This window comes from Pseudomonas sp. GW456-12-1-14-TSB6 (assembly GCF_059424205.1).
Window position 1 is genome coordinate 227,727 of record NZ_JBWKZE010000001.1, and the last position, 57,035, is coordinate 284,761.

Consider the following 57,035-nt stretch of genomic DNA (forward strand, 5'->3'; position numbering starts at 1 on the left):
GGCTCCGTGGACGACTGCTTTCGGCCAATAGCGGACAATCAGTTAACGCATTTCTTATGCACTTTGCGAAATTCAAAATCTGATCTTGGAGTCGCAAGGGGAAAAAGGGCGGGATTAACCCGCCCCATTTTTTAGCTCCGCACGAATGCCAGCAGATCTGCGTTAATCGTCTCGGCGTTGGTTGTCGGCATTCCATGAGGGAAGCCCGGGTAGATTTTCAACGTACTGTTTTGCAGAAGTTTGGCCGACAAAACCCCTGCATTTTCATAAGGCACGATCTGGTCATCATCACCATGCATTACCAGGACGGGGATCTTGATGCTCTTCAAATCTTCGGTGAAGTCGGTCTGAGAAAACGCCACTATCCCGTCATAGTGTGCCTGTGCACATCCCATCATGCCTTGTCGCCACCAGTTCAAGACAATGCCCTCGGAGGTCTTTGCACCCGGGCGGTTATAGCCATAGAAAGGCCCTGCAGGAACGTCGTGGTAAAACTGTGCCCGGTTGGCTTTCAGTTGTGCCTGCAAGTCGTCGAACACTGACTACGGCAGGCCGCCAGGATTGGTCGGTGTCTGGACCATCAGCGGTGGCACGGCACTGATGATGGCCGCTTTCGAGACGCGGTCTTCGCCATGGCGAGCGATATAGTGAACGACTTCACCGCCGCCGGTGGAGTGCCCGACGTGAACTGCGCCTTGTACACCCAGGTGATCAACTACGGCCGCGACGTCGTCGGCGTAGTGGTCCATGTCGTGTCCATCCCAGACCTGGCTGGATCGCCCGTGACCGCGCCGATCGTGTGCTACAACCCGGTAACCGGCACCCAGGAAAAAGAGCATTTGCGCGTCCCAATCATCCGCGCTCAGTGGCCATCCGTGGTGAAAGAAGATGACCTGGGCATCGCGTGGCCCCCAGTCTTTGTAGAAGATTTCAACACCATCTCTTGTAGTGACATACCCCATGTTCGTATCTCCTGAATGAAGTGGAGGCCTTCATCGAATCGCGTTCCGATCATGGCCTTGAGTTAATAGCATGCAGCCCTTCCGGTAGGCAGTTCAGAGTGCGTTGCTGGATTAGCCTGCGCTTACTCACGAACGCCATGACGACCAAGTCACACGGTGCGCTTGGCCGCTCGATGACTTTAGGTTTAAAGTCAACTTTAAGGTCAATAGATTTTTCAGGGTGATGTATGAGAATAGGCGAACTGGCGAAAATCAGCGGACTGGCACCGTCACGCATCCGTTTCTATGAGGCCAGTGGCTTGATCAGCTCCGTTGAGCGCAAGGCCAATGGCTACCGGGACTACGCGCCCGATACCGAATGGGTACTGGAACTCATCACCGGCGCACAAGCGGCAGGTTTCTCATTGGAGGAGATTCGGCAACTGATGCCGATGAATGCCAGTGGCTGGCGGCACGACGAGTTGCTCACTGGACTTAAGCAAAAGGTGGAAGAAATCAGCGTTCTGCAGGAGCGGCTAGCGCAAAACAAAGCTCAACTTCTGCTCGTCATCAAGGGCATCGAAGATAAACCCGAGGGCATGGCGTGTGGGGATAATGCTCAAATGCTGATAAATCGTCTGCGTGAAGAGGGGGTTGGCAAAGCTTCAGATAGGCCCGCGGTAACGTCTTCTACAAAAAAACACACCCGTCAGGCTTCCGGAGCCTGACAGGCGCAAAAGGTCTCAGCGCTCGCCAATCAGGCTGGCGAGTGGCTTGGGCGCATAAAGCGCACTCTGGAACTCTGGCACGTATTCGTACTTCATCATTTTCCCCAGCTTCAGGGCACGGAGGTAATTCGACAGACTGCCGTCGCCCAGCGTGAGGGTGACCGAATCAGCGTCGCGGCTGGAGCCGTGACTGAGCTGGCGGGAAACCGCATACCCGTATGCCAGTTGGCCCTGATGATCGAGATTGGTGAAGCTGCTGGTGACGATGTCGACATCGCGAGAAAGGTTGTCGAGTTTCTTCGCTTTGAAGGACACGTCGACTTTTCCGGTCTGGCTGTCGGTGATGTCATAGACCACAGATTGGGCATCTTCTTTGCGGTCAATACCGGTCAGCCATTTAGGCAGGTTGTAACCGACGACACCGCGCACCCGTGCAAGCTCGGTATTGACCGGCAGCTTGAGCACATAGCCCCAGAAGTCGCCAGACATCGACTGGCCAATCAGTGTGAACGGGCCCAGATTGGCTTTGCCTGGCTTGTTGGTAATGATCGACACGGCCACTTCGTTATAGGCGTCGTTATCACAATGCTCATAGGTGTAAGCGGTAAACGCAATCAAGCCGCGACCCGGCCAGATTTGCAGGGGGTGTACGGTTGCCAATACTTCCGGCGGCATCAATGCCCGAAGTGTGTCCAGGTCGGCCGTGTAGACAGCCGTTACCCGACTGTTCTGGTAATAAAAGTTCGGAGAGTATGACTCGAAGCCAATGTCTACCTTGTGCTTTTCCAGTCCTTTGAACCAGCTCAAATCAACACCCGGCAGTTCTGCTGCAATCACCGACAAGGGAGGATTCGAGCGATAACGGTCGTACAAGCCGCCCTTGACGACCGGCACTGTGTGGCCTGCGATATCGATTGTGTTGGTTTCAGTCGGGCTGAGCATTTCAGGCGTCCCCGCCAACGCATGGTTGGCAATTGAGCTGAACAGCAATCCTGTTAATACGGCGCTTGCGAGTTTCAATCGGTCTTTCTCCGGGTGGTGGGAACTACTTGAGGGTTCAGCGAGCTACGTTGTCGCCTGAGAGCACCGCCATCACGGCTTCAGCTACGGCTTTGGGCGATTGAGGGTTCTGGCCGGTGACAAGCCTTCCATCAGTGATGGCGAATGACGTGAATGGCAGCCAGCCTTTGCGGTACCGCGCGCCTTGGCTCACCAACTTGTCCTCAAGGAAGAAGGGCACCTGGCTTTTCATGCCGGAGAACAGCTCTTCGCGATCAGAGAAACCGGTGATGTTCTTCCCTTTGATGATCAACTGGCCTTGTTCATCCTTCAGATCCAACAGACCCGCAACGCCATGGCAGACGGCCGAGACGATGCCACCCTGGTTGTAGATAGTTTCGGCGACACGCCGCAGGTCGGGATTATTGGGGAAGTCCCACATCACCCCATGGCCCCCGGTGAAGTAGATGACGCTGAACTGGGACGGATCGACATCGGCGATCGGCAGTGTGTTTTGCAGGCGAGCGCGAAAGGCAGGGGACTGCAAATGCTCTCGGGCGGCCTTGTCCATGTACAGCCAACCGAGGCTGCGCTCATCTAGAGGCACCGCACCGCCTTTGGGACTGGCAAAAACTGTGCTGTAGCCAGCTGCCTCCACTACGTCGGTGAAATGCGTCAGCTCAGTCAGCCACAACCCCGTCGTATCGGTTCGTGAGGGATAGCTGGAGTGGTTGGTCAGAATCACCAGAATTTGGCGATTTTTGGCAGTCATTGTGGAAGGGGCGGTGTCAGCATTTGCAAATGTCATGAAAGCGCTACCTATCAGTACCAACGCATAAGAAACAAAGGTCTTGAGCATCATCCGGGTTCCATCAATCAAGCAGGTCGGTGCATGCTCACCTTAAACCTCGCTTTAAGGTCAACCCCGCCGCTGCAAATAATTTCCACTGGTAGCTGCTCACTTCAACTTGACCCTCAACCTGACTTTAACGCTAGCGTCTGATGCTGAATGAGCAAGGCAATAACGCTCGTCACTAATCCACTCGGGAGCCATGCATGAGTCAGCAAGACAACCTTGATACGCAGATGAAATGGATGATTTATGGAGCCAACGGCTACACCGGCGAGTTGATCGCTCGTGATGCTGTAAAACGTGGGCTTAAACCTGTGCTGGCGGGACGTAGCCGAGACAAAGTTGAAGCCCTGGCTCGGGAGTTGGGTCTTGAAGCTCGGGTGTTTGGACTCGAAGACGAAGTACGTTTACTTGCTCAGATCAAAGGCCATGGCTTGGTTCTGCATTGTGCAGGGCCGTTCTCAGCGACCGCCGTTCCGATGATGGAAGCATGCTTGCGTGCCAATGCACATTATTTGGATATCACTGGCGAGATTGCCGTATTCGAGCACGCTCAATCCCTGAATGAACGTGCGCGGGCGGCGGGCGTGGTCATTTGCCCAGGCGTCGGTTTCGATGTGGTTCCTACGGACTGTGTAGCCGCTGCATTGAAAAATGCGATGCCGGATGCCACGCACCTGGCATTGGGTTTTGATTCGCGCTCAAGTTTTTCGCCCGGTACTGCTAAGACTTCAATTGAGGGTATGGCGCAGGGTGGCAAGGTTCGCCGTGACGGCAAAATCACCTCGGTGCCGCTGGCCTACCGGGTGCGTCGCATCGACTTTGGTGCCGGAGAAAAGCTGGCAATGACTATTCCATGGGGCGACGTTTCCACTGCTTGGCACACCACCGGCATTGCCAACATCGAAGTTTTCATCCCTGGTTCCGCAGGCATGATCCGCGGCGCCCGGTTTGCTAATTGGATTCGTCCGTTGCTGGGTTTGTCGTTCGTGCAGCGGTTGCTCAAAGCACGAATTGGAAAAACCGTGGTCGGCCCCGATCAGGAAAAACGCGCAGATCAAGGCACCTATGTTTGGGGCGAGGCTCGCAACGCCCGTGGTGAGTGCAGAACCGCGCGCCTGCATACCGCGAACGTCTACAGCCTGACGATCGACGCTGCATTGGCGGTGGTTGATTACCTGTTGCAAATGCGTCCGACTGGCGGGGCTTACACACCCGCACTGTTGTTAGGTGCTGAGCTGGTGACGCAATTGCCAGGATCTGGCGCGATGAACATCGACTGATTCGGAAAAAAGATGTTGACCTTAAAGTTGACTTCAATCTTAAGGTGGCCTCATATCCAGTTGAGGACTGCCCCATGAATGTGTTCGACACCCTGATGCTTCCAAACGGTTCGTCTATCAAGAACCGAATCGCCAAAGCCGCCATGGAAGAGAACATGGCGGACGCCGATCAGGCACCCTCCGAAGAACTGATGCGTCTCTACCAAGCGTGGGCCGATGGTGGTGCAGGCCTGATCATCACCGGCAACGTGATGGTCGACGGCCGCGCCATGACCGGACCGGGTGGCGTAGTTTTGCAGGACGATCAGCAACTGGCCAAGTTCAAGCGTTGGGCACGTATTGGTCGATCCGGCGGTGCGCAGTTCTGGTTGCAGATCAACCACCCAGGGCGGCAGATGCAGTCCAATCTTGGGCAAAAAACATGGGCACCGTCGGCCGTGCCGCTGGATTTGGGCAAACTGTCCAAGCGTTTCGCCACGCCTCACGCGATGACCTCCGGCGTGATTAAGGAAGTTATCCAACGCTTTGCGAACACCGCGCGCCTCGGCGAACAAGCCGGATTCACCGGCGTGGAAATCCATGCTGCCCATGGCTATTTGTTGAGCCAGTTCCTTTCGCCGTTGACCAACCAAAGGACGGACGAATGGGGCGGTTCCCTAGAAAATCGGGCGCGCCTGTTAATCGAAATCGTCAAGGCGGTCAGGGCTGTGGTTTCTGCGGATTTCGCAGTGGCGGTCAAGCTCAACTCCGCCGATTTCCAGCGGGGAGGGTTTACCGCCGATGATGCGAAGAAGGTCGTTGAGCTGCTCAATGGCCTTGGTGTGGATTTGGTGGAATTATCCGGAGGCAGTTATGAAGCGCCCGCTATGCAGGGGGAGGCGCGCGATGGTCGCACGCTGGCTCGCGAAGCCTACTTCGTCGAGTTCGCCCGTGATATCCAAACAGTTGCCAGAATGCCGGTAATGGTCACCGGTGGTATACGTCGCCGCGCGGTGGCGGAAAACGTCGTGCAGAGCGGCGTTAATATGGTTGGGATCGGAACAGCGTTAGCCATCGATCCCAACTTGCCTCGGGACTGGCTGCTGGGCAAAGACAATGCTCCGCAATTGCCGCCGATTACCTGGAAAAATAAAGCCGTCGCATCCTTGGCAAACATGGCGGTAGTGAAGTTTCAGTTGCGCAAGCTGAGTCGCGCGAAAAAGCCCGATCCGAACGTTTCACCGCTGCGTGCGCTTATCCTGCAACAGCTCGGTATGGCACTTCGCACTCGTCAATATCGACGGTGGGTGGAAACCGTTTGATGTGCGCCGGTAAGTTTTGTATTTGAAGAGCTAAGTTTTGTCGTATCGGTCATTACTAGCAGGAGCGTCCGCTATTGGCCGATTGCTGCCTGTCGCGTGCGCTGCAATCGGCAAGAAGCGGTTATTCAAAATCCACCAGAATGCACTCTCACATACTCGGTTTTTTGATTAGCTCATCCCAAGGAGGCGTGGGAGGGAACAGCTCCACCAGGTATGCAATGAACGCTTTTACGTTTGGGCTACCTCGACGGCTTTCTGGCCATAAAGCAGTGATAGAAAATCGCTCTACGGTGAATTGTGGGAGGATCGGAACCAGTTCTCCCCGGCGCACATACGGCGCAGCCACATAGTGCGGTGAGATACCGATACCGCCCCCCGCAGCTATTACCACAGCAACCGCATCGCTGGCATCGACTGTAAAAGCTGTATTTGGCGACAACTCAAGCTGTTTACCATCCGCCTCATAAGGCCATTTCAAACTCTGCCCCGTGCTCTGATACCGAAAATTCACGCATTCATGACCCGCAAGGTCTTCAGCCGTTACCGGAGTGCCTTTGCGCTGTAGGTAATGAGGTGATGCGAATGCACCGATCCGATGCGGGCCCAGCGGGCGAGAAATCAGTCGCGAGTCGGCAAGGTTGCCAACCCGAACCGCGACGTCGATGCCTTGTTCAATGATGTCGGAATACTGATCGCCAAGCCGCAGATCAATAGCCAGGTTCGGGTATTGCTCGCGAAATCTTGGCAGGGCTGGCGCGAGAATATTCAGGCCAATCGGCAACGGCGCGGTGACTTTCAACACGCCCGAAGGCTCGGCGCGGGAGGCGACGGCGGCCTGATCGATGTCTTCGACTTCACGCAGAATCCGCAACGCCCGTTCGTAAAGATCGCGGCCCTCCGGGGTGAGCACCAGTGAGCGTGTGGTGCGGGTGAACAGCATCAGCCCGAAATGCTCTTCGAGCCTTTGCACGCTTTTGCTGACGGCCGACGGTGATACCGACAGTGCCCGGGCTGCAGCCGTGTAGCTGCCCAGCGAAGCCGCTCGTGCAAAGGCGATGAGCCCAGTTAAACGATCCAATCCGATTTGTGCCTTCATGGCACTAGTAAAGCGACTTCTGCCCTGATTATCAATCTTCATTCCAAGTCGTAGTCTTTGCCCATCGAACGCCACTCGGGTGTTCCAGACGGAGACTCAAGCATGAACATCACCCAAACCCTGCCATCCTCACTCACCGACAAAACCGTGGTCATTTTCGGCGGTACCTCCGGCATCGGCCTCGCCGCTGCCGTGCAAGCGAAAGCCGCTGGCGCCAAGGTCATCGTCATCGGTTCAAACGCCGCGCGTGCCGGACAAGCCGCCATCGAGCATGGTCTCGACGATTGGCGCGCGGCAGACGTGACTGACAGTCAGGCTATCGAAACAGCATTGGCAGATATCCCCCAAGTCGATCACCTCGTTCTGCTCGCCGGCACGTTTGTGGCTGGCTCCGTGCTTGCGGCGGATCTCGCTTACCTGCACCGCGCGTTCGATGAACGCATCTGGGCATCGATCAATGTGATTCGGATCCTCGGTGACAAGCTGGCAAAAGACGGCTCGATCACGTTCATTTCCGGCTCTCTGGCTGATCGCCCGAATGCCTACGGCACCGCCGTGCTGGCAGCCGCCTCGGCAGCGATGGAAGCACTGGCTCGCGGTCTGGCTCTCGAGCTGGCACCGGTGCGGGTCAACACGCTGTCGCCGGGCCCGATCAACACCCCGATTCTCGGCAAGGCACTGGGTGAGGGGCGTGAGGCATTTATCGCCTCACTTGAGCAGATTCTGCCCCTACATCGCCTCGGCACAGCAGCAGAGGCAGGCGCGGCAGCGGTGTTCCTGATGAGCAACACCTTCATGAACGGCGCCGTACTCAACATCGACGGCGGCGCACGCCTGGTTTGATCCTGCCCACCTTTTTGGAGAGCCTGAACATGACATCGTTATTTGATTCCCTGCGCCTCGGCGCGCTCGATTTGCCCAACCGTATCCTGATGGCGCCGATGACCAGAGCGCGCGGTACTCGCGAGCACGTCCCGACCGAGATGATGGTCGAGTATTACCGTCAGCGCGCCAGCGCGGGACTGATCATTTCCGAAGCGATCGGCATCAGTCAGCAAGGTTTGGGCTGGCCTTACGCAACGGGCATCTGGTCCGACGAACAGGTCGCCGGCTGGCGCAAAGTCACCGACGCAGTTCATGCTGCTGGCGGCCGGATTATCGCGCAGCTGTGGCACATGGGCCGGGTCGTGCACCCGAGTTTTCTCGGTGGCGGCCAGCCGGTTTCCGCATCGGTCACCACGGCGCCGGGCCAGGCGCATACCTACGCCGGTAAACAACCGTATACCCCGGCGCGCGCGCTACCGCTAGAAGAAATTCCTGCACTGCTGGAAGACTTCCGTCAAGCCACGCGCAACGCAATCGAGGCGGATTTTGACGGCGTACAAATTCACGCCGCCAACGGCTATCTGATCGACCAGTTCTTGCGCGACAGCGACAATTTTCGCAGTGATGCCTATGGTGGTTCGATCGATAACCGTATCCGCTTGCTAAAGGAAGTAACCGAGGCGGTTGCAGGCGTCATCGGCGCCGACCGCACCGGCGTACGCTTGACCCCAAGCAGCTATGAACAGGGTATCCGTGATAGCGATCCAGAAGCACTATTCATCCGTGCTGCCGAAGTGCTGTCATCGATCGGCATTGCTCATCTGGAAGTCCGCGAGCCACCGCTGGATGGCACCTTCGGCAAGTCAGAACGGCCGCCGCTGGCCGGGATGATTCGCGAAGTGTTCAAAGGCGTACTGATCCTCAACTCGGACTACGGGCTTGCCAAGGCGCAAGCGCACTTGGATGCAGGACTCGCCGATGCGATTGCATTTGGACGTCCGTTTATCGGCAATCCGGACCTACCGCTGAGATTCGCTCGGGGGTTGCCACTGGTGGAAAGCGAGATGAGTACCTGGTTCAGCCAGGGTCGGGAAGGCTATTTGGATTATCCGGCGTCAGGTTCCGTTTGAGTTGACGATCGGGGGAAGGACGATCGTCCGTTATTGGCCGGTTGCTGCTGGATGGCCGCTATTGGCCGATAGCTTCTCCCAGGAGAAAGGGCGACTGTTGGTCGGATGCGGTACATTCTCAACGGTGGCTCGTGTCCAATTGCTTCCTGTCACAAGCGTCCATTTTTTGCCGATAACTCCTCCTAACTGCAATCAACTTGCTACAAGTGCTGACTTCCAATACGAAACAGTTCCAGTTTCAATACGCTCAAGGTCGCTCTTTCACTCGATTTCGAAGCAGCAAGGGCTGTCTGTTCACACCGAATTGCCTGCACCACTCCAGCACCGACACCCCAAACCATCGATGAAAAGCCCGCGAGAATGTACTGACATCGGCGTAGCCCAGCAGGTGCGCTACCTGCGGCAGACTGATCGTCGGGACCTGCAGGTATTTGCGCGCCAATTGCTGGCGCGTCTCGTCCAGCAACTGCTGAAAAGAGGTCTTTTCCTCAGCCAGGTGGCGCTGCAAGGATCTCGGGGTGACGGCCATGCAATCGGCCACTCTGTCGATCGTCGCGCGTCCGCTGGGCAACAGATTACGCAGCAATTGCCTGACGTATCCCGGCATGGCGTCGGTGGACAAACGTTCAATACCTGCCAAATGTTCAGCGATGAGCTGATGCAAGGCTTCACTGGCGCAATCCAGCGGCTGCGTGAGCACACTGGCATTGAAGAGCAATCCAGTGTGCCCGGCTGAAAACGTCGGCGTGATGTTTAGCGCCTGGCGATAGAGGCCTTCATCCGCCAAAGGCGCATGGCGGAGCATGATTGCCTCGGGTTGCCATGGTGCACTGGCCAGGGTTTGCATCAGGCGCAGACCGACCCCGCACGCCAGCTCTTCGGCCTGAGCGAGGCCGTCGATCTCCTGCTCATCGGCTCGATAACCCAGTAACGCGATGCCGTCGGCCACCTCCAGATAGAGATGCGCCGCGCCGTTGTACAGGGCGAAATTGGCGCGCAGTTCGCGCAGCGCGTCGCCGACGGTACGGGTGTTGTGAATCAGGAACAACATGTCACCGAAGACGTCGACTCCCTGATGGAGGCCGAACTCCAAACCGAACAATGCGTTGTTCGAGCGCTGCCGGCACAGTGTCAACAAGCGGCAGTAATTGCGAAAGGACAGGATGTCTTCCGGGCGCTGCAGTGACGCTACGGACAGACACGCTTGGCGCAGCATCCGGTTCGGCTCCAGTCCCTGACGCCGGGCAAATGGATCGAAACCTGTCAGGCTGATGGCGCGAATGAACGGGTTGCAAGCCATGTCGATTTACCGAGGTAAGTGTTGCATGCGTTGTTTCCACTGCTGCGGGCTGACCCCGTTCCAGCGCGTGAATGCCCGGGAAAACGCGCTCAGGTCGGCGTAACCCAACAGACCCGCCACTTGCGTCAGGCTGAGCGAAGAATCGCAGAGGTAGCGCGCGGCCATCGACCGGCGTGTCTGGTCCAGCAGCGCCTGAAATCCAGAGCCCTGCGCTCGAAGATAGCGCTGCAAGGTGCGTGGACTGATCATCATGTACTCGGCCATGTCGTGCAGCGTGACCGGGCCGTGGGCCAGTTCATTGCGCAGCCTTTTTTGCAGGTAAGACGGCAATTCCTCCAGCGTCACGCGGGCCAGTTCGTCGATATGTTGCCGGGCCAATTGTTGGTATCTGGCGTCTGTCGTGCTCAGCGGTGTCGTCAGTAATGACTCATCAAACACCCAGGCATTGACCGGGCTGTCGAAACGCGGCGCTACCCCGAGCAAGGCGCGATAGGCCAGGCGGTTGGCCGGAGCACTGTGGCGCAACAGCAGCGATTTTGGTTGCCAGGCGTGCCCGAGCAGTTCGCGCAGCAGGCAACTGGCGATACCCATCGCCAGTTCCACGGTCTGGCGGACCGAAATAAAGGTGCCATCCGTGACGTCGTATAGCAGCAGGGCGTTACCGGCCTGACGCTCAAGCTGCACGAGCGCGCCGTCGCTATGGATATGGAAATAACGTGTCAGCAGGTTCAGCGCCTCGCCGACCGTGCCTGAACTGCGCATGGCGTAAAGCAGGGTGCCGAGACTTTGCGTGCCCTGGCGCAAGCCGAACTGCACGCCGAATAGCGGGTTGTGCGAGCGCTGGGCGCACAAGTCAATCAAGGCATTGAACTGCGCGCCGGACAGTCGAGCATCCAGAGGGTCTTCAGGCAGCTCAACCGCGGCCAGCGCCGAAGCCGGGTCGATGCCCTGACTGGCACAAAACGCCTTGAACCCCAACAGCGCAGTACCTCGAACCGTGGACATCCGCTCAACCCTCAGAATGACCGGCCGCCGCTGGCCGGAAAGAACTGGCACGATTTGCAAAATCGCTGGCGCGATCTGCAAAGCTTTCACCTCGCTCGGAGGGCCAGACTCGAAGCACCCATAACAATAAAACTGCGTTCGGCCCGCGGCCGGACGATGGAGGTGTTCGATGCGTCGGTTCCTGTTTGCTTTGCTCGCGGTCGCATTGGTTTCGGGTGCGCTGTATTCGCAGCACCGGCCAGCTGGCCACACCGTTGTCCATCATTCCAGTCACCCTCCGGTCGCCAGCATCAGCGATGCCTTCACCCATTTTTGAGCGTTAGAGCATTTTTTCCGGCAAGCAGGCGTCCTCGCGCAATTGACTACCAGCCAGCGCGCCATGCAGGAACATTTGCTCAAGGGTGCGTGCCGAATCGGCGTTGGCGGCTCGCCCGCGCTGTTCGGCATCCACCAGGCCATACACCAGAGTGATGAACAGCTCGGTGAAAATCGCGGCGGTGATGTCGATGCGAAACAACCCTTGTTGCTGGCCTCTCAGAAAAAATCCGTCCAGCGCCTCCAGGTAAAACTGCCAGCGTGTGTCGCCCCGTTCGAAATCGAGAAAGTCGGGGCGGTAATGTGCCATCAGAAACGCCAACAACTCGCGATGGGCGAGGTGTTCGCGGATCAATCGACGTAACGCGTCCAGCGCCTGCAAATGCTGCAAACCGGCACGGCGAATAATCAGATTGAGCGTTGCTTCGGCGTGTTCTTCCAGTCTTTGCACCAGGTTTTCCCGTGTTCCGCAATAGCGGTGCAGGGTGGCCTTGCTCACGCCTGCCAATTGCGCCAGCTCTTTCATGGTTGCCCTCGGCCGGTTGACGACAGCCACGGTCAACGATTTGAGCAGGTGTTCTTCATGGAAAATCAGGTTCATCACCAAGCCTCAAGCGATCGTAATGTAAGATTCATATATTTCTCACATGAGACATTATTGACTCATTAGGATTTGAAAAGTAGCATTCGCACCAAATTCAATCAAGCCTTGGGTGAGTTATGGGCAATTTGCGTGCAGTAGGGATGGCGGGGTCGTTGGCAGTTGCCATTGCGCTGGCCGGGTGTGGACCAGCGAATGAACAGGCGGATATGGCTGAAGTGGCGCGTCCGGTAGAGGTGCTTGCAGTGAAGACTGAGCCACTGGCACTGACGTCAGAGCTGCCGGGGCGGGTGGAACCGATGCGCGTTGCGGAAGTGCGTGCGCGGGTGCCGGGCATCGTGATGCAGAAGCGTTTTGAAGAGGGCGCTGATGTCAAAGCCGGCGACCTGCTTTTCCAGATCGACCCGGCACCGCTGAAAGCAGCCTTGTCTCGCGCCGAGGGTGAACTGGCCCGTGCGCAATCCGTTGCCCTTGAGGCTCAGGCGCGGGTCAAGCGTTATGAACCGTTGGTGAAGATCGAAGCGGTCAGCCAGCAGGACTACGACAGCGCCATGGCCGATTTGCGCAGTGCTCAGGCGGCCACGCGTTCAGTCCAGGCTGATCTGCAAAGCGCCCGGTTGAACCTGGGTTATGCCTCGGTGACCGCGCCGATTTCCGGGCGTGTCGGCCGCGCACTGGTCACAGAAGGCGCCTTGGTCGGTCAGGGTGACGCAACGTTGATGGCGCGGATTCAGCAGCTGGATCCGGTGTATGTCGACTTCACCCAATCGGCCGCTGACGCGCTGCGTCTGCGCGAATCACTCAAGGGCGGCAAACTCTCCGCCGACGACAACAAGGCGTTGTCGATTCGTGTCGACGGCACTGCTTACGAGCGTCAGGGCGCCCTGATGTTTACCGATGTCGCCGTTGACCGTGGCACCGGCCAGGTGTCGTTGCGTGGCAAGTTCGCCAACAGTGACGGCGTGTTGCTGCCAGGTATGTTCGTGCGCGTGCGCACACCTCAAGGCACCGACAATCAGGCCATTCTCGTGCCACAGCGCTCGGTGCAGCGCGGCAGCGATGGCGGGGCGCAAGTCATGGTGGTCGGCGCCGACGGCCGCGCCGAAGCGCGCACTGTGGTGACCGGTTCCATGCAGGGTTCGCGCTGGCAGATCAGTGAAGGCCTGAAGGCTGGCGATCAGGTGATTATCAGCGGCCTGAGTGGCCTGCAGGCAGGCGCCAAAGTCGCGCCTGCTCAGCCTCAAGCCCAGGCGCTGACGCCTGAGTCGAAACAGTAAGGGCGCTGTCGCCGCGAGGATATTCCGATGTCTCAGTTTTTCATCAAACGCCCGAACTTCGCCTGGGTGGTGGCGTTGTTCATCTCTCTGGCCGGTCTGCTGGTCATTCCGATGCTGCCGGTGGCGCAATACCCCAACGTCGCGCCGCCGCAGATCAAGGTGACGGCAACCTATCCCGGCGCCTCCGCGAAGGTGCTGGTGGACTCGGTCACCAGCGTGATCGAAGAGTCGCTCAACGGTGCCAAAAACCTGCTGTATTTCGAGTCGACCAACAACTCCAACGGTATCGCCGAGATCGCAGTGACGTTCCAGCCGGGCACCGACCCGCAGCTCGCTCAGGTTGACGTGCAAAACCGTCTGAAAAAAGCTGAAGCGCGGATGCCGCAAGCCGTGCTCACCCAAGGTCTGGAAGTGGAGCAGACCAGTGCCGGGTTCTTGCTGATCTATGCGCTGAACTATAAGGAGGGCACCCAGCACAGCGACACCACCGCACTGGGCGACTACGCCGCGCGCAATATCAACAACGAGCTGCGCCGGGTTCCGGGTGTCGGCAAGCTGCAGTTCTTCTCCTCCGAAGCGGCGATGCGCGTCTGGCTCGACCCACAGAAACTGGTGGGCTACGGGCTGTCCATCGACGACGTCAGCGCGGCCATCCGCGGCCAGAACGTACAAGTGCCGGCCGGCAGCTTCGGCAGTACGCCGACCAGCAGCCAGCAGGAACTGACCGCCACCCTGGCGGTGAAAGGTACGCTGGACAATCCGGAAGAATTCTCACGCATTGTCCTGCGTGCCAACGAGGACGGTTCCACGGTCAAACTGGGCGACGTCGCCCGCGTGGAAATCGGTCAGGAAAGTTACAACTTCAACTCGCGTCTCAATGGCAGACCTGCCGTGGCAGCGGCGATCCAGTTGTCGCCCGGCGCCAACGCAATCCAGACCGCAACCGCAGTCAAGCAGCGCCTGGCCGAACTGTCGGCGTACTTCCCGGATGACGTGGAATATTCCGTTCCTTACGACACCTCGCGTTTCGTTGATGTCGCGATCGAGAAGGTGATTCATACCCTGATCGAAGCGATGGTCCTGGTATTTCTGGTGATGTTCCTGTTCCTGCAGAACATCCGCTACACCCTGATTCCGTCGATCGTGGTTCCAGTGTGTCTGTTGGGCACGCTGATGATGATGTACCTGATGGGCTTCTCGGTGAACATGATGACCATGTTCGGCATGGTGCTCGCCATCGGCATTCTGGTGGACGACGCAATTGTTGTGGTGGAGAACGTCGAGCGGATCATGGCCGAGGAGGGCTTGTCGCCGGTCGATGCCACGGTGAAAGCCATGGGGCAGGTATCGGGCGCGATCATCGGTATCACCCTGGTGTTATCGGCGGTGTTCATGCCGCTGGCGTTCATGTCCGGCTCGGTCGGTGTGATCTACCAGCAGTTCTCGGTATCGCTGGCGGTGTCGATTCTGTTCTCCGGTTTCCTTGCCCTGACGTTCACCCCGGCGCTATGCGCCACGCTGCTCAAGCCGATTCCACAAGGGCACCATGAAAAGCGCGGCTTCTTCGGCGCCTTCAACCGTGGCTTCGCCAAGCTCACCGATCGCTATTCGGTGCTGAACAACGGGCTGGTGGCGCGCGCCGGCCGGATGATGTTGGTGTATTTGGGCATTATCGCCATGCTCGGCTTCTTCTACCTGCGCCTGCCGGAATCCTTCGTGCCGGTGGAGGATCAGGGCTACATGATCGTCGACGTCCAGTTGCCACCGGGCGCGACTCGCACCCGTACCGAAGCGACCGGCGAACAACTGGAGCGCTACCTGGCTACCCGCGACGGGGTTCAGTCGACGTTCCTGGTGTCCGGCTTCAGCTTTTCCGGGATGGGCGATAACGCAGCGCTGGCATTCCCGGTGTTCAAGGACTGGTCGGAGCGTGGCGAAGATCAATCGGCCATGGCGGAAGTCAATGCGCTGAACGAGCAATTCGCCGTGACCAACGACGGTGCGGTGATGGCCGTGCCACCGCCGCCGATTGACGGGCTGGGCAACTCCGGTGGTTTCGCCTTACGCCTGCAGGATCGTGCCGGTCTGGGCCGCGAAGCATTGCTCGCTGCCCGTGACCAGGTGCTCGGGCAGGCCAACGGCAACCCGAAAATCCTCTACGCGATGATGGAGGGCCTGGCCGAGTCGCCGCAATTGCGCGTGGTGATCGACCGTGACAAGGCACGCACCCTGGGGGTGAGTTTTGAATCAATCAGCAGTGCGTTGTCTGCCGCGTTCGGTTCGGAGGTGATCAACGACTTCACCAACGCCGGCCGCCAGCAGCGCGTGGTGGTGCAGGCCGAGCAGGGCGACCGGATGACTCCGGAAAGCGTGCTCAAACTTTATGTACACAACACCGCGGGCGATCTGGTGCCGCTCAGTGCTTTCGTCACCACGCATTGGGAGGAAGGTCCGGTGCAGGTGGTGCGCTACAACGGTTATCCGTCGGTGCGCATCGTCGGTGATGCGGGGCCGGGCTACAGCACCGGTGAAGCCATGGCGGAAATGGAGCGTATCGCTGCGCAATTGCCGGCCGGCTTCAGCTACGAGTGGACCGGTCTGTCCTATCAGGAGAAGGTCTCCAGCGGTCAGGCCACGCAGCTGTTCGCGCTGGCCATTCTGGTGGTGTTCCTGCTGCTGGTGGCGCTGTACGAGAGCTGGGCGATTCCGCTGACCGTAATGCTGATCGTGCCGATCGGCGCCATCGGTGCGGTGCTCGCGGTGATGGTCGCCGGCATGCCCAACGACGTGTACTTCAAGGTCGGTTTGATCACCATCATCGGTCTGGCGGCGAAAAACGCGATTCTGATCGTCGAGTTCGCCAAGGAGCTTTGGGAGAAAGGTTACAGCCTGCGCGACGCCGCGATCGAGGCCGCACGGCTGCGCTTCCGGCCAATCGTGATGACGTCTATGGCGTTCATTCTCGGCGTAGTGCCGCTGGCACTGGCGACCGGGGCAGGTGCCGCAAGTCAGCGTGCGATCGGTACCGGGGTGATCGGCGGCATGCTCAGCGCGACGCTGCTGGGGGTGTTGTTTGTACCGATCTGTTTTGTCTGGGTGCTGTCGATGCTGCGCAGTAAACCTGCGCCCATTGAACAACCCGCTTTGACTCAGGAGTGACACATGCGTATTTCAGGATTTTCTACGCTGGTGATCGCCATGCTGCTGGCCGGTTGCTCGTTGGCGCCGACCTATGAGCGGCCCGTTGCACCGGTCGCGGACAACTGGGCGGGCGAGTCGCTGAAACAAGGCGCTCCGATCAACCAATTGGCGTGGCAGGCGTTCATCGTCGATCCCGATCTGCGCCGTCTGGTGGAGGTTGCGCTGGATAACAATCGCTCATTGCGCCAGACCCTTCTGGACATCGAGCAGGCTCGGGCGCAGTACCGAATTCAGCGGGCTGATCGGGTTCCCGGGCTGAATGCAAGCGCGTCCGGCAATCGCCAGCGCTTGCCGTCGGACCTGGCCAGCGACGGCCGGGCAGGGGTGGCCAGCCAGTATCAAGTCGGCCTGTCGCTGCCCGAATACGAGCTGGATCTGTTTGGCCGGGTCAAAAGCCTCAGCGACTCTGCGCTGCAGGAATATCTGGCTACCGAAGAAGCCGCCCGCGCCGCGCAGATCGCGCTGATCGCCGAAGTCAGTCAGGCCTATCTGGTTCATGACGGCGCCCAGCGTCGTCTGGATTTGACTCAACAAACCCTGAGCAGCCGCGAATACTCGTTCGCGCTGATCAGCCAGCGCCGCTCCAGCGGCACGGCGACTGCGCTGGATTATCAGGAAGCACTGGGGCTGGTGGAGCAGGCGCGGGCCGAGCAGGAACGCAATCTGCGCGAGAAGCAGCAGGCGTTCAACGCGCTGGTTTTGCTGCTGGGGACAAAGGATGCAGGGAAAGTGATTCCCGAGCGGCTGACGACGCAGCCGATGCTGGTGCAGGACATCGCACCGGATACCACCTCGACGCTGATCGAGCGCCGACCGGACATCCTCGCCGCCGAGCACCGATTGCAGGCGCGCAATGCCGACATCGGCGCGGCACGGGCGGCGTTCTTTCCGCGCATCAGCCTGACCGGCAGCTTTGGTACTTCCAGCGCGCAGATGTCCGGTCTGTTCGACGGTGGCTCGCGCTCCTGGAGTTTCGTGCCGAACCTTTCGCTGCCGTTGTTCGATGCCGGTCGCAACAGTGCCGGGCTGAGTCTGGCCGAAGCCCGCAAGGATTCAGCCGTGGCGGCCTATGAAGGCACGATTCAGACGGCGTTCCGCGAGGTCGCCGATGCATTGGCCGCCACCGACACCTTGCGCCGGGAGGAAGCCGCGCGCCGCGCACTGGCCAACACCAGCACTGAAACCCTGAGTCTGGCCAAGGCCCGTTATGAAGGCGGTATCGACAGCCACCTGCGTTATCTCGATGCCCAGCGCACCAGTTTCGTCAACGAAACGGCGTTTATCGAAGTCAGCACTCAGCGCCAGATTGCCTTGGTCGATCTGTTCCGTTCGCTGGGTGGAGGATGGTCATCACAAACAAACGTCAGATAAATCCTGGCAAGAGCTCCTTTGGGTTGGCGCATCCAACCTTTTGCCCCGTAGACCGAGAGGTCACGGGGCTTTTTTGCAGGAGGATAGAGTGTGGATTATCGGGGTTTTACGTTAGCGGCACCGTGCAGGAACATCTGTTCCAGCACATTGGCCGAGTTGGCGCTGGCCGCGCGCCCACGGCGCTCGGCATCGACCATTCCGAAGATCATGGTCAGGAACAACTCTGTGAAAACCGCTGCCGTAATATCGATGCGAAATGCGCCCAATTGCTGGCCGCGCAGAAAAAAAGCATCCAGGGCATCGGCATAAGATTGCCAACGGTCGCCCTCACCGTTGACTGGAAAAGTGTCGGGTCGGTACTGAAAGAGCAGGAAAACCAGCATTTCACGATGCGCCAAATGCTCATTGATCAAACTGCGCAACGCCTGCACCGGCTCTCCGTGCAGCAGGTCGGTTGTGGTGGTGATCTGGTTCAGCACCGTCTCACCGTGGCTTTCCATTATCTGCACCAAGTTGTCGCGGGTGCCGCAAAAGCGATGCAGCGTAGCCTTGCTCACGCCTGCCGCTTCAGCCAGTTCCTTGAGCGTCGCACGGGGGCGATCAACGATGGCCAGGGCAAGCGCCTTGATGAGTCGTTCGTCTTGAGGAGTCAGGGACATCAGTCGGTCTCGAGTCGTATTTCAGTCCTCGGAATTGTGCAGGAAAAGCTCATTACTGCAATGAAAACCACAAAGCTTGAGCAACTTACTTCATCTGAGACGAAATAAGCTCAACGCCCGGCTCACAAAGCTGAACGGATTTCGGGGTATTTGCATGTCATGAACTGCAAAATACCTGGCGTGATCTGCCAAGCTTTTGCATCGGTCGTTATCCAGAATCGAAACCCTCAATAACAAAAGACACTGCATTTGGCTCCCGCCAGATGACGGAGGTTTGCGATGCGCCCGATTCTATTTTCCTGCCTGGCCCTGACTCTCGTCTCCCTCGCCATCTACTCGATTCATAGCTTCTACTCAGTGGGCTCATACGGTGTGTTCAGCCCGGTCAGCTGGAACCCGACAGCACAGTCGCAGCCAGCCTATCCCGTTGCCAGCATCGGTGATGTTTTCCGGAAATTTTAAAACGCCGCGGATATTCGATCTTCAATCACGCCCTCTCAACACCCTGAATACGTCAGTAAGGGACACTCCATGTGTGACCTGATCCATTACCGCGTCGTAGATGGCCTGGCGCTGATCGGTCTTGACCGTGCGCCGGTCAACGCACTCGACCAGACCCTACGTGCAGCCCTCATTGATGCCTGTGAGCGTGCCGCTACGGACATAGCGGTGGGTGCCGTCATTCTCTATGGGGTGCAGGGACTGTTCAGTGCTGGTACCGACATCAAAGAATTCGGGACCGAAGCGTGCTTCGCTGAACCTGACTTGCCTGGCATCCTGACTCGCTTGAGCGCGCTTCATAAACCACTGATTGCGGCGATCGGTACGTTTGCGTTAGGAGGAGGGCTAGAGCTGGCCCTGGCCTGCGGATACCGGATTGGTGCGCCAGATGCACGGCTAGGGTTGTCGGAAATCAATCTTGGTCTGATGCCTGGCGCCGGCGGTACGCAACGCTTGCCCAGGCTGATAGGCGCCGAATCGGCTTTGAACCTCATTCTTTCAGGTGAGCAGATCGATGCCGAGCGTGCTCGAATGCTCGGCATTCTTGACCGTATCTCCTCCAGCACCGAACAGTTGCTGGAAGAGGCGCGCGCTTATGCCAATGAGTTGATCGAATGTTGTGCTCCTGCGCGGCCAGCCGAAGCATGGCCAAACCCCGCCGAGGACTTGCCCGATGATTTCCTGGCGCGTTATCGCGTGGAGCATGAGCCGCGCTGGAAAAGTCGACTGGCGCCCAGGTTGGTGCTTTCTGCGCTGGAGGCCGCCTGTCTGTTGCCGATGGAAGAGGGATTGGTGCGGGAATTGACGCTGTTCAAGCAGGCTGAAGCATCACGTCAGTCGAAAGCATTGCGGCATGTTTTCTTCGCAGAACAAGACGCGCGGCGAACGCCCCGGATCGATACGGCTGATCCGTCGCGCAAGATCAACAAGGTTGCCGTGATCGGTGCAGGCACCTTGGGTGGAGGCATCGCGATGAGCTTTGCCGATGTCGGTATTCCCGTTGCGCTGATGGATCTTGATGGGCGCACGCTTGATCGCGGTCTCAAACGTGTTCGTGAAAACTATCAGCTCAGCGTCAAGCGCGGAAAACTCAGTGCCGTACAAATGCAGCAGCGGATGGAGCTGCTGTTTGGCACGCTCGACTACGCAGACCTTTCAGATGCCGACCTGATCATTGAGGCGGTATGCGAAAAGATGGAGAGCAAGCATCAGGTGTTCCTCGCTCTGGAGAGCGTGTGTAAGCCAGGTGCCATTCTTGCGACCAATACGTCGTCGCTGGATATCGATGCGCTCGCGAAGATGGTCTCTCGTCCGCAGGATGTCATTGGCATGCATTTCTTTAGTCCGGCCAACGTCATGCGATTGGTGGAAATTGTGCTTTGTCAGACTACAGCGCCGGACGTCGTAACCGCTGTCATGGACATCGCCAGACGTATCGGCAAACTTCCGGTCATCTCCGGTAACAGCGCCGGCTCCATCGGTAATCGCATGCTCGAACCCTATGCCCGCGAAGCTCACCGTCTGGTACTGGAGGGGGCGACGCCGGTCCAGGTTGATGCAGTGCTGACCAGTCTGGATTTGAATATGGGCGTATTCAGCATGCTGGATCTGGCAGGTATCGATGTGAGCTTTCTAATGCGCGACGCCAAGCGTGAAGCCATCGCCCATGACCAGAGCTACTGCTGCCTTGCCGAGGAACTGTATGCCTTGGGACGGTACGGGCAAAAGACCGGACGTGGCTTTTACCTCTACGAGGGACGTAGTCCAAGGGAAGACCGGGAAGTCATCATGCTGGCAGAGCAGCTTGCCCGTGAACACAACGTTACGCGTCGCAACATCGAAGATTTGGAAATTCACGATCGCTGCCTGTTTGTAATGATCAACGAAGGCATTCGCTTGCTGGACGAAGGTATTGCCCTGCGTGCCAGTGACATCGATCTGGTGTGGATCAACGGCTATGGCTTTCCCGCGCATCTCGGAGGCCCCATGCATTACGCCGAGCAGTTGGGCCTGGAAACGGTGCTCAGCCGCATCCATCACTATCGCAGCGCGCTTGGCGAATACGGTGAGATGTGGTTTCGCCCAGCGGCGCTTCTGGAACGTCTGGTAGCCGCCGGCAGATCTCGCATCGAAATATTCTGAAAATTCCCTTTCTCCGGACGAGAGCGAGTCATGAGGACGACCACGCATCTGCCTCATGCTCGCCCGATTTCGGAGAAAGGGACCTGTTACCCGTAGAGCGCGCCAGCGCGATTCATTTCGAGGTGTGTTGATGACTCAAGATTTCATTCAGAATTTTTCGCTTGCCGGCCGAACTGTATTGATCACCGGCGCCTCCAGCGGCATTGGAGCTCACCTGGCAAGGGTCGCTGGGCATGCCGGCGCCCGGGTTGTGCTGACTGCACGACGCGTCGAAAGACTCGCACAGGTGGCAAAGGACATTGAATGGGATTGCGGGCAAGCGCTGTCCGTCGAACTCGATGTGACTGACCGGAACAGTGTCGAAGCGGCGTTCGATGCGGCCGAAGCACATTTTGGCGTGGTTGACGTGGTACTCAACAACGCAGGTATCGGTAACGGCCAGCGTCCACTCGAAATCAGTGAAGAGCAGTGGCGTGAGATGCTTTCAACCAATCTGGATGGCGTCTGGCGTGTCGCCCAGGTTGCTGCACAAAGGCTGGCAAAGGCCGGACGTAAGGGCAGCATCGTCAACGTGGCCTCGATACTCGGACTGCGCGTTAGCACCGGTTACAGCCATTACTGCGCTGCAAAAGCCGGGGTGGTTCAGCTGACCAAGTCACTGGCGCTGGAGCTGGCGCGGTACAACATCAGGGTCAACGCCATCGCGCCAGGTTATTTCAAGACTGAAATGAACGAAGCTTTTTTGAGGGTGACAAGGGCAACAGCTACATCCGCGATAGGGTGCCCATGCGTCGACTGGGTCAGTTACACGAACTGGCCGGTCCCTTTTTGCTGTTAGCGAGTGACGCCGGTGCATTCATGACTGGCAGCGTACTGACCGTGGATGGAGGCCATCTGGTCAGCAGCATGTGATCGGCTCAGTGACTGGCCACCAGCAGGGCCAGTGCGGCGCAAGCCGTCTCGGTTTCGGCCCTCAATCTATGCAGGTCTCCATGGGCGGACCACGCGATAGTCAACCCGTCAACCAGTTGGACCAGAAGCCGACTTGCGGCCTTTAAAAACTTTTCCCCCAGCTCTGCGCCTACAGCTCGCTCCAGTGCCTGCTCAGTCGCTTCAATGGCTACTGAGTAAATCTTGCTTGCCATTTCGGGGTCATTGCGCAGTGCCCAAAAAAACAACTCACTCTGCGCCTTGGCCGCGTCCGGATGATCGATGAACCAAGTGATCAACTGTCGCAGGACTTCGGCAGTCGTATCAGCGGCAGTTGTCCCGGCAGGGACGTGTTCCAACGCTTGATGAGGCAGGTTAAATAGCGACTCATAGACGGCATAGAAGAGGTCGTTCTTGGTATGAAACACGTAATGCAGCGATGCCAACGGACAACCGGCCGCCGCCGCAATCCGTCGGGTCGTTGCATTGGCGACACCGTGCTCGGCAATCACTTTGATCGTTGCCTCGACGAAATCCTGCCGGCGTAATTCAGCGCCCATTCTGGCCATAGGTCAGCAATCTCCAATATTCCTGGCGCCCTTTATCGGTAAGGGCACTGTCGACGCTTGCGGATGCTACAGCAACGAATCGCCTTGCGTCAGGGAAGAAACGGTGGTCTGAAACTGTCGCACCATTATTGGTAACGACTGTTTCGCAAATTCCCGATTTGGTGCGAACCGAAGAAACACTCGGAAATGTTTAACGAAACTCTCGTGGCTCGAATCTATCCCGCGTCTCTGTAATCGATTGATTAAACGTGACTATTTCCCGCGCTTCAGACATTGGCACCAGCCTTGCTTTGATCAAGCGAATTGGTCAATTGATCAAGTCAGTTGATTAGGTTAGCGCAGGCAACGTGTTACTGCCGTCAAAGTGGCCACGGTGCCGATCAAGACCCACGAGGATCCTCCAATGAACACAGTGATTGAGCGCCCCAATAACAATGTTTCTAAAGGCGTCGTACGCAGATGTTTGATCGCGGCCGTCGCCGCATCAACCTTCATCTGCACGGCGCAGGCGGCAGATAAGGATCCTGCATTGCTCGGCACAAAACTGACCCCGCTGGGAGGTGAGGCGGCGGCCAGCGCCGATGGTGTCATTCCTGCCTGGACACCACCCGGACCACAAGGTGGCGGTTGGAGCCACGGCCAGGTGCGAGGTCAGCAGTGGAAGTTCAAGGATGACAAACCGCTGTTCAGTATCGACTCAGGCAACGTCGCGAAGTACACCGGCAAGCTTTCCCCTGGCCAAGTGGAAATGTTCAAGAAGATACCGGGGTACCGGATGGATGTGTATCCGACACGGCGCAGCTGTGGCGTACCGGATTTCGTCGCGGAAAACACGAAGAAGAATGTCGGTTTCGCGAAACTCGACGGCGACGGTCTGGCACTGCAGGAGGCTTACGTCCCCGGTATCCCATTTCCGTTTCCAACCTCGGGTGCCGAGGTTATGTGGAACATGAAAATGCGTTATCGCGGTGTCGGCTTCGATATGTCGAAAACCGTTTCCGGAATTTCGCCGCGAAAAGGGAGTGAAGACTGGCTGCGAACCTCCACTGACTGGTTCATGTACACACCATGGGGCGTGAAGGGCAGTGCGTTGTTTTCTTCATTCGATCGACTCGAAGTTGCGACCTACTTCAGCTACTCCGACCCCGCAGCCCTTGCCGGGCAGGCCGGCGTGGTGACGACCAAAGCTGGCGAGCAAGCCACTACGTTCTATTACTTCCCGGGCCAGCGCCGGGTACGTCGCATGCCGGCGTACTCCTACGACGCACCGCAAATCGGTCTGGACAATCAGTACACCATTGATGAGTCCAACGTGTTCTTTGGTCCGATGGATCGCTTCGACTGGAAGTTGGTCGGCAAGCAGGAAATGCTTGTGCCCTACAACTCGTTCGGCGCCTACGACAACTCGGCGAAGATTGAGGATGTGGCCAAGCGCGACTTCATCGCCCCCGAATCGCGTCGCTATGAGTTGCACCGCGTCTGGGTGGTAGAAGCAACCGTTCGCCAGGGCATGCGTCATCAGGCTCCGAAACGTCTGTTTTACATCGATGAGGACAGTTGGAACGCGCTGATGGCGGTGGACTACGACAAACAAGGGCAAATCTGGAAAGTCCGCGAAGGCTACACAATCCCGGTCTACGAGACTGGCACCTGCGATATGGAAGCCCAGGCGCAATACAACCTCGTTGATGGTCGCTACCTCTACGACATGACCTCCATTGGTACCGGCAAGAACGACCATCGCTGGCTCACCGATAGCGCCAACAACCCTCGTTTGAAACGCGACTTCTACACCTCAGACAATCTGCGCGCCACCAGCGAACGCTAACAGCGGCTTTCGGGAACAGACATGAAAAAAATAATCAGTAAAACCTCAGGTCTTGTCATCGCGTGTGCAACCCCATTTGCCATGGCGTTCACTTTTGAAACCGAAAACATCCGAGGCTCATTCGATTCCACTCTCGCTGTGGGCATGGGGTTACGGACCGAATCTCGCGGATGCAATCTCATCACCAGCAGTCCAGGCGGTCACAATCCTCCCAGCGGTTGTCTGGCTCCCAGCGCCAATATTGGTGACCAGGGCGACTTGAACTACGACCGGGGGGATCTGTTCACCAACTACATAAAAGGTACCCATGAACTGGTGCTTAAATTTCCCGAGGACTACACGTTCATGGCACGCGGGAGTTGGATACGCGACTTTGCCGCGACCGACACCAGCGGTGCGCTATCGGCCAACCGGCCTGAAGGTGTCGGGAGCGACGGCCTCACCAGCAGCGCCCGGGACGATCTGGAGTTCAAAGCGCGCCTGCTGGACCTGTGGGTGAGCAAGAGTTTCGATGTCGGTGAACAGCGTGTTCGTGCTCGTCTGGGTAATCAGGTCATCAACTGGGGCGAGAGCCTGTTCGCTGCCGGCGGCATCAACAATACCAACGCCTACGATGTCATGGCGTTGTCGCGTCCCGGCACCCAGCTCAAGGAAGCCCTGTTGCCAGCGCCGATGTTGAGCCTTGCGTCAGGACTGGGTGCCGGCGTCAACATCGAGGCGTACTGGCAGTTCAACTGGAACAAAAGCGAACTGCCTCCCGTGGGCAGTTATTGGTCCACCACCCATGCACTGGGCGAGGGCAGGGGAGCCTACGGTTACGACGAAAAGGACGCACGCAATGGAGGCCAATGGGGGGTGTCGCTGCGCTGGCAGCCTGACAACACCGATCTCAACCTCGGCCTGTACGTGATGCGTTATCACGACAAACTGCCGTCGTTGAGCATGCAGGTACTGGATCCGGAAACCTTCGCTTTGGCGCAAACCTGGAAGTATCCGGAGGACCGCATGATGTACGGCATCAGTGCCAACATGCCGGTCGGCGACTGGGCATTGGGTACGGAGCTTTCATATCGCCCAAAGGATGCGGTGCCGCTTAATCCAGTCATCGACGCCTGTGCCAGCAACGGTGGCAAGTGCTGGAAGGATGAAAAGAAACTGCAATGGCACCTGACCGGCATTTACAGCATGACCCCGTCCAACTCGCCGACGTTGCTCGACCTCACCGGTGCCAGCACCGGTACGCTGCTGAGCGAACTCGTGGTCGTGAAATACCCGGGGCTGCATAACGAGTACGCCGGTGAACCGATTGCCGCCGGTCTCAATACCTGGCAACTGGATCCGTCCATCCCGCCGAGCGCCAAGGGCAACAAAACCTCTTCCGGAATCAGCCTCGATTTCAGCCTGACGTATGACAACACGCTGATCCCTGGCTGGCAGGTGACGCCGGGAGTGTTCTATTCGCAATCCATCAAGGGACGCACACCCAACCTGTCGGCGACGTTCACCGAGGATGCCAGCAGTATGAACCTGTACCTCAACTTCGTGCGCAATCCTGCGAGCTGGCAGATCTCGGCCAACTACGCCAAGTTCATGGGCGGCAAGACCCCTTACGATCAACTGCTGCGTGATCGCGATTACGTCGGCCTTGTGGTCTCCCGAACCCTATGAGGCACGCCGTGAATAGTTCTCTGAAAATGAAGGAAACCAAAGTGCGCGGTGTATTGCCGCGCATCGAACAGTGGTTGTTCACTCATCGCCTGCTGACGTTGTTGAGTTTGGCGGTGTTCACAGCGGGCATGGCCTGGTTTGCCGTCCAGTTACGCATGGAAGCAGGATTCGAAAAGCAGCTACCCATTGGCCACGAGTACATCTCAACCTTTGAGACGTATCGCAACGACTTGCTCGGTGCGAACCGGCTGACCTTGGTGGTAAAGGCTCGTCAGGGGACGATCTGGAGCCAGGTAGGGCTCAAGCGCCTTTATGACGTCACTCAGGCGCTGATTTTCCTGCCGAACGTTTCGCGCAGCAGTGTGCGTTCGTTGTGGACGCCCAACGCGTTCGTCAACGAAATCACCGAAGAAGGTTTTCGTGCCGATCCGCTGGTGCCGGGTACGGTGACGCCCGAAAGTCTCGATGAAACGAGCATTGCGATGATCTCCAACTCGACGGCGCAGGGTGGCTTTATCGGAACGCTGGTCGCTCGCGACCAAAGCAGCGCAATGATCACTGTCGATCTCAACGAATTCGATGCTGACGGCCAGCGCCTCGACTATGTGGCCTACAACCATGTGCTTGAGGAGAAAATTCGCAATCAGTTCGAGGACAAGGACTTCGAGATCCAAATCATCGGTTTCGCCAAGCAGATCGGTGACATTGCGGTAGGTGCCTCGGCGGTGCTGGAGTTCTGCCTATTGGCATTGTTGCTGACGGCCGCTGCGGTGTACTGGTATTGCCATTCGCTTCGTTTCACCTTGCTGGCGGTGGGTTGCTCGCTGGTGTCACTGATCTGGCAGTTCGGCGCCTTGCGTTTGCTCGGCTATGGACTGGATCCGCTGGCAGTGTTGGTGCCCTTTCTGGTGTTTGCCATCGGGGTCTCCCATGGCGTACAGCAAATCAACTTCATCATTCGCGAGATCGCCTGCGGCAAGTCGGTGGAAGGAGCGGCACGCGCCAGTTTCAGCGGCTTGCTGATTCCCGGCACGTTGGCGTTAGTCACTGCATTTGTTTCGTTCGTAACCCTGTTGTTGATCCCGATTCCAATGGTTCGGGAGCTGGCAATCACTGCCTCGCTCGGGGTGGCGTTCAAGATCGTCACCAACCTGGTGATGCTGCCGATCGTGGCGTCAATGCTACGGGTAGATGCCGGTTACGCCGCTGCCGAGGAAATTTCTCGCCAGCGCCGGGCTCGTTGGTTACGCGGTTTTGCCCGATTGACTGAATGGCACAACGTCCGGTGGGTGCTGGGCATGGCCATGCTGATATTTGTCACCGCGGCCTGGCAAAGCCACGATCGGGTGGTTGGCTCCCTGCAGGCCGGGGCGCCCGAACTGCGCGAGGATGCGCGCTTCAATCGTGATGCGGTATCCATTGCCGGCAATTACGACATCGGGCTGGATTGGCTCAGTGTGGTCTTCGAAGCCAAAACTGACGCCGGCGCAAACGCTTGTGAAGACATTGCCCTTGGTCAGTATCAGGATCGCTTTGTATGGGCTATGCAAGGTGTACCAGGTGTGGTGTCGGTCACCTCGTTCTCTAACAGCCTGCGGCAGTTTAACGAGGGCTATAACGAGGGCAACCCGAAAATGAACGCAGTGCCCATCGACCCGGCCAACTACTCGTCGATGGCCGCCGAAGTAGCTCGAGTGCCAGGAATGATGCGTCCCGATTGCAGCATGACGGCGGTGCATCTGTTTCTCGCCGATCATAAAGCGACGACCATTCACCGCGTGATTGCCGCCGCCAAGGCATTCCGTACTCAGTTCATTCAGCCGGGCGTGAGCATACGCTTGGCTTCCGGTAACGCTGGCGTGATTGCGGCGATCAACGAAGAGGTGGAACGCAGCGAGCTGCCCATGATGCTTTATGTCTACGCAGCGATCGCTCTGTTGGTGTTTGTCGTCTATCGAGACTGGCGCGCGGTGTTGGTCTGCTGCCTACCGCTGACACTGGGCACCTTCATCGGCTACTGGTTCATGAAAGAGCTGCAAATCGGTCTGACCATCGCCACCTTGCCAGTCATGGTGCTGGCCGTCGGCATCGGCGTGGATTACGCCTTTTATATCTACAACCGTCTGCAACTGCACCAGGCTCTCGGGCAGCCAATTACCAAAGCGGTTGAGCACGCGTTGCTGGAGGTAGGCGTCGCTACGATCTTTACCGCCATCACCTTGGCGGTGGGCGTCGCCACTTGGGCGTTTTCCGATCTTAAGTTCCAGGCCGACATGGGCAAGCTGCTGGCCTTCATGTTCCTGGTCAACATGATCATGGCCATGACAGTTCTGCCTGCATTCGCCGTGTGGCTTGAACGAATGTTCCCACGGCGGCGTCCAGTGCGCTTGATTGGCTCACTGGTGCATTGAGGAGATCCCGATGCGAAATCTGATTGCTTTACTCGTTCTAATGTTATCGGCGTTATCGCAGGCTTCGCCCTTGCCGACCGTACCTGCAGCAAAAACTGCCAACGCCAGTGCCGCCACGCTGTTGAGTGTTACCTGGGCTGGGGAGCGGACCGTTGCCGTCGGCGATCACGGTGTGGTGTTGCTGTCGGACGACCGAGGCCAGCATTTCCGTCAAGCGACATCCGTACCGGTGTCCACGCCTTTGACCGGTGTGTCCTTCGTCGACGCCAGACAGGGCTGGGCTGTCGGCCACTGGGGCGCAATTCTCGCCACCAGGGACGGAGGTGAGAATTGGCAAGTTCAACGCTTGTCCAGTGCAGAAGATCGGCCATTATTTGCGGTGCACTTTTTCAACCCGACCCAGGGTGTCGCGGTAGGGCTGTGGTCGCTGGTGCTGACAACCGATGACGGCGGAAAGACCTGGATCGAGCAAAAAATCGATGCGCCTTCCGGAGCGAGTCGTGCCGACTTGAATCTGATGGGACTGTTTGCCGATGGAGCAGGGCATTTGTACGCAACTGCGGAACGCGGCCAGTTATTGCGCTCCGATGACCAGGGCAAACACTGGCGCTATCTGGATACGGGCTACAGCGGCACGTTGTGGACAGGGGCCGTGCTTGGCGACGGTTCACTGCTGGTGGGCGGGCAACGCGGCACCTTGTTGCACAGCTCTGCAGACGGTTCGAACTGGCAGCGCGTGCCGTTGCAAAGCAAGAGCTCAGTCACAGCCATCGATGTTTCCGGGCGAGCAGTGATTGCGGTAGGACTCGACGGTTTGATGGTTCGCAGTGACGACGGTGGGAGCAGTTTTCACGAGCAACCCAGCAGCGACGGTGTTTCTCTCACCGCGATCCTGCTCAACGGTGACACCTCACCGATTCTGTTTTCACGGCGAGGCGTCGTCCCTCAACGCTGATGCCATCGATGTGTCGGAAGACAGGCGCCAGCCTGCTTTCCGGCATTTCAACGCGAAAAAATATCTAGAACCCTGCTGATTTTCGGCCGGATCTTCCGTGCCTGGAAGGCTGCCGTTTACGTTTCGAACAATAAACATAACAGATGTTGCGTTAAATAATTTTGCTTGTTAGAGTCGATTGCAAATAACAAGACGCAGAACGTTGCAAAGCGCAGCGACCTGCGATTTCGATGGAGGTACTCTGATGATCTCGCTCAAGTCGACACTTACCCTGCCAGCCGCCGGACTCTCCGGATTCGAAACACCGCTGACAGAAGAGGAGGCTGCAATACAGGCCTCCGTCCACCGCTTCGCCAAAGAGGTGTTACGCCCGCTGGGTCGAGAGCTGGACCGGATGACCCCGGAAGAAGTCGTTGCCCCGGGCTCGCCTTACTATTCGTTGTTCGGCGAATTCGCCAAGCTCGGTCTTGACCCGGCACTGTTGGCGCAGTTACCGCCGGAAATGGCAGTGCGGATCGAATCTCTGATAGGCGAAGAACTCGGCTGGGGCGATGCAGGCCTGGCTGTCTCGCTGGGTTGCGCCGACTTCCCTCTGCAAATGGCCATCGCCGCTGGCAATGCCGAGTTGGTCGAACTCTGCCAAGGCCGGATCGGCTGCTGGATGGCCACTCAACCTGATCGTGGCAGCGACAACCAGATCTTCGACATGGCGCGAGACTGGCCGGCAGGTAAGCTCGGCAATATCGGCAATCTGACCGCTAAAGTGGTCGGCGATGAAGTCATCCTCAATGGCCAAAGCTCCGCGTGGGTCTCCAACGGAGCCATTGCACAGGTTGCACTGGGCTTGATGTGCGCTGATTACGGCGACGGTTTCTACGATGAGAACGGCCGGCCGCACGGTATTGCGCTGATTATCCCCCTCGACCTCAAAGGCGTGTCCAAAGGCAAGCCCCTGGACAAGATCGGGCAGCGTTCCTTGCCCCAAGGCGAAATCTACTTCGACAGTGTACGAGTGCCACGTCGCTTCGCTATTGCCGAGCGCGACCAGTACTACGGTGCTGTCAGCTCCTCCTGGTCCTTCGCCGGCACCCACATGAGTCAGGTGTTCACCGGTGTCGCACGTGCCGCCTTCGAGATGGCGCTGCAGTACTGCCATGAGCGCCGCCAGGGCGGTCATCCATTGATCGATCACCAGATGACCCGTCTGCGCCTCGGCGAAATGTTGCGTCGAGTCGAGGCAGCGCGTGCGGTCGCCCGACGTTCGTTGAGCTTCGCGCGCCTGTCGCCGCAAACCCACCCGTACGCCACAGCCTCCGCCAAGGTCACGGTAACCGAAGAGGCAATGGCCGTTGTGCAAGAGGCTTTCCGTCTGTTCGGCGGCAATGGCACCACCCGCGAATACCCGATCGAAAAACTGCTGCGCGACACCCAGTCGTCATTGATCGAGGACGGCGAAAACCGGGTCCTGACCATGCGACTGGGGCTGCTTGCCCAGCAGCTGTATGCCGAAGGCTGGGCGAACAACTGACTCTGCAGATTCACCCGACATCACTCATCCAAAAACAACAAATGAGGTAAATCCCGATGGCCAAATATCCAGTAGTTGTCTACGGCGCCAGTGGTTACACCGGCATGCTGATCATGGATTGGTTGATCGACCAGCACATCCCGTTCACCGCCGTAGCTCGTAACGCTGCTCGTGCTCAGGAAATGATGGCGCAACGCGTTGTCGGTCTGGAGTCGGCGACCTACGAAATCATCGAGTGCCCACATGAGGTCGAGGCTTTGGTTTCGGTATTCAAAGGCGCGCGCGTGGTTTGCAACACAGTCGGCCCATTCATCAATTTTGGCCTGACTGCCGTTGAGGCGGCCTTGAAGGCTGGCTGCCATTATCTGGATCCGGCCGGAGAGCAGGCGCACATTCGCGCCTTGCGCGATCAGTTCGGCGAGCTGTATCGCCAGGCGGGTCTGCTGCTGTCGCCATCGCTGGCATATATGTACACCTACGCCGAAATCGCCGCCGAATTGGCCCTGGAAACTCCGGGCGTCGATTCGCTGGAAACCGCCACACTGACTCGTGGCCCACGCACCGGTGCCGCCGGGGTGACCGTCGGTTCAACGGCGACCATCTTCGAAGGCGTCCGCTATCCCGGGGCCTACCTGTGGGAAAAGGAACTCGTGCCTTATGCACCGAACGCCAGCTTCAATGTGGTTTGTCCCGATCTGCTGGAAGCGGTGTTTTGCCTGCCTTGGGGCGGCACCTCATTACCGGTGTTCTTTGAGGATGATGGCCGTGTCCGCAGTTGCATGTCCTGTGTCGGCTTCTACGACAACCCGGTAATGAAAATGGTCCACGGCCTGGGTGAGAAGTGGGAAGCGGAATACAAGCACTTGCCTAAGGAGCAGCAGGACGCGGTGATTCAGAGCCTCGTTCAATCGACCACTCCAAGCATGCCACCGCGTGAACGCAGCACCTTGCAACGCACCGTCGACTTCGCTATCGGTCGCGGTCAACTGACGGCCGTGCGTGCAACCGTGCATGGCATCACGCCTTACATCGCCACTGGCGCCTTGCACGCTGCAGCCGTGGTCAAGCTGTTGAATAACGACACCGCCAAGACAGGTTTCGCTTCGGCCTCCAAAGCCTTCGGTCATCGCTATCTGCTGGGCTTCCTCGAGCAACGTGGTCTGGCCCGCGCAACCGTTACTCAACTGTGAAGTGACTGACATGGCGATTATTGATTTCTTTGACCGTGGCTGGCGGATCAATCCGCATGGCGCGGCGTATATCCAGGACGATCGGGTGTTCACTTTTACCGAAGTCCGTAACTTGTCATGCCGGATCGCCAACGCACTGTTGGCGGCCGGTTTGCCCAGCGGCACCAAGGGCGCCATCTGGTCTGCCAATGATGCAGTGGCGTGGACCTGCACCTTGGGGTTATGGCGCGCCAACCTTTGCTGGATTCCTGTTGGTGCACGCAACAGCGCCGAAGAGAACCGTCACGTGCTCGACGCGTTCGACTGCGAAGTGCTGTTTTTCCAGAAAGAGTTCGCGCCGATCATCGACGCGTTGCGTCCTGGCCTGCCGAAAATTCGTCTGTGGATCTGTATCGACGAGCACCTGCCGGGGGCACCGTCGCTCAAGTCCTGGATCGATGGTCAGCCGGTCACGGCACCGGAGGTCGAGTATCAACTGGACGATGTCGTGGCACTCTCGCCAACCGGCGGCACCACCGGGCTGCCGAAGGGGGTGATGAACACTCATCGCAGCATCCAGACGTTCTGCGCACACTTCATGATCAATTTCCCTTACGGGGATGACCATCCGCCAGTCAACCTGGCGGCGGCGCCGATGACCCACACCGCTGGCACGCTGTCGCTGCCGTGCACCTCGCGGGGCGGCACGGTGGTGATCATTACCAAACCGGATCCGGCGCTGATGCTGGCAATGATCCCGAAGTACAAGGTCACCGAAACCTTTTTGCCGCCGACCGTGATCTATCGACTGCTGGATGTGCCGGATCTGGCGCAGAAGGTCGATTTCAGTTCGCTGAAGTATTTCCTGTACGGCGCGGCGCCGATGTCGGTGGACAAACTCAAGCAAGCCATCGAGACCTTCGGGCCGGTGATGGCCGGTGGTTACGGCCAGACTGAAGCCCCAGCCTCGATCTCCAACCTGCCGCCCGCCGAGCATCTGCACGGTGGACGCCTGGCATCGGACGAGCGTCTGTCTTCGGTGGGCCGGCCCAATCCGCTGGTGCGCGTGGAAATCCTCAGCGACGCCGGGGACATCCTCGGCCAGGGGCAAACCGGCGAAATCTGTGTGCGCGGCGATCTGGTAATGAAGGGGTACTACAAGGACCCGCAGAAAACTGCAGAAACCATCATTGATGGCTGGCTGCACACCGGCGACATCGGCCACGTGGATGCGCACGGCTACCTGCACATTACCGACCGCAAGAAAGACATGATCATCTCCGGCGGATTCAACGTTTATCCCAGCGAAGTCGAGCAAGTGCTGTGGAGTCATCCTGCGGTGCAGGACTGCGCGGTCATCGGTGTGCCGGATGAGCAATGGGGCGAGGGCGTGAAAGCCGTGGTTGAGTTGAGCGCCGGGCTTACCGTCACCGCCGAGGAGTTGATCGAGCTGTGCAAGAGCCGGCTCGGCTCGGTCAAGTCGCCGAAAACCGTGGATTTCATTGATGCATTGCCGCGCAGCCCGGTCGGCAAGGTGCTGAAGAAAGATCTGCGTGCCCATTACTGGCAAAACGTTGACCGGCGTATCTGAGGGGAACGATCTGATGGAACCTATTTACATCGCCGGCATTGCCATGACCGAGTTCGGTCGCCACCTGGAACGCAGTCTCCAGGATCTAGCGCTGGAAGCTTTGCAGGGCGCACTCGCCGACTCCGGCGCCTTGCGCGCTGATATCGGTGCGGTGTTCTACGCCGGCATCACCAACGGTCATCTGCAAGGACAACTGTCGATTCCCGGGCAGGTGCTGTGCAGCAAGATCGGCCTCGAAGGGGTGCCGGTGTACAACGTCGAAAACGCCTGCGCCTCGGGCAGTACAGCGGTTCATCTGGCAGTGCAGAGCTTGCGCTCAGGGGCTACCGACGTGGCCCTGGCGTTGGGCGCGGAGAAAATGAACGTGCCGGACAAGTCGCGGGCACTGGCCCTGTTCGAAACCGGTTGGGACGTTTCCACTGCCGAAGAGAACTACGCGACGCTGGTGAAAATGGGGGAGGGCATCATTGTTCCGCCAGGCTCGGAATCTGATCGTCCGTACAGTAAATTCATGGCCATTTATGCTGCCATGTGTCGCTGGCATATGAAGACCTATGGCACCACTCAACGGCAGATTGCGGCGGTGTGTGCCAAGAACCATCAACACTCGGTGCACAACCCCTATTCGCAATTTCGCAAGACCTTCAGCATCGAAGAAGTTCTGGCGGCGCCTCCAATTACCTATCCGATCACATTGCCCATGTGCGCGCCGTTGTCCGACGGTGCGGCCGCCGCGATCCTTTGCACCGAGGCGGGACTCAAACGCATTGGTGCCGATCCAAAACGTTGTGTGCGAATCGCCGCCAGCGTGATCCGCAGCTTCACCCTGCGCGGGCTCGACGAGCCGCACAAGCACGTCAGCCTGCTGGCGGCGCGTGAAGCCTACGAAATCGCCGGCCTCGGCCCGCAGGACATGCACGTGGCCGAGGTACACGACGCCTCGGCAATGGGGGAAATCATCCAGTCGGAAAATCTCGGACTTGCACCGCTGGGAGAGGGTGGGGTTTGTGCAGAACGGGGCGATTTCACTCTCGGTGGCCGTCTTCCGATCAATACCTCCGGCGGCCTGGAATCCAAAGGTCATCCACTTGGCGCGACGGGGATCGGGCAGTTGTACGAGTTGGTCACCCAATTGCGCGGGGAGGCCGGGCCGCGTCAAGTCCACGGCGCGCGGCATGCCATCCAGGAAAACGGTGGCGGTCTTCAAGGTGTCGAGGAAGCAGCAGTCGCTATTCACATCCTGAGTCGATAGGAGCGCATCACATGTCCATGGCCTATCAAGCACAAGAGTTGGAACGCCATTTTGCAGGCGGACATTTCCGTCGGTTGGGTGGCTGGGTCGAAAGTCCGGTTGATCTGCAGCCAGAGCTCGAAGGCGATGTAAGCGCGGACGTCATCGTGATCGGTGCCGGTTTCGCCGGGCTGTCCACCGCCCTGGAGCTTACGGCGCTGGGAGCGAAGGTAATTATTCTCGAGCAGGAGTTTGCCGGTTTCGGTGCCAGCGGTCGGAATGCCGGTTATCTGGGCGGGAGCATCGGCATTGAGTTCGAGTTGTTCCTGAAACGTGTCGGCAAGGAAAAAGCGCAAAATATCGTCAGGTTCTATGACGAAGCGGTCGCCTACGTCGAAGGTCGGTTGCGCGAACTGGGGATCGACTGCGACTACAACGCCTCGGGCATCATCAGGGCGGGGATCCATCCGTCGCAAGAAAAGAGGCTGCGCAAAAGCATGGCCGTGGGCCACGAATTGGGTTCGCAAACCGAGTTTCTGGATCAGGCACAAATGCGCGCGCGGGGGATTCCACCGGCCTTTCTGTTTGGCTGTCTGCAACGCCACGGCGGTACCCTGGACCCAGGCAAATACGTGATGGGCCTGCGCCGCGCTGCACTCCAGGCGGGGGTGAGGCTGTATGAAAACACCACGCTTGAGTCGTACTCCGACGGGCCGACGATCACCTGCCGGACGCCACGCGGGCGGGCGAGCGCGCCAATAGTGGTGCTGGCCACCAATGCCTATACGCCGCAGCTCGGTCTTTTGCGCGACAAAGTCGTACCGTTTCGGGTTTCGGCGGTCGAAACCGAGCCATTGACACCACAGCAGTTGGCATCGCTGGGCTGGGCAGGGCGGGAAGGGTTGACCACGCCGCACCTGGTGATGGAAAGCCATCGCCTGACCGCACGCAATACGCTGCTGATGACCACCAAACGGCTGGGTTATGCCTACGGCTCGAAAACCCCGAACATTCCCGATGAGGTGACCTACCGCGCGTTGCAAGACAACCTTGGCGTGCGTTTCCCGACGTTACGCGGTATCGGCATTCAAGCGTGCTGGAGTGGTTACGTCAGCATGGCCTACGACGCGTTGCCGGTGGTGGGCGAAACCGGATCCCACCACAACATTCTCTACACCGCGGGTTGCTCCGGACACGGTGTCGCCTCGCAGTCGCTGATCGGCCATTTGCTGGCAGAAAGGATCGGCGGTATCGAGCATCCGCTGCTCGCCGCGCTGCGGCATAAAACTCCGAAAACCCTGCCCGAACCGCTGCAGTGGTGCGCCGTGAATGTGGCGCTGGAGGGGGCACATCTGCTGGACGAATACACCAACCGCAAAGTTGTGCACCCTCATGCCTGACGGTTGAGGCTTATAGAACCAATACGCTGATTTTCCGTGGTGAAGCTGACCTTGGAGTCCTGGGGCCGGCAGGCGTTCGCCTGCAGAAAGACAAACGAATGTTTGCGTTCTCGTCACCACTTTTTTACTGCCGCACCCACGCTCGGCCACGGGCGTTCAATCCAACAATAACGTGATGTGAGGCATCGAACATGAGTACTGACGCCCCTCCCGATCTGAAGCGAAGACAATTACTCAAACTGGCCGGTGCAAGCGCCGCCGTAGGATCGATCGGTTTGAACCTTGGCCTGGCCAATGCCGCCGATGCGCTGCAAAAGGACAGTTCCGACGATGTATTTGATGTGGTGATCATCGGTGCCGGCCTGGCTGGTTTGACCGCCGCCCGTGATCTGCATCTGGCAGGCTGTGAGTCGCTGCTGGTGCTTGAAGCGCGTGATCGTGTCGGCGGCCGCACCCTCAATCATGACTTGGGCTCCGGCTACATCTCCGAAGCCGGAGGTCAGTGGATCGGTCCAGGACAAACCGCCGTAGCGGATCTGGCCCGTGAGCTTGAGGTCGGCACCTTTCCCAGTTTCTATGACGGGGAAACCGTGATCCTCGGGGGCGATGGACGTGTCGCTGTCGATTTGAAAGGCACCTTCGGTACCGACGAAAGCGTCTCGGCAAAACTCAGCGAGCTGTCGCGTGATGTGCCGTGCGGTGCGCCATGGAAATCCCCCAGGGTGGCCGAACTGGACAAGCTCTCGGCGGGCGACTGGCTCGCTCAGCAAAACATCAAGCCGGAAGATCGCGCAGGGTGGAATGCCAGCTTCCTCCTGACCTGCGGTGTCACGCCGGCGAAGATGGGCTTCTTGCATTTTCTGTCGATGATCAATTCGGCCGGCAGCGAATACATGCGGCTCGATTCGATCAAGGACAGCGCGCAAGGCACGCGGATCGTCGGCGGTTCACAGGTTCTCAGCAGCAAAATGGCGCAATTGTTGGGCGACAGGGTTCGCTTGTCGTGCCCAGTGCGCAAAATTGCTGACTGGAACCGCGACATCGTCAGACTGCAAACGGATCAGGGCGAGATCCGCGCCCGCCGGGTGATCATGGCGATTCATCCCGCGCTGTGCCAACGCCTGCAATTCGATCCACCGCTGCCCGAAGCTCGCGCCGCCCTGCAGCGGGCCTGGCCAGCGCACTCGCCGGCACGCAAGACCGCAATGGTTTACCCGCGGCCTTTCTGGCGTGACAAGGGCTTGAACGGCCACATCATTCAGGTCGGTGGGCCAGTCATCTGGGCCTACGACAACTCGCCGCCAAACGGCGAAATCGGCGTGATCAATGCATTCATTCTGAATGCCGCAGCCCCCACCGACCCCGAAGCCGCGAAGCGTGTGCAGACCGAAATCTATGCACGCGCCCTGGGGGACGCAGCGCTTGAGCCGGTTTCCTACCACGATCACGACTGGGCGTATTTCGACCCGTGGACCATCACGTGCGTGTCGCCGATTCCTCCCGGTTTCTGGTCGACACATGGCGAGGCACTGCGTCCGCCGTGCGGCAATCTGTTCTGGTCGGGCACCGAAACCGCCGACATCTGGGCAGGTTACATGGACGGCGCCGTGCGCGCCGGACGCCATAGTGCCTTGCAGGTGCTCAACGCGTTACGTCGGGCATAGGAGGCGGCAATGAAAAAAAACATAGCGCTTGGCGTCATCGCGCTCATTGCGGTGCTGGTGGTGGTTTTCGGCCGTGATCTGCTCGACCTGTATCGGCTGCAGACTTACATCACGACCTCCACGGAGGCCTATCAGGCCGAACGCGGAAACTGGCCACACCTGACCGATGCCTGCACCGGTTGCCATGGCAGCCACGGTAACTCGCTGAACCCGACGTATCCGAGCTTGGCCGGGCAACCCGCCGCGTACCTGTCTGCCCAGTTGCGCAACTTTGCAAGTGGGCAACGGCTCGCTCCCAACATGGGGCCGCTGGCGATGACCCTGAGCCCGGATGAAGTTGATCTGCTGGCGAAGTTCTACGCCCGGCAATCGGTCGTTGCTCATGCGGCTGTCAGCCCTGACGAGGGGCTGAAGGACCAGGGCAAACAACTGGTGCAAACCCGAGGTTGCACCGCCTGTCATGGTGCCCAACTGATGGGCCACGACACCTTCCCGCGCCTGGCTGCACAAGGTCAGGACTACCTTTTGGCCCAGCTCAACGCTTTTGCCAGCAGCGAGCGCATTGAGCCAAGTGGCGCGATGCAAGCCATGGCAGCGGCGCTGTCTGCGCAGGAGCGCCAGGCGATTGCTGCTTACCTGGCTGCACTGGTTCCTCAATCCCGTTAACCCATCAAATTTTCTGTCAGCTGTACCGAGGCTATCGTTATGGAACCGAGAAATATTGTGCTGTGCCTTGCCTGTTTCTTGCTGCTTGCCAATGGTCTGACCTTTGGCATCAGGTTTCTGAAGAAGAGAAACCTGCTACTGGCTCTGGAGTGGTTTGTGGTTGCCTTTTCCGCGACAAACTTCCTGATCTTTTTCCTGACAGGATCGGAGCATGCGTACCTGATTTCATACTTCTGCGACGCGTTCTCCAGAGCCTTCGGGATTCCACTGATTACCGTGCTCGGACTGATGGCGGTAACGCATGCCTACAAGCCCTCGATGGGCAAGGAGCTCATGATGTTTGCCGGCGCTCTGCTGGGCACGCTCGCGTTGATCTCGACCAAGGTTCTGGTCACGCTCCTGCCGTATTTCTACGTGCTGATGTGGGTGATGTTTTCGGTCTACCTGGTGTATTTCGCAGTACGCCTTGCAAATGTCGGAGAGTCGCTACACGCGATCGGTGTGATGATTGGCATGCTCGCCTCACTGACCATTGCGTGCATCTACGATTTCTACAAGATCCCCGGCGACGACAGCAATGTGCTGCTCAACTTCTACGTGCTAGCACTGACGACCTGGGCTTATCTGCTGGTGCACCTGTATTACGCGTATTGCGCGCTGGAGCGCGCGAAGGGCGCAATGGCAGTTCTGCAAACGCGCTGAGGAGGATAGTTGAAGTGCTCGAAGCCGCCGTTTTGGCGGCTTTTTTGCGTAATGCAGGGTAGGGCGGTGGGCATCCTTGCCCGGGCAGGATCAAGGGTTCAGCTTGGCCAGATACTGCGCCACGGCCTTGATGTCCTCATCTGACAGGGTGCCCGCCATGGCATTCATGGCCTGCGTCGGATCGATGCGTTGGCCACGTTTGAAAGCGCTCAGTTGATCGATCAGATAAAGCTGCCCTTGTCCGGCGATACGCGGAGCCTGGGGGCCGCCAGAGAGTTTTTCACCGTGGCAGGCTGCACACCCATTGGCGGCGACCACACGCTGACCGCGCTGGTCCAGCGCATCATCCTTGGCCGGGACTTCAGTCACGCCTGGTCGCTGTTCGGCAAAATAACTGGCCAGGCGCTTGATCTGCTCGTCGGTCAGATTGGCCGCCAGCGGCTGCATCTGGGCACTGTGGCGACGCCCTTCGGCAAACGCGCGCAACTGGTTTTCGATGTATGCCGCAGGCTGCCCTGCAAGCGCTGCGTATTGAGCGTCGCGGGGTTGACCGCTGGCGCCATGGCAAAGCGCGCAGGTGTCCTGCAACTGTGGCCACGCACCGCCGTTGGCCTGGTACGCAGCGTCGTGCTGATCCACGGCCTGCATGAAACGATAGCCCGCCCACAGTTCCGGCCCGTAAATCGCTATTGATCCGGCCAACGCCGCGCTCACGGTGATGACTCCAAACACCATAGTCCGCTTCATCAGGCGCTCCTCCGTGGTTGAAGCAACGCCTGCAGCACTTCCATTGCCGCGCGATGTCCGGCGCGGACCGCACCGTCCATTGCCCCGGCCCAGATTTCCGCAGTCTCGGTACCCGACCAGATCAGGCGACCGACCGCCGGCGTCAGGTACTCGCCCCATTGCGTCCAGAAACCGGGGGGCATAGGGGAAATACAACTCAAACTCCACGGGTCGATCTTGCCCCAGTCCAGATCATGAAACTGAATCGGGTGCAGGGCTTGTTCGCCCATAGCGCGGGCGTAAATCGCCGACAGGGTGTCCTGCGCCGTTTTCGGGTCATGGGGTAATTGGCCGGTCCTGACGAAGCCGCTGAGCACACCCAGGCTGCCGTCCGCCGGGGAGTTGTCAAAGGCCCAGATCAGCGGACCTTCCACTGGCACAATCTGCCCGTTGAGGCCTTGGTCGCGCCAGAACGGGCGCTCATAGACGTGCACGGTCTTGCGCATCGGTGCATGGGCCGGCCAATGCCGCTGCAGCTCGGCACGCCCGGACGGCAGGGGCGGATCGAAGAGGATCTGATTGCACAACGCCGGGCTCAGTGCAGCAATTACCTGCCGCGTGCGGATGATGCCCTGATCGGTGTGCAACTCGACGACATCACGATCCCATCCGACAATCTTGCGCACCGGGCACGCCAACCGGACTTTATCTCCCAGCGCCTGAGCCATCTTCAAACTGAGAATTTGCGAGCCGCCAGCCAGGCGAGATTCCTGCGCACCGCCCTGGACCCCTTCGAGCTTTTCGAGGCGGCAGTCCGACGAGTTGATCATCGCCAGGTAATGCAGGAGTCCCATGCCGGCCGGCGTGGTACCGAAGGTGAGGCTCACGGACATGTTGAAGCCGATCTTGTCGACGTTGCTGATGCCTTGACCGGCCAGCCACTGGCCGATCGACAGTTTGTCCAGCTCAGCCGCGTCCTTGGCTTTCCACGGCGCTTTGCTGGGGACGCCTTCGGCGAGCTTGTTCAGTTTTGCGACGACTTCTGTATTGGAATTCGGCCCGTCGCTGAGATCTTCCTGGATGTTGACCTCGTCCATCAGATACACCGCCTTGCCCTTGTAGTAGGTGGGGAAGGTGGCGACATCGAGCTGTCTGGCCAAGTCGGCGATCGACGTTTGCCCCGGGCCGATCCATTGGCCACCGGCTTCGGAGATCACGCCATTGCCCAGATCATGGTTCAGCGTGCGACCACCGACGCGGTCGCGGGCTTCAAGCACGGCAAAAGACTCGCAGCCAGCGGCCTGGAGGTCTCTGGCGGAGGTTAGCCCGGAAAGCCCTGCGCCAATGATCACCACATCCAGTATCGAGGTATCTACAGGTTCGATTTGCGCCATCGCACGCCCGGTGACACCCAGCCCTCCGGCGAGGGCTGCGCCTCCGATCGCTTGCAATAACAACCGTCGCTGTCGTGATTGCGTCGACAGTTGATCGAGATCCGCACTCATCTTCACCTCCGTTTTCTATTTATAATCACAGATGTTATGTGAATATATGACGGATCAGGAATTCAGCAAAGTGAAATCGGCGCGATGTCGGTTAACCGTGGGTATGAGCGTAACGCGGGCGTGACCAAGCAGGGTTCGCTGCGCAAATGAAGCGAACCTTGTTGATGCTGGAGGGCAGGGTTTAGCGAGCGGGGCTGATCAGCGTGATGACCGCATCCATCAAGGCCTTGCTGCGTTTGGCTTCAAATCGCTCTGGCTCGATTGGCAGCATCATCATCCAGCCGTCACTCAGCGCGCTGAGCTGATCGGCAAGCAGATCGGCAGCAATGTCCTTGCGGATGATGCCTTGGCTTTGTCCCTTGCGCAGAATGCTGGCGAGATCCTCGCGGAAGCGCGAATAACGTTTCTGGATCACGTCGGCAAATACCGGTTCGTGCCGAGCGTGGGCAAGCATCTGAAACAAGGCCAGCCAGCGCGCCGAGTCGTTGGCTTGAGTCAGGTTCAACCACTGCTCGATCATTGCCCTGACATCGACTTTTTCCTGACCGGCATCCAGCAAATGGTCGAACTCGTCGAACAGACTCTGCGCCGCCGCCGTGATCATTTCTTCTTTGTTGGCAAAGTAATAGGTCACGGCCCCCGTGGTGCACCCGGCATGACTGGCGACCTTGCGCAGAGACGTCCCGGCATAACCTTCCTGGGCAATGACTTCGATGGCTGCGGTCAACAGTTCACCGCGTTTTTCCAGACGATTACCTACCGGACGACCGCGACGTGGAGCGGGCGCGGAATCACTGTCAATGGAGTGCTGACTATCCGTGGAAGGCGCTTGAGCATCATGCATGAGAGAAAGTGATTCCGTTGGTTGAAGGCGTTGAGTCGACAGTGGCTGCGAACGCCATTTTGGCTTGGCACGTCGCGATCATGCAATCGTTCAGATTCGACCGCTGCCAATCACCGCGACGGCCCGGACTTCCACGCGCAAGCCCGGCATTGCCAGTTGGGAAATGCCGACAGCGGTCCAGGCTGGATAACGTTCAGGGAAATATTCGTCCTTTACTTGTCCAAAGGCGTGCACTTCGGCCTGCAGATCAGTATGAAACGTCATCAGCTCGACCACGTCGACCAGGCTTGCGCCCGCAGCTTCGAGAATGGTCCGCAAGGATTGAAATGCCAGATGGGATTGCGCCTGGATGCCGTCGGCCGGAACCATGGCCTCGTCGATACCGACCTGACCGGACACCCAGATCATGTTGCCGACGCGTGTAGCCTGGGAAAAGTGGAAGTTGTCGTAGATCGCCTGGGTGTGACCAGGGTTGAAGGACTGACGCTGCAGGTCTTGAGTGCTCATGGCGGTGCTCCTCTTATATTAATTGGCGGAACGTTGGGTGGCGGAAGGCGTCTCCCGCTTTCAGCGTCGACAGCTCTTCAGTGAACAGCACGCCTTGCTGCGGATAACCGCCGGCGCTGTGTTCTGGCAAGGGATGGAAGGTGGCGTCGTCGCCAAAGAAACGGAAAACGAAGGTGTGACGGTCCGGGAAGGCTTCATCCACCGGAGCGCCGCCATGCAGCGAACCCGGATGCAGCAGGAGGATATCGCCAGGCTCGGTGGCCCACGAAATGATCTCGAATGCCTCAGGATCGTTTTGCCGCAAAGCCTCGATGTCCGGCAGGCGTGGCAATGCATCGCCGCCATGCAGCGGTTGAGTCGGATCATTCGGATCGCGAAACGTGGTGCCGTCGTAGCGTAGTCCTTTGTGCGAACCTCGAACGACTTCCAAAGCGTTTTTCTTCGGCACTGATTCAAAGCTGATCCAGGCATTCGCCCAATGGTTTCCGGCCCAAGGCAGATAGGACGTGTCCTGATGCCAAAGCGTGCGAGAACCGCGTCCACCTGCTTTGAGAAACACTTCTTCGGCGAAGTACCACACATTCTCCGAACCCCAGAGCTCGGCAAATAGCTCGCCAAAGGGGAGGGAAGCCACCAGTTCTTCGAGACGGGCCTTTGCAACGGGATTGGCGTTGTCGACGTGCGACTGTTGCTCCGTTCCGTCGAACATTCGAGTCGCATGAGGGCCATGATTCTCAACAGCCCAGTCGTAGGCTGCACGGCACTCGGCCAATTGATCTTTGCTCAGAAAACCTTTGATCAAGACGGCCCCGTCTTCCAGGAACGCCTTTCGCACAGAGAGTTGCATGAGAGCTTTCTCCTCGAAAATGCCACTTGGCGATTTCGATGCTAGCAGGCGATAAGATTAAACACAACAGACGTTATCTTAATAATGTTATCATCAATGGAGGCCTAAGCAGATGCTCTGCGGCGGGGCCCCGGTGATCACTCGCTGATGATCGGTCGCTCAACCGCACCGTGGGTCTGAGGCTGCACACACTTAATCAAGGTCCTAATGCTGAGCTTTTATGGAAAACCCAGGTCTCGTTAAAACACTGCTAGTTGAGGACGATCAGAGGCTGGCGAAACTCATCACTAAATTCCTGGCCCGGCATGGTTTTGCGGTGCAAGTGGTTCGCCGGGGTGACCAGGCATTGGCGGCCATCGCTGAACTCAAGCCACAAATCGTCGTACTTGAGCTCCTACTGCCAGATCAGAACGGACTGCACCTGTGCCGTCGGATTCGTGATGGTTTCGATATCCCCATCATCATCTTGACTGCCAAGGGAGATGACAGGGATCAGGTTCTCGGCCTGGAATCCGGTGCCGACGACTATGTAGTCAAACCTGTCAAACCATCGGTATTCCTGGCTCGGTTGCGCGCTTTACTGCGACGCCATATCCCCACGAAGCAACCGACAGCGCTCGACATCCTCGAATTCGGTCAGCTGTCGATCGATCGCAGTGGCCGGGTAGTGAGCCTGGCCGATCAGAGAATCGATCTGACAACCATGGAGTTCGAACTACTGTCCTTGCTGGCCAGTGCGGCGGGCACACTTTTTTCTCGCGACGAAATCCTCAACCGTATCCGCGGTATTCCTTTCGACGGGATCAACCGCAGCGTCGATGTTCACATCAGTAAATTGCGCGGAAAGCTCAATGACAACCCTCGAAATCCAGAGCTCATCAAGACGATCTGGGGCAGGGGCTACCTTTTTAATCCGTTTGCTTGGGAGGCATAGATAAGTATGAAAAAGGACGTGCTGATAACAGGAGAGCCAGTTAAAACATACTTATTAAAAAATATCACACTGACTGCCAGTGATACCGCGACGTTCTCGTGCACGGTAAAAAAATTCACACGAAATAGAAACGCGGATGTATAAAATGCAGGAGGGCCGCTCTATATGTTAGGGGCAGACTGGGAATCCCGAGCCCCCGCGCTAATCTTCCCGGAAAAACGGGCGTGAGCAGCCGCGAATGGAAGCTTGATCTTCATCTGTACTCGCCCCACGGTCGAGTTACTTAATGCCGTGAAAGTTATGCCTGAAAACGCAGTTCTAATCCGGACTGAGGAGCGTAAGCGATCATTGAAAGCTCATGCGCAACGGGAAAGTTAAGCATTAATGATGTACACGAATAGTTATGTTTTAGGCAGAGAGGAAGCATGCCTCAGCTTTAATAGAAACTAACTCGACTAAATGACCGTTTAGTCGAGTTATTACAGAATGTATTGAAAATCAATGGAGCAGGCCATGAATCCGAGTCAGATCAGTGCGTCGAACCTGATTGCATCACTGGACCTTGAACCTCATGTTGAGGGCGGCTATTTCCGCAGGACATACCAGGCTGATCACCGGGACATGCTTGAAACCACGAGCGGCTCACGCTTTCTGATGACGTCGATTTACTACCTGCTGACCGAAGATTCACCGGTCGGCCAGTTTCATTTCAACCATTCGGACATCCTGCATTATTTCCATCTGGGCGATGCCATTGAGTACAGCTTGATCCTTGAAGACGGTTCACTGCAGACGTTGGTGATGGGCAGCGATGTTCTAGCCGGACAACATTTGCAATTGCACGTACCGGGCGGAATCTGGAAAGCCTCCAGACTGCTGAATGGCGAGAACGGATTTGGTTTGATCAGCGAAGCGGTTTCATCAGGATTCGATTTCGCGGATATGGAAATGGGGAACCGGCAGAAACTCACAGCGCGGTATCCGCAGCATCGAGCGCTGATTGAAAAGCTGACGCGTGCCGAGGATTGAGAGCGGCACATTTTAAATAGAGGGATCTACAGCCAACAAAGATCAGGTCGTTTGAAAGCGATGCTGGAGATCGAAATGGCGTGCGCAACCGGGCTGGCTCCGTAATACTTTGTTACGTGTAATGTATATTATGTTAAATGGTGTTTCTGACCGGAACTTCCTCGGTTCACCTTTGACGCCAGGACGCCCTGACTCCCTGGTGATATGCAGGTTGAAACCAAACCGTCGTTTGGCTCTTTGGGCTGGATGCGGCCGTTTCAGGGTCAGGTCGGTGGGAATGATCAACGTGTACAACACCGCAAGCACCAGGCCGAACGCGAGGACAAAGACCCTCAACGCCGCGAACAACGGCAGGCAATGTAAACGGCTACGAAACCCAACAGCAAAACCCGCCAGCAGTCCGCAAAGAATCGACGCAGCCGGGAAACCGACCCACGGCGATGTCAGCCGTTTGGCATATTGCGTCAGTTCGGCCATGTTGTTCATCTGCATCGCGCCATCGCCCACCAGGGCGATCATCCATGTTTAACCTCATCTTTTCATTGCGTATGACATCCAGGCGCCGGCATCAACGGCACGCACGGTAGATGTAAAGGTCTGGATCGCCCGGCAGACGGCGAAGTTTCGATTAATTGCGGATCACGACGGAGAGGCAAGACAGGGTTATATGGCGCTCTTCATTGTGAGGAGGCACGCGCCCACCACCGCCAGTCACTTCCCCCGCCTTTCATTATGAACTTACGCTCTCTGTGTGCCCTCTCCCACTTACATTCAGTGAAAGTCAGAGGTAGGACGCCATGAGAGCACTTACGTATCACGGCGCGCACAGCGTCAAAGTCGACAACGTTGCGGATCCAGTCATCCAGGACAGCGATGACATCATTCTTCGAGTGACGGCAACCGCGATTTGCGGATCTGACCTTCACCTTTATCGAGGAAAGATTCCAACCGTCGAGCATGGCGATATTTTCGGTCATGAGTTCATGGGGATCGTCGAGGAGGCAGGTTCAGCGGTCACCGCCGTGCAGCCGGGCGATCGGGTTGTCATTCCCTTCGTCATTGCCTGCGGCAGCTGTTACTTCTGCGCAATGGATCTGTTCGCGGCCTGCGAAACTACAAATACCGGGCGTGGAGCGATCTTGAATAAAAAGGCGATACCCCCGGGAGCCGCGCTGTTCGGATTCAGCCATATGTACGGCGGAGTGCCTGGCGGGCAGGCCGAATACGTGCGTGTACCGAAAGCCAACACCGGGCCGTTCAAAGTGCCAGGGACACTGCCGGATGAGAAAGTTCTTTTCCTCTCCGACATCCTCCCGACTGCGTATCAGGCTGTAACGAACGCGGGGATTGGCAACGGCTCCAGCATCGCCATTTATGGTGCGGGCCCTGTCGGTTTATTAAGTGCAGCCTGCGCGAGAATGCTCGGGGCCGACCAGATTTTCATGGTCGATCACCATCCTTACCGCTTGGCTTACGCGCAGAAAACATACGGCGTAATTCCCATCAACTTCGATGAAGACGACGACCCTGCAGATACGATCATTCGGCAAACCAAAGGAATGCGGGGAGTCGACGGCGTCGTGGACGCGGTCGGGTTTGAAGCGAAAGGCAGTACGACGGAAACGGTTCTCGCGACACTCAAGCTCGAGGGAAGTAGCGGCAAAGCTCTGCGCCAGTGTATTGCAGCTGTCAGACGTGGTGGCGTTGTGAGTGTCCCTGGAGTCTATTCTGGATTCATACATGGATTCCTTTTCGGGGACGCGTTTGACAAGGGTCTGACTTTCAAAATGGGTCAAACCCACGTGCATCGCTTCCTGCCGGAGCTGCTCCATCACATCGAGGCAGGCCGCCTCTCACCGGAGGTCATCATCAGCCATCGTATGTCGCTGGAACAGGCTCCAGAGGGCTATAAAATTTTTGATAAAAAGGAAGAGGATTGCCGCAAGGTCATTCTGACGCCGGGCGATAGCGATGTGGCTCTACCGGAACACGATGTCAACACCACGGCGTTGGCCACGTAAATGTGTGAATAAAAGAAAGGACGTGAAATATCAAAAGATTGTGAGTCATCGGTGGGTCTTTGATTCGGGCCAGGGACCGATCGGCCGGGACGAAATTTTCCCCGTCCCGACCTGTTTGTCGCCGTTATATCTGACCACCGTTGCGCGCAGCGACGGCAACGGTGGTCGGTGAATCGGAAAGTGGAACAAAGCGTCGAGTGGCTCCATCCAGCGCATCGATGCAACCCGCCTCGATGTCATAGACCCAGCCATGCAAATTCAAGCGTCCTTGCTCAAGCGCAAGCGCCACCGATGGATGAGTCCGCAGGTTTGCCAGTTGTGCGATCACGTTTTCACGAACGAGGCCATCGAGCTTGTCGCGTGGCGTATCGAACTCATGCGCCGCGTTGATCGCTTTCGCGGCATCCGCGTGACGAAGCCAGTTGGCAACTGCCGGCAGATGATCCAGACACGTGCAGCGTGAAATCGCGCCCATCGCTCCGCAATCCGAGTGGCCGCAGATCACGATGTCCCGTACGCCGAGCACTGCAACCGCATATTCGACGGTGGCCGAAACACCACCCGGTTCGGGACCATATGACGGCACAATGTTGCCGGCGTTGCGGATCACGAACAGCTCACCCGGCTCACGCTGTGTGAGCAGTTCAGGCACTACACGACTATCCGAGCACGTGACAAACAGCGCCTTTGGGTTTTGCTCTGTCGCGAGCTGCCTGAAAAGCTCGACGCGTTGTGGATACACCTCGCGCTGAAACCGCAGAAAGCCATCAATAATGTCACGCATAAAGTCCTCCAAAGCCTGATTCCGGATGCCGAGACGAGCACTTGATGCCTTCGCGCCTCACTGGGTCGTGATTATCGCAGACGTTGCAGGCGAGTGCGCGACATCACACCACTCAAGCTTCGTTTCAAAACCTGTTACGACCAAAACCCCCTGTGCGGTTCAGCCGCCTCCTCCTCCAGCATCGGCCCCAACACACTGACCTTGCGTTGCCCCTTGGCGAATACCTCGCGGCACGGCAGCGAGAACGTCGGATTCTCCGGATGGTCCCCCGTCAGTCCCAGCAAGGCATGCTCCGACAAGGCATAGACCACACGCCCGATCCCCGTCCAATACACCGCGCCGGCGCACATGCAGCATGGCTCGGCGCTGGTGTACAGCGTGCACAGTTCCAATTCCTGCGGCGACAGCAGTTTTGCCGCTGCCGCCGCTGCCACCAACTCGGCGTGCTGCGTTGGATCACCTTCCGGGGGCATCGAGTTGTTCCCCGCTTCGACAATCACCTTGCCGTTGCGGTCGGCCACCAATGCCGCGAACGGATGGCGACCGCGTTGCTTCGATGCCTCGGACAAGGCAATGGTCTGGCGCAGTAACGTCAGATCAAGCGCGCTGATGCCAGCCGGGATGAGTTCAGTCAATTGATTCATGGGTAACTCCTGGGCAGTGGAATACAAAAGTCAGTCGGCCAGTTCAGCCGATGTAGCGCCGATGGTTTCGGTTGATTTTTTTTCATCGTTGAGCAGAACGTTGAGGACGATGGCGGTGATCGCTCCGAGGAAAATCCCGCTGTCGAGCACCAGTTTCAGGGTCGGGCCGACGTGTTCGAACAGCGCCGGAAAGGACATCGGCAGCACCCCGACACTCACTGACACGGCGACGATAATGCCGTTGCGCGTGCCCTCGAATTGCACCCGTGACAGTTCCTGAATCCCCGCCACCGTGGTCATGCCGAACATCACAATCGCGCAGCCACCGAGCACCGGCGTCGGCACCGCGGCGATCAACGCGCCGAGTTTCGGAAACAGGCCCATCAACACCATGATTGCCCCGGCAGCGGCCACAACGAAGCGGCTTTTAACGTTGGAAAGCGCAATCAAGCCGGTGTTCTGAGTAAAGGCGTTGTAAGGAAAGCTGTTGAACAAGCCACCGAGCATGGTCGACAAGCCATCGGCGCGGAATGCGTTGCCGAGGGTTTGTTGCGTAGTCGGTTTGCCGGTCAATTTGCCGATCGCCAGACAGTTGCCGGTGGTCTCGGCCATGATGACCAGCATCGCCAGGGTCATGATCAGAATCGGCACCGGCGCGAATTCCGGCGCGCCGAAAGCCATCGGCGCACTCAGCTCAAACCACGCCGCTTCGCTGACCCGATTGAAGTGAGTCATGCCGCAAGCCGCTGCGATCAGGCTGCCGACAAACAGGCCAATCAACACGCTGAGGTTGCCGATGAAGCCCTTGAATCTGGCGTAGATCACCAGCGTCACACTGACCGTGGCCAAACCCAGCAACAGATTGGCGGGATTGCCAAAATCTGCCGAGTCGGGATTGCCCCCGCCCAGCCAGATCGCCGCCGCCGGCATCAGCGAGATGCCGATAATGGTGATCAGGCTGCCAATCACCACCGGCGGAAAAAACCGCAGCAATCGGCTGAACACCGGTGCCAGCGCAACGGTGATAAATCCCGCCGCGATCACCGCACCGAAAATCTGACTGAGGCCGAACTCCTTGCCGATCATGATCATCGGCGCCAAGGCAATGAACGAACAGCCCTGAATCAGCGGCAGGCGGGCGCCGAACTTCCAGAAACCGAGGGTTTGAATCAGCGTCGCCACGCCAGAGGTCAACAGGTTGGCGTTGATCAGCAACACCACCTGCGCCGAAGTCAGCCCCATCGCACTGCCAAGAATCAGCGGCACCGCCACCGCTCCCGCGTACATCACCAGAACATGCTGCAAGCCAAACGTGAACAACTGTCGCAGTGGCAAAACCTCGTCCACCGGATGAATGCGTTGTGTGGTCATTTCACACGCTCCTGAAGGTGCGGCATCTGTTGAGATTGCGGGCATGCCCAGGGCGTTTGAAAGGTGGATCCGCCCCGGAGATTGTTTGACGCGGGGCCATATTTGAACGTTTATTGCGATGAAACAAATTAGCAACCATCGCTTTTTCCGATGGCACGAATCTGGCATTCGTTAGCCGCTCCAAACCTTCATTTTCGAACCGGGAGTTCAACGCTTGCGCTTCTCACTCGATCAACTGTTGATGTTCGTCCAAGTGGTCAAAAGCGGATCGTTTTCCGCCGCCGGGCGCAAACTGGGCAAGACCCAATCGACAATCAGCGCAGCGATTGCCAACCTCGAAACCGACCTTGGCGTCGACCTGTTCGACCGCAGCAACCGCAGCCCTGCCCTCACCGCCAGCGGCCACAAATTACTGGTGCAGGCCGAAGCCGTGCTCGAACGCTGCATGACCTTCGAAGCCCACGCCGATTGTCTGTCGGACAACGTAGAACCCAGCCTGACACTGGCCATTGAAACGCCGTACGGCCCGATCATGCCGGTGCTCAAAGCCTTCGAAGCAGCCTTCCCCTTTGTCGACCTGATCATTCGTCATCCGGTCCATGGCGACGTCAGTGAACTGGTCAGCAGCGGCGAAGCGGTGCTCGGTGTGGCGTTCTCACAGCCAGGCTACCCCAAGGAGCTGGCGTTCCAGCAACTGGGCAAACTGATCATGCTGCACGTCTGCCATCCCCAGCACCCATTGGCGCAACTCGAAAACGTCACGTTCGAGGATCTGCACGTCCATCGCCGCCTGGCCTTCAGCGCCCACGCGAGTAAACTGCCGAGCAGCGAATATCTGCGTTCGACCCAGCTGTGGCAGGCCGAAAGTTATCTGGCGTTATTGGAAATGGTCCGCGCCGGACTCGGCTGGGCCACCCTGCCCCGCCAGCTCATTCAGCGTGAACTGGCCAAGGGTGAGCTGGTGGAACTGCAGCTCTCGGCGTATCCGCATACGGACTGGCAGATTGGTGTGGATTTGCTCTGGGCGCGGCAGCGGCCGCTGGGTAAGGCGGAGCGATGGCTGAAGGAGAAGTTGCAGGGCAACAAGGTGTATGAACTGGATCGCAACGGGCAGACCACCACGCTTTGAGGTCAATGCAGATGGAACAAGTCGCCTTACGCCTGCCCGAAGCTTTACCAATCCCCTCCTTCAGATTTGCGATAAACCACCATCGACCATCAGCTCCACGCCGTTCACGTATCTGGCGTCGTCCGAGGCGAGAAACAGTGCCGCGCTGGCTATTTCTTCTGGTTGTGCCATATAGCCCAGAGGCGTGATTTGCTCGACGTGCTGGCGCAGCGCGGCGATGTCGCTCTCGCTCATTTTCAGCCCGTTGTCCATCAGCGGTGTGCGGGTGAAGCCAGGGCTCAACACGTTTGCGCGGATTTTGCGGTCCTTGAGCTCATTGGCCCACGTGCGTGCAAACGATCGGACCGCCGCCTTCGACGCGTTGTACAGACTCAATCCTTCCATGCCGTTGCTGGAGCAGATTGAGGCAGTCAAGACGATGGACGAAGCGTCTTTCATCAACGGAAGAAGCGTTTGAACGCTGAAGAAAACGCCTTTCACGTTCACGTCGAACATGGCGTAGTAAGCAGCCTCGCTGGTCACTCCGAGCGGATTTTTCTCACAGATCCCGGCATTTGCGAACACTGCGTCCAGCCGATCGTCGCGCGTTTGGATTGTCGCTTTGAGCGCGTCGAGATCAGCCTGACGCGAGACATCGGAAACCACCGCGACAGCTTTGTCGCCGAGTCTGGCAACTGCCGCCTCCAGCCTGTCTGCTGCCCGTGCAGTGATGTAAACGCGTTTGGCGCCCTCGGCGATCAAGGCTTGCGCGATGGAAAACCCGATCCCTGTGGAACCGCCGGTCACGACGGCAACCTGATCACTGAATTTACCTGACATGTCTGACTCCTCGGTCGTTGATGAAGGGAATGTCTGAAACGACCTGCCCATGGTGAGCGTCATCGCAGCGGCGCGGCACTGACACGAATGAACGTTGGCCGTGCAGTTTTGTAAGGCGAAAACGCAGGAGCGATTCCCTAAATTGGGACCCGGCGACCTGACCCGGGCAGGCGCGAAGCCTTGCCTTTTAGTCGTCGTCAAACCTGAGTTCCCTACAGGATGCCTGTCATGTCTCGAATCGAAATCGAAGTGCCCGAACCCCGGCGCTGGTTGATGTTTGCCATATTGCTCGTCGGTGCGTTTCTGCCGCCCCTGGATTTTTTTATCGTCAACGTCGCCCTGCCCTCGATGCAGGAGGATCTGGGGACAGGCTCCTCTGCCGAGCAGCTGGTGATTTCTTCCTATGCAACGCTCTATGCCGTGACGCTGATTACCGGCGGACGACTCGGCGATCTGTACGGCCGCGGGCGGATGTTCTTCCTTGGCCTGTTGGGCTTCGCCGCCGCGTCGCTGATGTGCGGCCTGGCGGTTTCGCCGTGGATCCTCATCCTCGGACGCGCCTTGCAGGGTGTGACCGCCGCCGTCATGGCTCCTCAGGCACTTGCATCGGTGCAGGCGATTTTCCCAGTGTCGGAAAGACCATTGGCATTAAGCATTTACGGGGCCGTATTTGGACTGGCGTCTGTGATCGGTCAGGCACTGGGCGGCTTTTTGATTGAGGTCGACGTGTTGGGCATGGGATGGCGCGCGATCTTCCTGGTCAACCTGCCGATCGCGTTGCTGGTGATTGCGTTCGGCATCCGTGTGCTCAAAGAAACCCGTGCGCAGCACGCGAGCAAGCTGGATCTGGTGGGCACTGCGTTGTCGATGCTGACCCTGACCACCCTGGTCGTGCCATTGATTGAAGGCCGCGAGGCCGGATGGCCGTGGTGGGTATGGCTGTCGCTGGCCGCCAGCCCTGCGCTGGCGGTAGCGTTCTGGCGCTACGAGAGCTGTTTGCACCGGGCCGGAGGAACTCCCATCCTCGCCCCGGCCGTACTGAATGCACCGGGCCTGGGGCGAGCGCTTCTGGTCGCGCTTTGCTTCTATTCAATCGGTGTGTTTTTTCTGATGTTTTCGATGTACATGCAAAGCGCATTGCATATGAGCGCACTGCATGCCGGCCTGATCTTTCTGCCGTTTGGCGCGGGATTTCTGCTCGGTCCCCTGTCGGTTCCGCTCCTCAGGCGCGTCCTCGGGGGCTACGTGAATCCGCTAGGCATGGGGCTGGAAGTGGTCGGGTTACTATGGCTGGGCTGGCTCGTGTCAGTGACACCGACTACCCTCGCCCCGCCCTTCACTTCCTTGACGGTCATCCTGTTCCTGATCGGTCTGGGACAGGGGCTGGGCCTGCCGACGTTGATGCGCATGGTCACGGGCCGGGTAGCGCCGGCGTATGCCGGGATGATCGCAGGCATTACCAGCGCAACGCTGCAGATCAGCACATCGCTGAGCGTCGCACTGATTGGCGGTGTGTTTTATACCTTGCTCGGAGAACCGGCGACGGCGGTCAGCATCACTCATGCGTTCACGATCGCTGTTCTGTGCATCGCCGTCTGCCTGGCCGTAGGGGCAGCGATAAGCCTGACGTTAGCGCGCGAGCCAGCGACGGTAGCGCAAGCCTCGGCTGTACGCCCGACCTGAGGCGCGCTACCCCGCACCGATCATGCTGGAGGCAAGGTCAGCCAGTGCGCGCAGCCGGTCCATCTGGCGCATGTCCTGGTGATACCCCATCCAGATGTCCCGTCCTGGCGGTGGCTCGTCCTCATCCAGCAGTCGCAGTCCCGACACGGAGTCACCGAGGACGCGGGGCAAAACGGCAACGCCCAGCCCCTTCGCGCACATCTGTGCCTGAACCGTACGGCTGCTGCTGGTGAACACGGTGCGGGCCAGCGGATAGCGTTGCTGCAGCCATTGCACGTCCGGGTAATGGGACTGGGCGATGTTCATCAGGATCAGGCCAAGCCCCTCGCCGTCCGGCTGCGGCGTCGGGGCATGCAAAGCCGCGTATAGGCCGTACGACAGAGTTGTCAGCTTGCGGTGCACTATGTCGGGTTCGGTGAAAGGCACGATCCGGAAAGCGATGTCGGCATCCCGGCGGGCAAGGTCGAACAGTCGATGCCCGGCGATGACTTCGGGAACGATCAACGGGTAGCGGTGCACCAGTTCGCTGAGAACCGGCGACAAAACATGACAGGCGAACCAGTCGGCTGAGGATATCCGCAACAGGCCTTCAGGCTGATCACCATGCCCCGCCAGACGCCGCTCGATGGCCAACGCGCTGTGTTCCATGTCCTGCGCCAGACCGAGAATCCTCTCGCCACTGTCCGTGAGCACCAGCCCTTGAGCGGTCCGCAGGAAAAAGGCTTGCCCACTGGTTTGTTCAAGCACCTGCAAGCGCCGTCCGACCGTTGGGTGACTGACCCCCAACTCCCTGGCGGCTCCGCCCAGCGAGCCGTTGCGGGCAATCGCCAGGAAGATCCGCATGTCACTCCAGTCCATGCCCTCGCCCCGTACAAAAATGAACATTGAGTGATCAGCTTATAGTTCAAGTAGATGGCTGTTCATGAATATCGATTCAATCAGCCGATCTGATCAGCCTCGCGACAATGACTTCAAGCGCTCCACCAGCGCGGCTTCGAAAATGATGTACAGCCTCTCGGCATCGCCGGCACGCAAAGCCCCGCCGGTTTCCAGTCCCAGCACGAAACCATCCGCCCGCGCCCCTGCCTTGACAGCAATGATCATCGAGTCTGCCCGGACAATCTGCGCCAGCAGCCGGTCCGCTTCTCGCTGAATCTTGTCGCCCAACACCACGCCTTCCACATCGCCACCCAATACGTTCAATTAGACATCCAGTACATGACCGCGATAACCGCTGAAACCCAGATGATGGTCAATACAATCGAGTAACCAGCCAGTTGCTTGTCCATTTTCACCACGGCATCAATATGAATCTGAATGATGGGTCAGGATCGTCCGGCTCGCAACGGCAGCTCGTCCCCTTCATCCATCGCACTCCGGGTAAACGTCCGGACTCCGATTTGTAACAGAACCCCTTTCAGCAACAAGGGTCTGCTCTCTTAATACACCTCGGAAATCTATCCAATGTCCGCGCAACGCAGTCTCGTCATACTCGCTCGGGGCGGATACGCCGCTCGCGGAGTGCTTTATTTGATCATCGGCATATTCGCGTTATTGGCAGCCCATGATTCGACAAAACCCAAGGACAGTCACAAGAGTCTGGAAGCCTTGCTGAGCCAGCCGTTCGGCTATTTTCTGGTGGGCCTTGTGGTGGCGGGTCTGCTTGCGTTTGCAGCCTGGCGTGTCCTGCAAGCGATACGCGATGTCGATCATCACGGCACGCAGCTCAAAGGGCTGGTGATTCGTGCAGGCCTGTTTGCAGGCGGTCTGGTCAACGGTGCTCTGGCGTTTTTTGCATTGGGACTGCTTGTGAGCGGTAGCCGCCGTTCGAGCCATTCCGCAGAGCAGACCAAAGACTGGCTGGCGCATCTTTTGTCGTGGGAACACTCGAATCTATTGTTGTACCTGATTGCGCTCATTCCGCTGGGGGTTGGCGTTGCTCACATCATCAAGGGATGGAAGGCCTCGTTCGAGAAGTATTTTGAGGCCGACGAAGAGGTCATGCGCTATGTCCGTCCGGTGTCTCGCTTCGGTCTGATCGCACGCGGCGTCGTGTTTATGGAGATTGCTTTGCTGCTGGCCGTCAGCGGTTCCGCTTATCAAGCCATGGACCCGCCTGGCATGAAGGAAGCGCTGGACGCGCTGCAGAATCTGCCCGCGGGATGGCTTCTTTTGATGGTAATGGCCCTGGGGCTGATTGCCTTCTCGGTTTACAGTTTCTCGGAAGCGTGTTGGCGCAAGATCAATATGGATGTGCTTCAGTAACTGAAGTCATGCCCCAACTCACGCTGCATCCATTCCAGAAAACGCCTCACCCGTGGAAACCCCGCATGCGCCTTCGGGAAAACCAGG

Annotated in this window: 49 protein-coding genes and 2 pseudogenes (1 of these 51 only partly in view); 29 read left to right on the top strand and 22 right to left on the bottom strand. The window is 58.3% G+C overall.

What is annotated here, in order from left to right; genetic code table 11:
• Positions 1-131: 131 nt before the first annotated feature.
• A pseudogene (locus AC07Y2_RS01065) lies at positions 132-962 on the bottom strand (alpha/beta fold hydrolase).
• Positions 963-1,189: 227 nt separating this feature from the next.
• Between AC07Y2_RS01065 and AC07Y2_RS01070 the strand changes: the two are divergent.
• Entirely contained in the window at positions 1,190-1,669 is a 480-nt protein-coding gene (locus tag AC07Y2_RS01070) for a MerR family transcriptional regulator (protein ID WP_071495498.1), read from the top strand.
• Positions 1,670-1,684: 15 nt separating this feature from the next.
• On the opposite strand, the gene AC07Y2_RS01075 is transcribed toward AC07Y2_RS01070, so the two are convergent.
• Together AC07Y2_RS01075 and AC07Y2_RS01080 are read right to left on the bottom strand one after the other, a co-directional pair.
• Positions 1,685-2,611 carry an acetoacetate decarboxylase (ADC) gene (locus AC07Y2_RS01075; RefSeq protein ID WP_103385310.1) on the bottom strand — a complete coding sequence of 309 codons (927 nt, stop codon included), beginning with the start codon at positions 2,609-2,611 and terminating at the stop codon, positions 1,685-1,687.
• A gap of 115 nt (positions 2,612-2,726) precedes the next feature.
• Positions 2,727-3,530 (bottom strand): type 1 glutamine amidotransferase domain-containing protein, encoded by an 804-nt coding sequence (locus AC07Y2_RS01080; protein WP_103385254.1) that lies wholly within the window; start codon positions 3,528-3,530, stop codon positions 2,727-2,729.
• Positions 3,531-3,724: 194 nt separating this feature from the next.
• Here AC07Y2_RS01080 and AC07Y2_RS01085 point away from each other — a divergent pair, with 194 nt between their 5' ends.
• Complete coding sequence (locus tag AC07Y2_RS01085; protein WP_071495495.1) at positions 3,725-4,804, top strand: saccharopine dehydrogenase family protein; 1,080 nt, start codon at positions 3,725-3,727, stop codon at positions 4,802-4,804.
• A gap of 74 nt (positions 4,805-4,878) precedes the next feature.
• Entirely contained in the window at positions 4,879-6,105 is a 1,227-nt protein-coding gene (locus AC07Y2_RS01090) for an NADH:flavin oxidoreductase/NADH oxidase family protein (RefSeq protein ID WP_103385255.1), read from the top strand.
• A gap of 148 nt (positions 6,106-6,253) precedes the next feature.
• Here AC07Y2_RS01090 and AC07Y2_RS01095 read toward each other — a convergent pair whose 3' ends face one another.
• Positions 6,254-7,243, bottom strand: a complete 990-nt coding sequence (locus AC07Y2_RS01095; protein ID WP_256586946.1) for a LysR family transcriptional regulator — start codon at positions 7,241-7,243, stop codon at positions 6,254-6,256.
• Positions 7,244-7,303: 60 nt separating this feature from the next.
• Here AC07Y2_RS01095 and AC07Y2_RS01100 point away from each other — a divergent pair, with 60 nt between their 5' ends.
• Both AC07Y2_RS01100 and AC07Y2_RS01105 read left to right on the top strand, forming a co-directional pair.
• Complete coding sequence (locus tag AC07Y2_RS01100) at positions 7,304-8,044, top strand: SDR family oxidoreductase (RefSeq protein WP_103385256.1); 741 nt, start codon at positions 7,304-7,306, stop codon at positions 8,042-8,044.
• A gap of 29 nt (positions 8,045-8,073) precedes the next feature.
• Positions 8,074-9,156, top strand: a complete 1,083-nt coding sequence (locus tag AC07Y2_RS01105) for an alkene reductase (protein WP_103385257.1) — start codon at positions 8,074-8,076, stop codon at positions 9,154-9,156.
• A 247-nt stretch (positions 9,157-9,403) separates the two neighbouring features.
• Here the strand turns inward: AC07Y2_RS01105 and AC07Y2_RS01110 are convergent, their stop codons facing one another.
• Both AC07Y2_RS01110 and AC07Y2_RS01115 read right to left on the bottom strand, forming a co-directional pair.
• The gene (locus AC07Y2_RS01110; protein WP_103385258.1) at positions 9,404-10,456 is read right to left on the bottom strand and encodes an AraC family transcriptional regulator; all 1,053 of its coding nucleotides are present in this window, start codon (positions 10,454-10,456) and stop codon (positions 9,404-9,406) included.
• 6 nt (positions 10,457-10,462) lie between these two features.
• Entirely contained in the window at positions 10,463-11,461 is a 999-nt protein-coding gene (locus AC07Y2_RS01115; protein ID WP_103385259.1) for an AraC family transcriptional regulator, read from the bottom strand.
• Between the two features lie 169 nt (positions 11,462-11,630).
• On the opposite strand from AC07Y2_RS01115, the gene AC07Y2_RS01120 reads away from it, so the two are divergent.
• Positions 11,631-11,777: a hypothetical protein gene (locus AC07Y2_RS01120; protein ID WP_164872147.1), complete on the top strand. Its 147-nt coding sequence runs from the start codon at positions 11,631-11,633 to the stop codon at positions 11,775-11,777.
• 3 nt (positions 11,778-11,780) lie between these two features.
• Here AC07Y2_RS01120 and AC07Y2_RS01125 read toward each other — a convergent pair whose 3' ends face one another.
• Positions 11,781-12,377, bottom strand: a complete 597-nt coding sequence (locus tag AC07Y2_RS01125; protein ID WP_011334172.1) for a TetR/AcrR family transcriptional regulator — start codon at positions 12,375-12,377, stop codon at positions 11,781-11,783.
• Between the two features lie 119 nt (positions 12,378-12,496).
• Here AC07Y2_RS01125 and AC07Y2_RS01130 point away from each other — a divergent pair, with 119 nt between their 5' ends.
• The 3 genes from AC07Y2_RS01130 to AC07Y2_RS01140 are packed head-to-tail and all read left to right on the top strand — an operon-like array spanning position 12,497 to position 18,226.
• On the top strand, positions 12,497-13,654 hold the full coding sequence (locus AC07Y2_RS01130) for a MexC family multidrug efflux RND transporter periplasmic adaptor subunit (RefSeq protein WP_103385260.1): 1,158 nt from the start codon (positions 12,497-12,499) through the stop codon (positions 13,652-13,654).
• A gap of 27 nt (positions 13,655-13,681) precedes the next feature.
• Complete coding sequence (locus tag AC07Y2_RS01135) at positions 13,682-16,813, top strand: multidrug efflux RND transporter permease subunit (protein ID WP_011334170.1); 3,132 nt, start codon at positions 13,682-13,684, stop codon at positions 16,811-16,813.
• Between the two features lie 3 nt (positions 16,814-16,816).
• Positions 16,817-18,226: an efflux transporter outer membrane subunit gene (locus AC07Y2_RS01140; RefSeq protein ID WP_011334169.1), complete on the top strand. Its 1,410-nt coding sequence runs from the start codon at positions 16,817-16,819 to the stop codon at positions 18,224-18,226.
• A gap of 95 nt (positions 18,227-18,321) precedes the next feature.
• On the opposite strand, the gene AC07Y2_RS01145 is transcribed toward AC07Y2_RS01140, so the two are convergent.
• On the bottom strand, positions 18,322-18,885 hold the full coding sequence (locus AC07Y2_RS01145) for a TetR/AcrR family transcriptional regulator (RefSeq protein ID WP_103385261.1): 564 nt from the start codon (positions 18,883-18,885) through the stop codon (positions 18,322-18,324).
• Positions 18,886-19,416: 531 nt separating this feature from the next.
• Between AC07Y2_RS01145 and AC07Y2_RS01150 the strand changes: the two genes are divergently transcribed.
• Both AC07Y2_RS01150 and AC07Y2_RS01155 read left to right on the top strand, forming a co-directional pair.
• Positions 19,417-21,528 carry a 3-hydroxyacyl-CoA dehydrogenase NAD-binding domain-containing protein gene (locus tag AC07Y2_RS01150; protein ID WP_103385262.1) on the top strand — a complete coding sequence of 704 codons (2,112 nt, stop codon included), beginning with the start codon at positions 19,417-19,419 and terminating at the stop codon, positions 21,526-21,528.
• 130 nt (positions 21,529-21,658) lie between these two features.
• Positions 21,659-22,440, top strand: a pseudogene (locus tag AC07Y2_RS01155) (SDR family NAD(P)-dependent oxidoreductase).
• 5 nt (positions 22,441-22,445) lie between these two features.
• Here the strand turns inward: AC07Y2_RS01155 and AC07Y2_RS01160 are convergent.
• On the bottom strand, positions 22,446-23,027 hold the full coding sequence (locus AC07Y2_RS01160) for a TetR/AcrR family transcriptional regulator (RefSeq protein ID WP_011334165.1): 582 nt from the start codon (positions 23,025-23,027) through the stop codon (positions 22,446-22,448).
• A 403-nt stretch (positions 23,028-23,430) separates the two neighbouring features.
• Between AC07Y2_RS01160 and AC07Y2_RS01165 the strand changes: the two genes are divergently transcribed.
• The 12 genes from AC07Y2_RS01165 to AC07Y2_RS01220 all read left to right on the top strand — a co-directional run bounded on the left by AC07Y2_RS01165 (position 23,431) and on the right by AC07Y2_RS01220 (position 39,840).
• Positions 23,431-24,855, top strand: a complete 1,425-nt coding sequence (locus tag AC07Y2_RS01165) for a DUF1329 domain-containing protein (protein ID WP_011334164.1) — start codon at positions 23,431-23,433, stop codon at positions 24,853-24,855.
• Between the two features lie 21 nt (positions 24,856-24,876).
• Complete coding sequence (locus tag AC07Y2_RS01170; RefSeq protein ID WP_011334163.1) at positions 24,877-26,523, top strand: DUF1302 domain-containing protein; 1,647 nt, start codon at positions 24,877-24,879, stop codon at positions 26,521-26,523.
• Positions 26,524-26,531: 8 nt separating this feature from the next.
• Positions 26,532-28,934: an efflux RND transporter permease subunit gene (locus AC07Y2_RS01175; RefSeq protein WP_103385263.1), complete on the top strand. Its 2,403-nt coding sequence runs from the start codon at positions 26,532-26,534 to the stop codon at positions 28,932-28,934.
• Between the two features lie 10 nt (positions 28,935-28,944).
• Entirely contained in the window at positions 28,945-29,889 is a 945-nt protein-coding gene (locus tag AC07Y2_RS01180; RefSeq protein WP_103385264.1) for a WD40/YVTN/BNR-like repeat-containing protein, read from the top strand.
• A gap of 244 nt (positions 29,890-30,133) precedes the next feature.
• Positions 30,134-31,417, top strand: coding sequence for an acyl-CoA dehydrogenase family protein (locus AC07Y2_RS01185; RefSeq protein WP_011334160.1), 1,284 nt, complete (start codon positions 30,134-30,136; stop codon positions 31,415-31,417).
• Positions 31,418-31,473: 56 nt separating this feature from the next.
• Positions 31,474-32,607, top strand: a complete 1,134-nt coding sequence (locus tag AC07Y2_RS01190; protein WP_011334159.1) for a saccharopine dehydrogenase family protein — start codon at positions 31,474-31,476, stop codon at positions 32,605-32,607.
• 10 nt (positions 32,608-32,617) lie between these two features.
• Positions 32,618-34,177, top strand: a complete 1,560-nt coding sequence (locus AC07Y2_RS01195; RefSeq protein WP_039768480.1) for an AMP-binding protein — start codon at positions 32,618-32,620, stop codon at positions 34,175-34,177.
• 13 nt (positions 34,178-34,190) lie between these two features.
• Complete coding sequence (locus tag AC07Y2_RS01200) at positions 34,191-35,429, top strand: thiolase family protein (protein WP_011334157.1); 1,239 nt, start codon at positions 34,191-34,193, stop codon at positions 35,427-35,429.
• Between the two features lie 11 nt (positions 35,430-35,440).
• Positions 35,441-36,808: an NAD(P)/FAD-dependent oxidoreductase gene (locus AC07Y2_RS01205; protein ID WP_085667030.1), complete on the top strand. Its 1,368-nt coding sequence runs from the start codon at positions 35,441-35,443 to the stop codon at positions 36,806-36,808.
• Positions 36,809-36,999: 191 nt separating this feature from the next.
• The gene (locus tag AC07Y2_RS01210; protein ID WP_103385265.1) at positions 37,000-38,472 is read left to right on the top strand and encodes a flavin monoamine oxidase family protein; all 1,473 of its coding nucleotides are present in this window, start codon (positions 37,000-37,002) and stop codon (positions 38,470-38,472) included.
• A 9-nt stretch (positions 38,473-38,481) separates the two neighbouring features.
• Positions 38,482-39,138, top strand: a complete 657-nt coding sequence (locus AC07Y2_RS01215; RefSeq protein WP_103385266.1) for a c-type cytochrome — start codon at positions 38,482-38,484, stop codon at positions 39,136-39,138.
• A 39-nt stretch (positions 39,139-39,177) separates the two neighbouring features.
• Entirely contained in the window at positions 39,178-39,840 is a 663-nt protein-coding gene (locus AC07Y2_RS01220; RefSeq protein ID WP_103385267.1) for a hypothetical protein, read from the top strand.
• Between the two features lie 90 nt (positions 39,841-39,930).
• Here the strand turns inward: AC07Y2_RS01220 and AC07Y2_RS01225 are convergent, their stop codons facing one another.
• From AC07Y2_RS01225 to AC07Y2_RS01245, 5 genes are all read right to left on the bottom strand, one after another.
• Positions 39,931-40,587, bottom strand: a complete 657-nt coding sequence (locus tag AC07Y2_RS01225; protein WP_103385268.1) for a c-type cytochrome — start codon at positions 40,585-40,587, stop codon at positions 39,931-39,933.
• Positions 40,587-42,071 carry a flavin monoamine oxidase family protein gene (locus AC07Y2_RS01230; RefSeq protein ID WP_103385269.1) on the bottom strand — a complete coding sequence of 495 codons (1,485 nt, stop codon included), beginning with the start codon at positions 42,069-42,071 and terminating at the stop codon, positions 40,587-40,589. The genes AC07Y2_RS01225 and AC07Y2_RS01230 overlap by 1 nt, the downstream gene beginning before the upstream one ends.
• A gap of 181 nt (positions 42,072-42,252) precedes the next feature.
• On the bottom strand, positions 42,253-42,915 hold the full coding sequence (locus AC07Y2_RS01235) for a TetR/AcrR family transcriptional regulator (RefSeq protein WP_011334150.1): 663 nt from the start codon (positions 42,913-42,915) through the stop codon (positions 42,253-42,255).
• A gap of 90 nt (positions 42,916-43,005) precedes the next feature.
• Positions 43,006-43,422, bottom strand: a complete 417-nt coding sequence (locus AC07Y2_RS01240; protein ID WP_103385270.1) for a RidA family protein — start codon at positions 43,420-43,422, stop codon at positions 43,006-43,008.
• Between the two features lie 13 nt (positions 43,423-43,435).
• Positions 43,436-44,269: a phytanoyl-CoA dioxygenase family protein gene (locus AC07Y2_RS01245; protein ID WP_103385271.1), complete on the bottom strand. Its 834-nt coding sequence runs from the start codon at positions 44,267-44,269 to the stop codon at positions 43,436-43,438.
• Between the two features lie 220 nt (positions 44,270-44,489).
• On the opposite strand from AC07Y2_RS01245, the gene AC07Y2_RS01250 reads away from it, so the two are divergent.
• A complete protein-coding gene (locus AC07Y2_RS01250; protein ID WP_011334147.1) occupies positions 44,490-45,203 on the top strand; it encodes a winged helix-turn-helix domain-containing protein in 714 nt (237 codons plus the stop codon).
• A 513-nt stretch (positions 45,204-45,716) separates the two neighbouring features.
• The gene (locus AC07Y2_RS01255) at positions 45,717-46,232 is read left to right on the top strand and encodes a cupin domain-containing protein (protein ID WP_103385272.1); all 516 of its coding nucleotides are present in this window, start codon (positions 45,717-45,719) and stop codon (positions 46,230-46,232) included.
• A gap of 42 nt (positions 46,233-46,274) precedes the next feature.
• Here the strand turns inward: AC07Y2_RS01255 and AC07Y2_RS01260 are convergent, their stop codons facing one another.
• A complete protein-coding gene (locus AC07Y2_RS01260) occupies positions 46,275-46,751 on the bottom strand; it encodes a hypothetical protein (protein ID WP_103385273.1) in 477 nt (158 codons plus the stop codon).
• Positions 46,752-47,029: 278 nt separating this feature from the next.
• On the opposite strand from AC07Y2_RS01260, the gene AC07Y2_RS01265 reads away from it, so the two are divergent.
• The gene (locus AC07Y2_RS01265; protein ID WP_103385274.1) at positions 47,030-48,253 is read left to right on the top strand and encodes a zinc-dependent alcohol dehydrogenase; all 1,224 of its coding nucleotides are present in this window, start codon (positions 47,030-47,032) and stop codon (positions 48,251-48,253) included.
• Between the two features lie 124 nt (positions 48,254-48,377).
• On the opposite strand, the gene AC07Y2_RS01270 is transcribed toward AC07Y2_RS01265, so the two are convergent.
• The 3 genes from AC07Y2_RS01270 to AC07Y2_RS01280 all read right to left on the bottom strand — a co-directional run bounded on the left by AC07Y2_RS01270 (position 48,378) and on the right by AC07Y2_RS01280 (position 51,052).
• The gene (locus AC07Y2_RS01270) at positions 48,378-49,037 is read right to left on the bottom strand and encodes a carbonic anhydrase (RefSeq protein WP_103385275.1); all 660 of its coding nucleotides are present in this window, start codon (positions 49,035-49,037) and stop codon (positions 48,378-48,380) included.
• A 134-nt stretch (positions 49,038-49,171) separates the two neighbouring features.
• Complete coding sequence (locus AC07Y2_RS01275) at positions 49,172-49,681, bottom strand: nucleoside deaminase (protein WP_103385276.1); 510 nt, start codon at positions 49,679-49,681, stop codon at positions 49,172-49,174.
• A 30-nt stretch (positions 49,682-49,711) separates the two neighbouring features.
• Entirely contained in the window at positions 49,712-51,052 is a 1,341-nt protein-coding gene (locus tag AC07Y2_RS01280) for a nucleobase:cation symporter-2 family protein (protein WP_103385277.1), read from the bottom strand.
• 214 nt (positions 51,053-51,266) lie between these two features.
• Between AC07Y2_RS01280 and AC07Y2_RS01285 the strand changes: the two genes are divergently transcribed.
• Positions 51,267-52,181 (top strand): LysR family transcriptional regulator, encoded by a 915-nt coding sequence (locus tag AC07Y2_RS01285; RefSeq protein ID WP_074690592.1) that lies wholly within the window; start codon positions 51,267-51,269, stop codon positions 52,179-52,181.
• 60 nt (positions 52,182-52,241) lie between these two features.
• Here the strand turns inward: AC07Y2_RS01285 and AC07Y2_RS01290 are convergent, their stop codons facing one another.
• Positions 52,242-53,000 (bottom strand): SDR family NAD(P)-dependent oxidoreductase, encoded by a 759-nt coding sequence (locus AC07Y2_RS01290; protein ID WP_103385278.1) that lies wholly within the window; start codon positions 52,998-53,000, stop codon positions 52,242-52,244.
• Positions 53,001-53,228: 228 nt separating this feature from the next.
• Between AC07Y2_RS01290 and AC07Y2_RS01295 the strand changes: the two genes are divergently transcribed.
• On the top strand, positions 53,229-54,683 hold the full coding sequence (locus AC07Y2_RS01295; protein WP_103385279.1) for an MFS transporter: 1,455 nt from the start codon (positions 53,229-53,231) through the stop codon (positions 54,681-54,683).
• A 6-nt stretch (positions 54,684-54,689) separates the two neighbouring features.
• On the opposite strand, the gene AC07Y2_RS01300 is transcribed toward AC07Y2_RS01295, so the two are convergent.
• The gene (locus tag AC07Y2_RS01300; RefSeq protein WP_103385312.1) at positions 54,690-55,541 is read right to left on the bottom strand and encodes a LysR family transcriptional regulator; all 852 of its coding nucleotides are present in this window, start codon (positions 55,539-55,541) and stop codon (positions 54,690-54,692) included.
• A 93-nt stretch (positions 55,542-55,634) separates the two neighbouring features.
• Positions 55,635-55,865 (bottom strand): hypothetical protein, encoded by a 231-nt coding sequence (locus AC07Y2_RS01305; RefSeq protein WP_011334137.1) that lies wholly within the window; start codon positions 55,863-55,865, stop codon positions 55,635-55,637.
• Positions 55,866-56,147: 282 nt separating this feature from the next.
• Here AC07Y2_RS01305 and AC07Y2_RS01310 point away from each other — a divergent pair, with 282 nt between their 5' ends.
• Positions 56,148-56,948, top strand: coding sequence for a DUF1206 domain-containing protein (locus tag AC07Y2_RS01310; RefSeq protein WP_085667038.1), 801 nt, complete (start codon positions 56,148-56,150; stop codon positions 56,946-56,948).
• Here AC07Y2_RS01310 and AC07Y2_RS01315 read toward each other — a convergent pair.
• On the bottom strand, positions 56,942-57,035 hold the end of the coding sequence (locus tag AC07Y2_RS01315; protein WP_011334135.1) for a LysR substrate-binding domain-containing protein. It continues 821 nt past the right edge of the window; only the last 94 of its 915 coding nucleotides appear in the window; the start codon falls outside the window, past its right edge — the gene reads right to left on this strand; the stop codon is at positions 56,942-56,944. The two genes, AC07Y2_RS01310 and AC07Y2_RS01315, sit on opposite strands and share 7 nt — an antisense overlap.

What these genes read in the sequence shown, in the direction of transcription:
- AC07Y2_RS01180 (WP_103385264.1), top strand. Translation starts at nt 28,945, where the DNA reads ATGCGAAATCTGATTGCTTTACTCGTTCTAATGTTATCGGCGTTATCG.
- AC07Y2_RS01070 (WP_071495498.1), top strand. Translation starts at nt 1,190, where the DNA reads ATGAGAATAGGCGAACTGGCGAAAATCAGCGGACTGGCACCGTCACGC.
- AC07Y2_RS01290 (WP_103385278.1), bottom strand. Translation starts at nt 53,000, where the DNA reads ATGTCAGGTAAATTCAGTGATCAGGTTGCCGTCGTGACCGGCGGTTCC.
- AC07Y2_RS01235 (WP_011334150.1), bottom strand. Translation starts at nt 42,915, where the DNA reads ATGCATGATGCTCAAGCGCCTTCCACGGATAGTCAGCACTCCATTGAC.
- AC07Y2_RS01300 (WP_103385312.1), bottom strand. Translation starts at nt 55,541, where the DNA reads ATGGACTGGAGTGACATGCGGATCTTCCTGGCGATTGCCCGCAACGGC.
- AC07Y2_RS01265 (WP_103385274.1), top strand. Translation starts at nt 47,030, where the DNA reads ATGAGAGCACTTACGTATCACGGCGCGCACAGCGTCAAAGTCGACAAC.
- AC07Y2_RS01075 (WP_103385310.1), bottom strand. Translation starts at nt 2,611, where the DNA reads ATGCTCAGCCCGACTGAAACCAACACAATCGATATCGCAGGCCACACA.
- AC07Y2_RS01130 (WP_103385260.1), top strand. Translation starts at nt 12,497, where the DNA reads ATGGGCAATTTGCGTGCAGTAGGGATGGCGGGGTCGTTGGCAGTTGCC.
- AC07Y2_RS01160 (WP_011334165.1), bottom strand. Translation starts at nt 23,027, where the DNA reads ATGGCCAGAATGGGCGCTGAATTACGCCGGCAGGATTTCGTCGAGGCA.
- AC07Y2_RS01210 (WP_103385265.1), top strand. Translation starts at nt 37,000, where the DNA reads ATGAGTACTGACGCCCCTCCCGATCTGAAGCGAAGACAATTACTCAAA.
- AC07Y2_RS01225 (WP_103385268.1), bottom strand. Translation starts at nt 40,587, where the DNA reads ATGAAGCGGACTATGGTGTTTGGAGTCATCACCGTGAGCGCGGCGTTG.
- AC07Y2_RS01230 (WP_103385269.1), bottom strand. Translation starts at nt 42,071, where the DNA reads ATGAGTGCGGATCTCGATCAACTGTCGACGCAATCACGACAGCGACGG.
- AC07Y2_RS01240 (WP_103385270.1), bottom strand. Translation starts at nt 43,422, where the DNA reads ATGAGCACTCAAGACCTGCAGCGTCAGTCCTTCAACCCTGGTCACACC.
- AC07Y2_RS01250 (WP_011334147.1), top strand. Translation starts at nt 44,490, where the DNA reads ATGGAAAACCCAGGTCTCGTTAAAACACTGCTAGTTGAGGACGATCAG.
- AC07Y2_RS01220 (WP_103385267.1), top strand. Translation starts at nt 39,178, where the DNA reads ATGGAACCGAGAAATATTGTGCTGTGCCTTGCCTGTTTCTTGCTGCTT.
- AC07Y2_RS01260 (WP_103385273.1), bottom strand. Translation starts at nt 46,751, where the DNA reads ATGATCGCCCTGGTGGGCGATGGCGCGATGCAGATGAACAACATGGCC.
- AC07Y2_RS01245 (WP_103385271.1), bottom strand. Translation starts at nt 44,269, where the DNA reads ATGCAACTCTCTGTGCGAAAGGCGTTCCTGGAAGACGGGGCCGTCTTG.
- AC07Y2_RS01150 (WP_103385262.1), top strand. Translation starts at nt 19,417, where the DNA reads ATGTGTGACCTGATCCATTACCGCGTCGTAGATGGCCTGGCGCTGATC.
- AC07Y2_RS01295 (WP_103385279.1), top strand. Translation starts at nt 53,229, where the DNA reads ATGTCTCGAATCGAAATCGAAGTGCCCGAACCCCGGCGCTGGTTGATG.
- AC07Y2_RS01085 (WP_071495495.1), top strand. Translation starts at nt 3,725, where the DNA reads ATGAGTCAGCAAGACAACCTTGATACGCAGATGAAATGGATGATTTAT.
- AC07Y2_RS01255 (WP_103385272.1), top strand. Translation starts at nt 45,717, where the DNA reads ATGAATCCGAGTCAGATCAGTGCGTCGAACCTGATTGCATCACTGGAC.
- AC07Y2_RS01170 (WP_011334163.1), top strand. Translation starts at nt 24,877, where the DNA reads ATGAAAAAAATAATCAGTAAAACCTCAGGTCTTGTCATCGCGTGTGCA.
- AC07Y2_RS01090 (WP_103385255.1), top strand. Translation starts at nt 4,879, where the DNA reads ATGAATGTGTTCGACACCCTGATGCTTCCAAACGGTTCGTCTATCAAG.
- AC07Y2_RS01145 (WP_103385261.1), bottom strand. Translation starts at nt 18,885, where the DNA reads ATGTCCCTGACTCCTCAAGACGAACGACTCATCAAGGCGCTTGCCCTG.
- AC07Y2_RS01095 (WP_256586946.1), bottom strand. Translation starts at nt 7,243, where the DNA reads ATGAAGATTGATAATCAGGGCAGAAGTCGCTTTACTAGTGCCATGAAG.
- AC07Y2_RS01125 (WP_011334172.1), bottom strand. Translation starts at nt 12,377, where the DNA reads ATGAACCTGATTTTCCATGAAGAACACCTGCTCAAATCGTTGACCGTG.
- AC07Y2_RS01110 (WP_103385258.1), bottom strand. Translation starts at nt 10,456, where the DNA reads ATGGCTTGCAACCCGTTCATTCGCGCCATCAGCCTGACAGGTTTCGAT.
- AC07Y2_RS01140 (WP_011334169.1), top strand. Translation starts at nt 16,817, where the DNA reads ATGCGTATTTCAGGATTTTCTACGCTGGTGATCGCCATGCTGCTGGCC.
- AC07Y2_RS01190 (WP_011334159.1), top strand. Translation starts at nt 31,474, where the DNA reads ATGGCCAAATATCCAGTAGTTGTCTACGGCGCCAGTGGTTACACCGGC.
- AC07Y2_RS01185 (WP_011334160.1), top strand. Translation starts at nt 30,134, where the DNA reads ATGATCTCGCTCAAGTCGACACTTACCCTGCCAGCCGCCGGACTCTCC.
- AC07Y2_RS01120 (WP_164872147.1), top strand. Translation starts at nt 11,631, where the DNA reads ATGCGTCGGTTCCTGTTTGCTTTGCTCGCGGTCGCATTGGTTTCGGGT.
- AC07Y2_RS01105 (WP_103385257.1), top strand. Translation starts at nt 8,074, where the DNA reads ATGACATCGTTATTTGATTCCCTGCGCCTCGGCGCGCTCGATTTGCCC.
- AC07Y2_RS01310 (WP_085667038.1), top strand. Translation starts at nt 56,148, where the DNA reads ATGTCCGCGCAACGCAGTCTCGTCATACTCGCTCGGGGCGGATACGCC.
- AC07Y2_RS01195 (WP_039768480.1), top strand. Translation starts at nt 32,618, where the DNA reads ATGGCGATTATTGATTTCTTTGACCGTGGCTGGCGGATCAATCCGCAT.
- AC07Y2_RS01080 (WP_103385254.1), bottom strand. Translation starts at nt 3,530, where the DNA reads ATGATGCTCAAGACCTTTGTTTCTTATGCGTTGGTACTGATAGGTAGC.
- AC07Y2_RS01280 (WP_103385277.1), bottom strand. Translation starts at nt 51,052, where the DNA reads ATGACCACACAACGCATTCATCCGGTGGACGAGGTTTTGCCACTGCGA.
- AC07Y2_RS01115 (WP_103385259.1), bottom strand. Translation starts at nt 11,461, where the DNA reads ATGTCCACGGTTCGAGGTACTGCGCTGTTGGGGTTCAAGGCGTTTTGT.
- AC07Y2_RS01200 (WP_011334157.1), top strand. Translation starts at nt 34,191, where the DNA reads ATGGAACCTATTTACATCGCCGGCATTGCCATGACCGAGTTCGGTCGC.
- AC07Y2_RS01165 (WP_011334164.1), top strand. Translation starts at nt 23,431, where the DNA reads ATGAACACAGTGATTGAGCGCCCCAATAACAATGTTTCTAAAGGCGTC.
- AC07Y2_RS01215 (WP_103385266.1), top strand. Translation starts at nt 38,482, where the DNA reads ATGAAAAAAAACATAGCGCTTGGCGTCATCGCGCTCATTGCGGTGCTG.
- AC07Y2_RS01100 (WP_103385256.1), top strand. Translation starts at nt 7,304, where the DNA reads ATGAACATCACCCAAACCCTGCCATCCTCACTCACCGACAAAACCGTG.
- AC07Y2_RS01135 (WP_011334170.1), top strand. Translation starts at nt 13,682, where the DNA reads ATGTCTCAGTTTTTCATCAAACGCCCGAACTTCGCCTGGGTGGTGGCG.
- AC07Y2_RS01270 (WP_103385275.1), bottom strand. Translation starts at nt 49,037, where the DNA reads ATGCGTGACATTATTGATGGCTTTCTGCGGTTTCAGCGCGAGGTGTAT.
- AC07Y2_RS01205 (WP_085667030.1), top strand. Translation starts at nt 35,441, where the DNA reads ATGTCCATGGCCTATCAAGCACAAGAGTTGGAACGCCATTTTGCAGGC.
- AC07Y2_RS01275 (WP_103385276.1), bottom strand. Translation starts at nt 49,681, where the DNA reads ATGAATCAATTGACTGAACTCATCCCGGCTGGCATCAGCGCGCTTGAT.